This window comes from Paractinoplanes rishiriensis (assembly GCF_016862375.1).
Classification (GTDB): Bacteria; Actinomycetota; Actinomycetes; order Mycobacteriales; family Micromonosporaceae; genus Actinoplanes; species Actinoplanes rishiriensis.
On record NZ_BOMV01000046.1, the window covers coordinates 1 to 42,760 of the forward strand.

The 42,760-nt window shown below is 69.5% G+C and carries 32 protein-coding genes and 1 pseudogene; 16 read left to right on the plus strand and 17 right to left on the minus strand.

Features of this window, described 5'->3' with window-relative positions; all coding sequences use genetic code 11:
• Positions 1 to 3,100 precede the first annotated feature (3,100 nt).
• The gene (locus Ari01nite_RS49925; protein ID WP_239162856.1) at positions 3,101 to 4,222 is read left to right on the plus strand and encodes an ICP22 family protein; all 1,122 of its coding nucleotides are present in this window, start codon (positions 3,101 to 3,103) and stop codon (positions 4,220 to 4,222) included.
• 1,104 nt (positions 4,223 to 5,326) lie between these two features.
• Here the strand turns inward: Ari01nite_RS49925 and Ari01nite_RS19540 are convergent.
• On the minus strand, positions 5,327 to 6,304 hold the full coding sequence (locus Ari01nite_RS19540) for a D-alanine--D-alanine ligase family protein (protein WP_203782707.1): 978 nt from the start codon (positions 6,302 to 6,304) through the stop codon (positions 5,327 to 5,329).
• Complete coding sequence (locus Ari01nite_RS19545; RefSeq protein WP_203782708.1) at positions 6,301 to 7,605, minus strand: aminotransferase-like domain-containing protein; 1,305 nt, start codon at positions 7,603 to 7,605, stop codon at positions 6,301 to 6,303. The genes Ari01nite_RS19540 and Ari01nite_RS19545 overlap by 4 nt, the downstream gene beginning before the upstream one ends.
• Positions 7,606 to 7,808: 203 nt before the next feature.
• Here Ari01nite_RS19545 and Ari01nite_RS19550 point away from each other — a divergent pair, with 203 nt between their 5' ends.
• Entirely contained in the window at positions 7,809 to 8,480 is a 672-nt protein-coding gene (locus tag Ari01nite_RS19550; protein ID WP_203782709.1) for a GNAT family N-acetyltransferase, read from the plus strand.
• On the opposite strand, the gene Ari01nite_RS19555 is transcribed toward Ari01nite_RS19550, so the two are convergent.
• The 8 genes from Ari01nite_RS19555 to Ari01nite_RS19590 form a co-directional block, all read right to left on the minus strand.
• Positions 8,477 to 9,628: an N-acetylmuramoyl-L-alanine amidase gene (locus Ari01nite_RS19555; RefSeq protein ID WP_203782710.1), complete on the minus strand. Its 1,152-nt coding sequence runs from the start codon at positions 9,626 to 9,628 to the stop codon at positions 8,477 to 8,479. The genes Ari01nite_RS19550 and Ari01nite_RS19555 overlap by 4 nt on opposite strands.
• A gap of 157 nt (positions 9,629 to 9,785) precedes the next feature.
• Complete coding sequence (trxA, locus tag Ari01nite_RS19560; RefSeq protein WP_203782711.1) at positions 9,786 to 10,109, minus strand: thioredoxin; 324 nt, start codon at positions 10,107 to 10,109, stop codon at positions 9,786 to 9,788.
• Positions 10,110 to 10,127: 18 nt separating this feature from the next.
• Positions 10,128 to 11,087 carry a thioredoxin-disulfide reductase gene (trxB, locus tag Ari01nite_RS19565; RefSeq protein WP_203782712.1) on the minus strand — a complete coding sequence of 320 codons (960 nt, stop codon included), beginning with the start codon at positions 11,085 to 11,087 and terminating at the stop codon, positions 10,128 to 10,130.
• A 125-nt stretch (positions 11,088 to 11,212) separates the two neighbouring features.
• Positions 11,213 to 12,193: an RsmA family anti-sigma factor gene (locus tag Ari01nite_RS19570; protein WP_203782713.1), complete on the minus strand. Its 981-nt coding sequence runs from the start codon at positions 12,191 to 12,193 to the stop codon at positions 11,213 to 11,215.
• A complete protein-coding gene (sigM, locus tag Ari01nite_RS19575; RefSeq protein ID WP_438872201.1) occupies positions 12,190 to 12,903 on the minus strand; it encodes an RNA polymerase sigma factor SigM in 714 nt (237 codons plus the stop codon). The genes Ari01nite_RS19570 and sigM overlap by 4 nt, the downstream gene beginning before the upstream one ends.
• Before the next feature lie 41 nt (positions 12,904 to 12,944).
• Positions 12,945 to 14,423, minus strand: coding sequence for a protein kinase family protein (locus Ari01nite_RS19580; RefSeq protein WP_203782735.1), 1,479 nt, complete (start codon positions 14,421 to 14,423; stop codon positions 12,945 to 12,947).
• Between the two features lie 291 nt (positions 14,424 to 14,714).
• Positions 14,715 to 16,490 carry a murein biosynthesis integral membrane protein MurJ gene (murJ, locus tag Ari01nite_RS19585; RefSeq protein WP_203782714.1) on the minus strand — a complete coding sequence of 592 codons (1,776 nt, stop codon included), beginning with the start codon at positions 16,488 to 16,490 and terminating at the stop codon, positions 14,715 to 14,717.
• A gap of 49 nt (positions 16,491 to 16,539) precedes the next feature.
• Entirely contained in the window at positions 16,540 to 17,421 is an 882-nt protein-coding gene (locus tag Ari01nite_RS19590) for a hypothetical protein (protein WP_203782715.1), read from the minus strand.
• Between the two features lie 69 nt (positions 17,422 to 17,490).
• Here Ari01nite_RS19590 and Ari01nite_RS19595 point away from each other — a divergent pair, with 69 nt between their 5' ends.
• The 5 genes from Ari01nite_RS19595 (at position 17,491) to Ari01nite_RS19615 (ending at position 25,268) form a co-directional block, all read left to right on the plus strand.
• Positions 17,491 to 18,921 (plus strand): CCA tRNA nucleotidyltransferase, encoded by a 1,431-nt coding sequence (locus tag Ari01nite_RS19595; protein WP_203782716.1) that lies wholly within the window; start codon positions 17,491 to 17,493, stop codon positions 18,919 to 18,921.
• Between the two features lie 38 nt (positions 18,922 to 18,959).
• Positions 18,960 to 19,415 carry a methylated-DNA--[protein]-cysteine S-methyltransferase gene (locus Ari01nite_RS19600; RefSeq protein ID WP_203782717.1) on the plus strand — a complete coding sequence of 152 codons (456 nt, stop codon included), beginning with the start codon at positions 18,960 to 18,962 and terminating at the stop codon, positions 19,413 to 19,415.
• Complete coding sequence (locus tag Ari01nite_RS19605; RefSeq protein ID WP_203782718.1) at positions 19,406 to 20,473, plus strand: DUF4232 domain-containing protein; 1,068 nt, start codon at positions 19,406 to 19,408, stop codon at positions 20,471 to 20,473. The genes Ari01nite_RS19600 and Ari01nite_RS19605 overlap by 10 nt, the downstream gene beginning before the upstream one ends.
• A gap of 146 nt (positions 20,474 to 20,619) precedes the next feature.
• Entirely contained in the window at positions 20,620 to 23,517 is a 2,898-nt protein-coding gene (locus tag Ari01nite_RS19610) for a hypothetical protein (protein ID WP_203782719.1), read from the plus strand.
• The gene (locus Ari01nite_RS19615) at positions 23,466 to 25,268 is read left to right on the plus strand and encodes an SGNH/GDSL hydrolase family protein (RefSeq protein ID WP_203782720.1); all 1,803 of its coding nucleotides are present in this window, start codon (positions 23,466 to 23,468) and stop codon (positions 25,266 to 25,268) included. The genes Ari01nite_RS19610 and Ari01nite_RS19615 overlap by 52 nt, the downstream gene beginning before the upstream one ends.
• A gap of 49 nt (positions 25,269 to 25,317) precedes the next feature.
• Here the strand turns inward: Ari01nite_RS19615 and Ari01nite_RS19620 are convergent, their stop codons facing one another.
• On the minus strand, positions 25,318 to 25,902 hold the full coding sequence (locus Ari01nite_RS19620; RefSeq protein WP_203782721.1) for an SMI1/KNR4 family protein: 585 nt from the start codon (positions 25,900 to 25,902) through the stop codon (positions 25,318 to 25,320).
• A 166-nt stretch (positions 25,903 to 26,068) separates the two neighbouring features.
• Between Ari01nite_RS19620 and Ari01nite_RS19625 the strand changes: the two genes are divergently transcribed.
• Positions 26,069 to 26,608, plus strand: a complete 540-nt coding sequence (locus Ari01nite_RS19625; protein ID WP_203782722.1) for a ricin-type beta-trefoil lectin domain protein — start codon at positions 26,069 to 26,071, stop codon at positions 26,606 to 26,608.
• A 71-nt stretch (positions 26,609 to 26,679) separates the two neighbouring features.
• Here Ari01nite_RS19625 and Ari01nite_RS19630 read toward each other — a convergent pair whose 3' ends face one another.
• Positions 26,680 to 27,759, minus strand: coding sequence for an inositol-3-phosphate synthase (locus Ari01nite_RS19630; RefSeq protein WP_203782723.1), 1,080 nt, complete (start codon positions 27,757 to 27,759; stop codon positions 26,680 to 26,682).
• A gap of 24 nt (positions 27,760 to 27,783) precedes the next feature.
• The gene (locus tag Ari01nite_RS19635; protein ID WP_203782724.1) at positions 27,784 to 28,431 is read right to left on the minus strand and encodes a PadR family transcriptional regulator; all 648 of its coding nucleotides are present in this window, start codon (positions 28,429 to 28,431) and stop codon (positions 27,784 to 27,786) included.
• Positions 28,432 to 28,590: 159 nt separating this feature from the next.
• Between Ari01nite_RS19635 and Ari01nite_RS19640 the strand changes: the two genes are divergently transcribed.
• From Ari01nite_RS19640 to Ari01nite_RS19650, 3 genes are all read left to right on the plus strand, one after another.
• Positions 28,591 to 29,058 (plus strand): DUF5318 domain-containing protein, encoded by a 468-nt coding sequence (locus Ari01nite_RS19640; protein WP_203782725.1) that lies wholly within the window; start codon positions 28,591 to 28,593, stop codon positions 29,056 to 29,058.
• Between the two features lie 381 nt (positions 29,059 to 29,439).
• A complete protein-coding gene (locus tag Ari01nite_RS19645) occupies positions 29,440 to 31,878 on the plus strand; it encodes a transglycosylase domain-containing protein (protein ID WP_239162855.1) in 2,439 nt (812 codons plus the stop codon).
• Between the two features lie 113 nt (positions 31,879 to 31,991).
• Complete coding sequence (locus Ari01nite_RS19650) at positions 31,992 to 33,527, plus strand: glycosyltransferase family 87 protein (RefSeq protein ID WP_203782726.1); 1,536 nt, start codon at positions 31,992 to 31,994, stop codon at positions 33,525 to 33,527.
• Between the two features lie 4 nt (positions 33,528 to 33,531).
• Here the strand turns inward: Ari01nite_RS19650 and Ari01nite_RS19655 are convergent, their stop codons facing one another.
• The 3 genes from Ari01nite_RS19655 to Ari01nite_RS19665 all read right to left on the minus strand — a co-directional run bounded on the left by Ari01nite_RS19655 (position 33,532) and on the right by Ari01nite_RS19665 (position 37,699).
• A complete protein-coding gene (locus Ari01nite_RS19655) occupies positions 33,532 to 35,400 on the minus strand; it encodes a hypothetical protein (RefSeq protein WP_203782727.1) in 1,869 nt (622 codons plus the stop codon).
• A gap of 227 nt (positions 35,401 to 35,627) precedes the next feature.
• Positions 35,628 to 36,104 (minus strand): hypothetical protein, encoded by a 477-nt coding sequence (locus Ari01nite_RS19660; RefSeq protein WP_203782728.1) that lies wholly within the window; start codon positions 36,102 to 36,104, stop codon positions 35,628 to 35,630.
• Between the two features lie 818 nt (positions 36,105 to 36,922).
• Complete coding sequence (locus tag Ari01nite_RS19665) at positions 36,923 to 37,699, minus strand: deoxyribonuclease IV (protein WP_203782729.1); 777 nt, start codon at positions 37,697 to 37,699, stop codon at positions 36,923 to 36,925.
• Positions 37,700 to 37,825: 126 nt separating this feature from the next.
• Between Ari01nite_RS19665 and Ari01nite_RS19670 the strand changes: the two genes are divergently transcribed.
• The 5 genes from Ari01nite_RS19670 to rplI all read left to right on the plus strand — a co-directional run bounded on the left by Ari01nite_RS19670 (position 37,826) and on the right by rplI (position 40,790).
• Complete coding sequence (locus Ari01nite_RS19670) at positions 37,826 to 38,815, plus strand: hypothetical protein (RefSeq protein WP_203782730.1); 990 nt, start codon at positions 37,826 to 37,828, stop codon at positions 38,813 to 38,815.
• 302 nt (positions 38,816 to 39,117) lie between these two features.
• On the plus strand, positions 39,118 to 39,408 hold the full coding sequence (gene rpsF / locus Ari01nite_RS19675) for a 30S ribosomal protein S6 (protein ID WP_203782731.1): 291 nt from the start codon (positions 39,118 to 39,120) through the stop codon (positions 39,406 to 39,408).
• A 63-nt stretch (positions 39,409 to 39,471) separates the two neighbouring features.
• Positions 39,472 to 40,050: a single-stranded DNA-binding protein gene (locus Ari01nite_RS19680; protein WP_203782732.1), complete on the plus strand. Its 579-nt coding sequence runs from the start codon at positions 39,472 to 39,474 to the stop codon at positions 40,048 to 40,050.
• A 36-nt stretch (positions 40,051 to 40,086) separates the two neighbouring features.
• Positions 40,087 to 40,326 (plus strand): 30S ribosomal protein S18, encoded by a 240-nt coding sequence (gene rpsR / locus Ari01nite_RS19685; RefSeq protein ID WP_007073789.1) that lies wholly within the window; start codon positions 40,087 to 40,089, stop codon positions 40,324 to 40,326.
• 14 nt (positions 40,327 to 40,340) lie between these two features.
• A complete protein-coding gene (gene rplI, locus Ari01nite_RS19690; RefSeq protein ID WP_203782733.1) occupies positions 40,341 to 40,790 on the plus strand; it encodes a 50S ribosomal protein L9 in 450 nt (149 codons plus the stop codon).
• Between the two features lie 77 nt (positions 40,791 to 40,867).
• Here the strand turns inward: rplI and Ari01nite_RS19695 are convergent.
• A pseudogene (locus Ari01nite_RS19695) lies at positions 40,868 to 42,760 on the minus strand (hypothetical protein); the annotation flags it as partial.

Consider the following 42,760-nt stretch of genomic DNA (forward strand, 5'->3'; position numbering starts at 1 on the left):
GGGAGCCGGGAGCCGGGAGCCGGGAGCCGGGAGCCGGGAGCCGGGAGCCGGGAGCCGGGAGCCGGGAGCCGGGAGCCGGGAGCCGGTAGCCGGGAGCCGGGAGCCGGGAGCCGGGAGCCGGGAGCCGGGAGCCGGTTTCACGTGAAACGGCCGAACCTCGTAGTGGCCGTCGAGTCGCTCCGGTTCCGTCCCTGCGCCCCCAAACTCGAACCCGGAGACCGGCCAACCGCCCTCGGCGATTCGCGGTCGCGCTCGAACGGACCTTCAATCTCAAGGGGGTTCTTGCGTTGGTGACCGCGGGCGCCGGCCGTTGTCCAGCGGGGCACGACATAGGCAGCTTCGACATAGCTCGCGGGCGCGTGTCACATCCTCCGGCCGAGGCGACCTGCCTAAGGAAAGTAGTTGGCTAGCGCGGGGCGTCCGCCGGGCATGCTGTAGCTGGTTGGCCCGCGCGCGGAAGCATCAGCGCGTCATGGGGTACGGCAGAGGTTCTGGTTGGGTGTATGTCCGGGCGCGGAGTAGTGCGCGGTCCGATGGGTGGGGAGCGGCGCGCGGTTTGGCCGTCCGGCGGTGAGAGAAATATGGGTCTGGGATTTTGTCTAGCTTGGCAATCATGGCTCGACATGCGTGATCGGCACAGCCCCGCGGGGCGGTAGGGGAATGCCGATAAGCCGGCCGTGGATCTTCGGGGCGCGCTGGTGTCTGTGTGGCTGTTCTGGCCGAGTCCTGTATCGGCAGGTTGTTGAGGGAAGTCCTGGGCGGAGCTGGGTTGGCCATGCCTGTCGCACGCACCGCGAAGCTGGGTGTCAGTTGCTGACGGGACATGCCGCCCGTCAGTGGCGTGGGGGCGAGGCGTCGCGCGCGAATTAGGTCAGGCATGACCGTTAGCTGCCATCGTTCGTTGGCGACTACGTGTGTGGGTGACCCGATGCCTGGTCCGCGGGAAGTTCGTGCCGGCACCTGACCGCGGATTTGGACGGCCCCGAAAAAGAGAGCTGGATCCTCGCCCGGCGCATCGCGAAGGACAGCACTGCGCCGGGCGGTCGCTGGGAATTGGCGGTGCGAGAGCGGTGCGGGATCAGATCCGCATGCCGTCAACGTCGGAACTCGGGTGTGGCGCGAGGATCCGAGGTACCAGGCCGCGATCGGCGCGGACTTGCCCGGATCGTAAGGATGCGATTCCAAGATGGCGATGTCCGGTCGGAGTTCAGGGCTCGCTCTAGCGGTGCCGAGACGCGAGGCCTCTGAGGTTTCGATCGCCGCCACCCAAGTGTCTGTTCAAGCGAGGTTGCCGGGACGCGAACGGGGGCTGTGCTGGTGGTCGCAGCAGCGATTCGCGGGCGGGCCGGCAGGGCTGCGAAGGTCAACCCGTGGTCCGCATACCCGAAGCAGATGCGGACCGGCCGGCCAGGATAGGCAACGAAATCCTGGCCTCTGGAACTGGTGGCCTGAGCCCTCGCAGCGGTGGTGGCGAGAGCTGACGCCGAGCCAGCCGCACCGTGCGGCACTGGAGGTGCGTGGGATGGGCGGCGCCCGATCTCCGATGCTGGCGTGCACTCGGGGTGAGAGTCACCACGGCTGGAGCGCGGTAGCGGTCTGCTTCCTTGGGCGGGATCGGCGGGCTGGCACTCGCAGCGGCTCCGATGAACGCGTATCTGACCGCCGGTAGAACTCGGCCGGTCTGCTGGCTACCTACATCCCAGATCACGATCGGGCCGGTGCGCACTCGCTGAACCATCGGGCAAATCGACGTGGGGGTTCACGCTGTTCCACTAGTGGTCGCACAGGCGCCCAAGGCAAGCACCTGCGCGCAATCGTGTTCGATGAAACGGGTTGTGCCGGATGATCGCGAGGAGAACGGGGGAGGCAATGTAGGCCACCCCGACGACGGGGATATCAGGGTGCGACGCACTGGGCGGAACACCACCGATCGATGGCGGGCGGCTGCGGTGGCCCGGGCGTCGGCGATCGCGGTGGAGGGCATGGTGTCCGGGCCAGTCCTGCGCAGGTCGCCGGGTCTCGGTGTCGGCGGCCAAGTGCGTCAGCGCCGTACCCGTTATGCGTGACTCGGTAGGCGCTGAGGCGGCGGGCGTGAGCGGGTTTGGGATCGGCCATTGGTAAGCAAACCTGGACTGCCGACGGGCGGGGCAACCCCTGAGCGCAGCCTGTCCTGGGTCGCTATCGGGCTATGCGGGGGTGGGGTCAGCCTCGTGCCGGCGCGGCGCGGCGTACACGAGCGACTTTCTCCACTGCGCGATTAGGCGGCGGGCGCTAGCGCGACGTCGCCGAACGCTCCTGGCGGGGTTGACCGGACCTGAAGAAGACGGCCGACAGGTGTCTGTCGACGCCTCTTCGCCTCGGTGCCGGCGCACCGCGCAGATGGAGGCTGCGGTCGGCCTATAGGAACTACGCGTCTCCGCCGAGCAACTTCCGCCTGCGTCGCGCTCCATGTTGTCGGCGTCGTCTGCCACCGTGACCGCTCGAAGGGTGCCCAAAGGGCCAGCCGTAGGTTGGTGCTGACGTCTCGAGGCTGGGCAGGACTGGGACATGCGTAGGGCCAGGGGATGGTCGCATTGAGGGGCCCGGAAACGGCCGTGAGGACGTCTCATCTCGCGCTTGGGTGCGGATGTGAAAGTGAGCCAATCTCAGACGGGTGTGGCGTAATGGCCATCTGGCCGGCGTTCCCGAGGAGACCGATACCGGTGTGCGACGCGGCAGGGTGATGTGCCTTCTCGGCCTGCATGTCGAGGGGTGGTGCATCCGTGAGGGCCTTTATCCACAGGCTGTGGGTAAAGCCTGTGAGAAACGGGTGGGCGCCGTTTCACGTGAAACGGCGCCGATGTGGTGGACGTCGTCCACGGGTGTATCCACAGGGGCTGCACGCGTTCTACGTCGCGTTTCACGTGAAACGAGCCAGCCTGTGGATAACTTCTGTGGATAACTTTGCGAGTTGTGCGGTGCCCACGGACGGTGATGGGTATCGACATTGATCTGGTCGCTCGATCGGCTGACCGGGTGTTACCCACAGTGTCGAAAATTGACCCGGGACAGTGGGTCTGGCCTGGGCTAAGGTCACGTCGTGCGCGACAACACGGTTCCCTTGCCCGACTTCACGCGTTGGCCGTCGTTTCCCTTTGAAGGGGACATGAGGGTCAAGCCGCTCGCTGCCCCGGTCGAAGTCGAGCCGCCGCGAAGCGGTGAGGACGCCGCCGAGTGCGTTGCGTGCGGCACGCCCGACGGCTCTTACATCTGGGTTTCTGAGCGGTGGCGCGTCCGCACGATGGATCGCCCTACCGGGCTACCGATGGTTCTCATCCTGGAGTGCCGTTCGCACCTGGACCTGGGGGACCTGCCGAACCTGCTGGCGGCGGAACTCGGTGTCATGACGGTCCGACTCGAGCGCGCGATTCGATCGCTGGACGGCGTCGCCCGCGTACACGTCAATCGATGGGGTGATGGGTCCGCGCACCTGCACCTCTGGTTCCTCGCCCGGCCCTATGGCCGGCTGCAGTTGCGGGGCACGTTCCTGTCGCTGTGGGACGACATTCTGCCGGTGATTCCGGAGCAGCAGTGGCGGGAAAATCTGGCATTGGTGGCGGCCTGGTTGGCGGAGTTCGGTGGGCAGGCGATTGCCGAGCCGCCGCACATTCAGTGGCAGGCGCCGTCGACGTTCACCGTCTCGCCGGATGCCGGGGCGGCTGGAGCTGGCTTTGACGCCGAAGAGGATCTCGGAACGGGGCAAGGGGGCGCTGGGCAGCAAGAAGCAGACGTGGATCCCGGGACTGACGCCGACCCTGGAACGGGCGAGGGTTCGGATGAACGTGGTCGTGGGCAGGTTGGGCCGCAAGCGGACGCCGAGTCGGGTGGTCGGCCAGGGCTCGGTGGCATGGCCGGGATAGGCGATGAGGCTGGGCCCAGCAACGAAACCGGATCCAGCAATGAAGCCGGATCCAGCAATATAACCGGGCCGGGCGTTGGGGCTCGGGACGCGGAACCAGGAACGCAGAACGCGGCCAATACGGAGGTCGGTGCTGTGGTGGAAGGTGAGCCCCGTGCCGACGCGACGGTCGTAAGAGACCGTGACGAGGGCACAGCTACGGACGGCGAGTCGACCGCGGTAGACGACCGCCGGCCGGCCACGCTAGGCGACCTCGGAAACCCGGCGACAGTGCCCCATCCGCGCCCCCCGACGCCGCAGCGACAGCCGCAGGCCACAACCTAGAGGCCGGCGCGGAAGCATCGGTAGGCGCTGGCGCGGCCGCACAGGGCGATTTTGCTGGTGAGCACGGGAGCCGTTTGTAGGCGAGTTTTAGAGCCAACCCAGGTGGTTCGGCATGATCAATGTCGGTGTGTTTGAGAGCCACCCCGTCGCGAGTCAAAGTCTCTGCCGGCGCTATGACCCGCCGTGTTCGGCCGTGCTTTCCAGGCGTTGGCGGGTGAGTGCGAGCATGTCGATCAGCCAGCCGGGTCCGCCGGTGTATGTCCCTGGCGCGGAGGAGTGCGTCGAGCTCGCGTGGATGGGGGAGAGAACCCATGCGCGCGATCCGCAGCGCGAGAATATACGTGTCGATCAGGGAGGCATGGTTGATCCGGCTGCGTGGTCGTGGCATCAAGCGGAAGTCAGTGCAGTCATGGTTCGGATGTTCCGTGCCTGCTGACCTGCGCCTCGTTTCCAGCGACGAACTGGTGACACTGATCAGCACCGCTAAGCGGCGAGGGTTCAGCCGCACGGCGAAGGGTCTCCACCCACAAGGTGGGGAGACATTCGCCGTGCTCCCTTACCTCTACGAGGGTTCCCCAGAGGCTTCGTGGATCTGCCTGATCCTCCACGTCAACGGCTGGACAGAACCGCCTGATTCCCGGCCTGAGGTCACCTTCGGCCGCCTCGACATTGCCCTGGCTGACTTCGGCTCCCTGCGACGTGCCAGACGGCGCCAACGAGATCAGCTACTCCACTGGACAACGTGGCTCGCCTTCAGCCGCAGCCAAACGGTCCCCGCGGCTGGTGCCGAAACTCAGCGACACCAGCCGGGAAGTGCGCAGTAAGGCCCCGGCCCAGTCGGCATGGCGCGGTGACAGCGCGGTGTGGGAATCAGACGGTCGGCGTGGGACGGTTACAGCGCTGTGTGGGGACCAGGCGTGTCGGCGCGTCGGGGGATGCGGGCTGGCTCGGTATACCTAAGGACGGCGGCGGTAGAGGCTTATCCGGCGAGATCGGAATAACGCGGTGCTGGACGGCTCGCTGTGGGGAACGTCGCCGCGCTCGGCAGATCGTGTCGAAGCCTCGCGTGCACCAAGGGCGGCCCAGTGCCGCGACAGGCCGGCCCTACCCTTCCCGGGAGCGCGCCACCGCCCGCCCCACCAGCGTCGCCAAGATGCGTCCCAGATCCATCCCCGCCGCCTGCACCGCCAGCGGCAGCAACGACGTCTCCGTCAAGCCCGGTGACACATTGATGCCCAGCACCTGCGGTGAACCGTCCTCAGCCACGATCAGATCCACCCGGGACAGGTCGCGTAGGCCCAACGCCTTGTGGGCCGCCAGCGCCGTCTCCGCCACCCTGGCCGCGACCTCCTCGTCCAACCGGGCCGGCGCGTGCCACGTGGTCAGGCCGGCCGTGTAACGGGCCGCATAGTCGTACACGCCGTCGCGCGGGACGATCTCTACTGCAGGGAGCGCCTGCGGGCCCGCGCCCAGGTCGACGATCGAGACCGCCACGTCGGCGCCGGGCACGTAACGTTCGACCAGCGCCGTTGAGTCGTACGCGAAACAACCCACCATCGCTGCCGGCAGGGCCGCATCCTCCCGGACCACCGCGGCGCCCAGGCCCGAACCGCCCTGGGCCGGTTTGACCATCAGCGGCAGGCCCAGGCGGTTGACGATGCGGTCGAGCACCGCCACGGCGCCCAGCTCGGAGAACCTGTCGTGCGGCAGCGCCACCCAGTCGGGCGTCGGGATGTCGGCCTCGCGCAGCATCGACTTGGCCGACGGCTTGTCCCAGGCCATCCGGGCCGCCTGGGCGTCGCAGCCCACGTACGGGACGCCGCAGAGGTCCAGCACCCCGCGCAGCGAACCGTCCTCGCCGGTGGCGCCGTGCAGGGCGATCACCACCGCGTCCGGCGGGTCTTCCTGGAGGGCCGGCAGCAGCGACACGTCGGCGTCGCGCATTTCGGCCGTGACGCCCACCGCGCGCAGCGCGTCGAGCACCCGGCGACCGGAACGCAGCGACACGTCCCGCTCGTAGGAGAGGCCACCGGCCAGAACCATCACGCGCACTTCGTCACCCACACCCATGGAAGTGATCATGCCAAGTCGGGGCCGGGGGCATCGGCGGCGACCGCGCCCCGGCGGCGGTGGTGCGGCGCGGCGGTGCCGAAGACCGCGCGCATCGCGAGTTCCTGCTGCATCACGCCGGAGAGGCGGCGCACGCCCTCACGCAGCCGCTCGGGCGTCGCGTACGAGAAATTGAGCCGCATGTTGCCCGTGCCGGTGCCGTCCGCGTAGAAGCCCGTGCCGGGCACGTACGCCACCCGCGCCGCGATCGCCCGCGGCATCATCGCCTTGGAGTCGAGACCCTCGGGCAGCGTCACCCAGACGAACAGGCCGCCGGTCGGATGGGTCCAGGCGGTGCCGGCCGGCATCAGGTCGCGCAGGGCCGTCACCAGCGCGTCGCGGCGTTCCCGGTACAGCTCGCGATACGTCTTGACCTGCTCGCGCCACGGCATGTTGGTGAGGTACTGGGTTACCGCGCCCTGGGCGAATGCGCTCGGGCACAGCACGTTGGCCTCGCTCATCATGACAAGCTTTTCCCGTACGGCGTGCGGGGCCAGAATCCAGCCCACCCGCAGACCCGGCGCGAACGTCTTGGAGAACGTGCTGACGTAGAACACCCCGTCGTGCCGGCGGGCCCGCAGCGGCAGCGGCGCGTCGCCCTCGAACGACAACATGCCGTACGGGTCGTCCTCGACCACCAGCAGACCGGCCCGCTCGCAGATGTCGAGCACCTGCTCGCGGCGTTCCTCGGACAGGGTGACGCCGGCCGGATTTTGGAACGTCGGGATCGTGTAGAGGAACTTGGCCCGGCGCCCGGAGCGGGCCACCGCGGCGATCGACTCCTCGAGTGCTGCCGGGATCAGTCCCTCGTCGTCCATTGCCACGTGCACGACCTGTGCCTGGGCAGCCTGGAACACCCCGAGTGCACCGACGTAACTCGGTCCCTCGGCGAGCACCACGTCACCCGGGTCCAGGAACAGACGTGCCAGCAGGTCGATCGCCTGCTGACCGCCGACCGTGACCACCACGTCATCCGGGGAGGCGCCGTTGATGCCGGAGAGCGCCATCACCTCGCAGATGCGTTCGCGCAGGTCGATCGTGCCCTGGCCGATGCCGTACTGGAGGCTGGACGCGCCGTGCTCGGCGGCGAGCCGGCCGAGCATCTCGCCGACCGCGTCGAGCGGGAGGGCGGAGATGTACGGGGAGCCACCTGCCAGCGAGACGACCTCGGGACGACTGGCGACGGCGAACAGTGCGCGGATCTCGGAGGTGGTCATCCCCCGCACACGTCGCGCGTACAAATCGGTGTAGTCGTCCTGGGTCGTGCCGGTCATCCGGCTCTCACCTCACCTTTCGAAACGAAGGAAGTAGGTCGATCCTAATCGGCGTGGGCATCGAGGTCTCCGGGTTAACCCCGTCGAGATGCCCGACCTGGTCCCGTTCATGGGATTTGCGGCGTAGGATCACGCCGGGGCGCGGGCTAGGCACGTGGACAGGACCGTGCTCGAAACTGGTCGCCTGCTCTAGGGGGATTGCAGTGTCGCGACGCCTCGTCAACCTCACCCTGGACACCCTCGAGGATCTGCCCCGGCCGTGCCGGCAGTGCGTCTACTGGGAACTCGACCCGGTGGCCGCCGAGCGGGCCTGCGCGTCCGGTGATCCGGGCCTGGAGAAGGAGGCGTGGGTGTCGCAGACGCTTCTGGAGTGGGGTTCCTGCGGCAAATTGGCGTACGTGGACGGCATGCCCGCCGGATTTGTCATGTACGCGCCGCCCGCGTACGTGCCTCGCTCGATGGCCTTTCCGACGTCGCCGGTGAGCGCCGACGCCGCCCTGCTGATGACCGCGCACGTGGTGGCCGCATTCGCCGGCGGCGGCCTGGGCCGGATGCTGGTGCAGGGCGTGGCCCGTGATCTGACCAAGCGGGGCGTGAAGGCGATCGAGTCGTTCGGCGACGCGAAGTTCGGCGAGGCGGATGACGACGAACGGCACGGTGGCTGTGTGGCACCGGTCGATTTCTTCCTGTCCGTCGGCTTTAAGACCGTACGCCCGCATCCTCGCTATCCGCGACTTCGCCTCGAGCTCCGCACCGCCCTTTCGTGGAAGTCCGACGTCGAGTACGCGCTCGAGAAGCTCCTCGGCTCGATGAGCCCGGAGACGCTGTTGCGCCCGGTCCGGCCGGCCCCCGCGACCCGCAGCGTGGAAAATTAGGTCCGGCTGTTGGTCAGCGCGGCCCGCAGCTGCCGCACGTCGATCGACCCGGTCGGCACGTCGATCTCGACCGGGTAGTACATGCGCTGCACCGCGGCCAGGATCGCCTCCACCAACTGCTCCCGGAACAGCGGGTTGACCAGGCGGTCGCGGTCGTCCGGTGAGGTCAGGTAGCCGAGGTCGACCCGCACCGCCGGCATCCGGGTCAGCCGCAGCAACTCCCACGTCTTGGCGTGGATGTGGCAGTCGCGCAGCCCGGTGCGCACCACGATCTCGCGCTGCACCAGGTTGGCCAGCCGCTCGCCCACGGTCGAGCTGAGCCCGCTGCCGGTGCCGTAGTGGTAGGTCGCCACGCCGTGCGCCGCCGAATTTTCCTGACCGTCCAGGTGCAGCGAGATCAGCAGGTCGGCGCCGAGGCTGTTGGCCAGCCCGGCCCGATCGGCGCCGCTCATCGCCTTCGCCGGCTGCGGCCCACGGGTCAGGTGCACCCGCATGCCGGCCGCGGCGAGCCGGCCCTCCAGCCGGGCCGCCAGGTCGAAGACGAGGTCGGCCTCGGTCCACCGCAGCGGGCCCTCCGGCACCACCACGCCGAGGTCCTCGCCGCCGCCGTGCCCCGGGTCGATCACGATCGTCTTGCCGACCAGGTTGGTGCCGGCCTGCCGGAACGCCTCGGCCTCGCGCAGCCACTGCGGCCGGCCACCGACCACCTTGCGGCCGAGCCGGCGAAGCGCCTTCATGGTCTGCGGTCCGCACGAGCCGTCCGAGGTGAGTCCGACCTCACGCTGGAACTGGGCTACCGCGCGGGCGGTGCGGGGACCGTAGATCGAGTCGGCGCGACCGGGGTCGAACCCCATCTCGAGCAGCCGCTCCTGCAGCGTCCGGACGTCCTCGCCGACCAGCGCGTCGGGTACCGAGTGGAAGAGGGTGCGTGCGCCCAGCCGCCAGCGGGCCGCGTCGAGCGCGCCCCAGGTCTCGTCGCCGACCAACCCGTCCACGCCGATGCCCCGGCTCTGCTGAAAGGCGCGGACCGCGCCGTCCATGGCGTCGTCGAAGACGTCCGATGCGGTGTCGAGCAGGTCCAGGCCGACCAGGATGGATCGAATCTCGGCAACGGCTGGGCCGCTGTCTCCACGTCGGATCGAACGCACGCGCGACTCCCTTGGCATAACGAGCTTGGTAAAACGAACGAGCTTGGCAAAACGAGAGCGTACCCTCCAGTCGCTCTACCCACCGGGTGGCAAATCCACCCGTAGTACAGCGACGCCCCGCGCCCGAACGGGGCGCGGGGCGTCGGTACGGAGCAGCTCAGAGGGCCGATTCGATGAAATTCACCAGGGCGCTCTTGGGCTTGGCGCCGGTCACCGAATTGATCGGCTCGCCGCCCTTGAAGAGGGTCAGTGTGGGCACCGACATAACCCGGTAGGCGCGGGTGGTCTCCGGGTTCTCGTCGATGTTGAGGCTGACGATCTCCACCCTGTCGCCCATCTCGTTGGCGATCTCGGCGAGCAGCGGGTCGACCTTTTTACAGGGCATGCACCACTCCGCCCAGAAGTCGACCAGCACCACCCGGTCCGACTGCAGTACGTCGCTCGTAAAGGTGGCGTCCGTGACCGCCTTGCCTGCTCCCACTACGACCCTCCAGGTCTGTTACAGCTCGACGAAAGATGCGATGAATCGCTCGGCGTCCAGCGCCGCGGCACATCCCGTGCCGGAGGCCGTGATGGCCTGACGATAGGTGTGGTCGACGAGGTCGCCGGCGGCGAACACGCCGGGCAGGTTGGTGCGGGTGGACGGGGCGTCGACCTTGACGTAGCCCTCGTCGTCCAGCTCGATCTGGCCCTTGAACAGCTCGCTGCGCGGGTCGTGACCGATCGCCACGAACACGCCGGTGACGTCAAGGACCTTGGTCTCGCCGGTCTGCACGTTGCGGAGCCGGGCACCGACGACCTTGCCGTCCTCGCCGAGGATCTCGTCGACCACCGAGTGCCACTCGACCTTGATCTTCGGGTTGTCGAGGGCCCGCTTCTGCATGACCTTGCTGGCCCGGAACGAGTCGCGGCGGTGCACGATGGTGACCGTCTCGGCGAACCGGGTGAGGAAGGTGGCCTCCTCCATGGCCGAGTCGCCGCCGCCGACCACCACGATGTGCTGGCCGCGGAAGAAGAAGCCGTCACAGGTGGCACACGAGGACACGCCGTGGCCGAGCAGCTCCTGCTCGCCGGGCACGCCGAGCGGCCGCCACGCGGAACCGGTGGAGAGGATTACGGCGCGGGCGAAGTACTGCTTGTCGCCCACCCAGACCGTCTTGAGTCCCTCGGTGCCCGGCTCGGTCGGCTTGTCACCGAGCTCGACCCGGGTCGCGTCGTCGGTGATGAACTCCGCACCGAACCGCTCGGCCTGGGCACGCATGTTGTCCATCAGTTCCGGACCCATGATCCCGTCCCGGAAGCCGGGGAAGTTTTCCACCTCGGTGGTGGTCATCAACGCGCCGCCGGACTGCACGCCCTCGATCACGAGCGGCTTGAGATTGGCCCGGGCCGCGTACAGCGCCGCGGTGTATCCGGACGGTCCCGAACCGATGATGATCAGATTGCGGACCTCGTCCACTGCCGACTCCTGTCGTCTGACGTCGCCGGGGAGAACACCCGGAGACACTGCACGCTAGAACGCCATGCTAGGCACACGCCATTCCCTCTCCGCCGGCCCGTGGCGGACCTCACGAGGAGTGCCGCTCAGCGTACCGGCCGGGACTTCAGCGTGTCGGCGCCGACGCCCTGCATCCCGCAGGACGGGCCGCTCGCCCACGCCCAGGTGCCGTTGTCGGCGGTGAACCGGACGATGATCGCGGGAGCGCCTTGATACCTGGCGAGGTCGACCGACAGGGCCGAGATCATGCCGCCGGCGTTCTCGAGTTGAATCGCGTCGAGGCAGTCTTGCAAAGCCGGCCGACCGCGCAGCCGGGCCAGCGCCTGGCTTTCCGCCGCCGCGCGGGTCTGCTTGCTGGCGGAGCCGCTGTCCGGCGCCGACAGTGCGTGGGCGATCGGCTCGTCGGGGAGGGTCTGCTCGGTGTAATCCATGCCGCTCTCGAGGATCCGCAGATCGGCCGCGGCGGCAGCGGGCGGGACACCGGCGTCGTCGGCGGCGCTGTCCCGCTGCTGCGACTCGGACAACTGAGCGGCCGACCCGGCCGAGTTTTCGGCGCTCTGGCCGGAGAGATAGTCCAGGCCGAATCCGGCGAACGCCGCCACCCCCGCCGCGATGGCGATCGGGGTGGCCCAGCGCATGCGCCGTCGGGCTCCGGCTCGGGTGGGGCGGGCACGCTGCGTCGTTTTTTCTTCCGGTACGCCGTGAGCACCGTCACCGCGCACCGCGGTGAGATGGGGCACGGGCGGCGCGGCCAGTTCCGCCGGGATCGGCGCCGGTGCCGCGATCGGGTCGCCAGCCGTGGCCGGCACCGGCACAGTGAGCAGGGCGTCGAGCCGCTCGGCCAGGTCGACCGGCATCGGCTCGGCCGCGAGCCGGACCAACTCGGCGCCCACCGCGGTCATGCCGGCGCTGAGCTCGCGATAGGCGTCGCCCCACGCGGGGTCGTCGGCGATCAGCGTGGCCACCACGGACTCGTCGGGCGTACCGGTCAAGGCACCGCCGATGTAGTCGGCCAGCAGGTCGATGTCGACCCCACCGCCGAGCGCACCGAACTCCGCCCCGGTCACCTCTGCTCCCTCCGATCGCCCGTCGCCGGCAGTTTCGCGGCCGGCGCGGGTCCCGATGAGACGGTTTCCGCGGCGGATCGGTTCCCACCGCTCGGGTGACCGGCGTCTCCACCGGTGCGCAGGTGGCCGAGCGCCAGCGCCATCCGGGCCCGGCCGCGGGCGCACCGGCTCTTGATCGTGCCCTCGGCCACCCCGAGCATCGCGGCGGCGTCGGCTACCGGGTAGCCCTGGACGTCGACCAGCACGATGGCGGCGCGCTGCTCCACCGGCAGCGCGGCCAGCGCCTCGCGGACCACCAGCGCGGTGTCGTGGTCGACCGCCGGCGCGGCCGGCTCGGGTCCGGAGGGGCGGTCGTCGTCGTTGCGGTTGCCGTCCGGCAGCGGCACCGTCGGGTGCGCCTGCCGGCGCCGGATGCGATCCAGGCAGGCATTTACCACGATGCGGTGCAGCCAGGTGGTGACGGCCGAGTCGCCGCGGAAACGGGCGGCGTTGCGGTGCGCCGACAGCAGCGCGTCCTGGACCGCGTCGGCGGCCTCCTCGCGGTCGCCGACGGTGCGCAGGGCGACGGCCCACAACCGGTCGCGGTGCCGCCGCACGATCTCGGCGAACGCCTGCGGGTCGCCGTCGAGGTGGGCGCGCAACAGCGCGGCGTCGTCCGGTGCGGTCTGATCCGCACCGGGCACACCGGACGAAGCGTCCCCGGAAGTCACCCGAGCAATCTAACCGAGCGGTGCGAGCCGATGGGTAACGGTCAGTACCCGAACACCGAGATCTCGCTGACGCTCACCTGGAAGCGGTCGCCGTTGTCGGCGCGCGGCAGTTCGGTGATGAACACCAGCACGTACTGGTACTTGGTGTTGGCGTCGAAGACCGAGAAGACCTCTTTGGTGCCGTCGCTCTTCCAGTCGGCGTCCGCCTCGCCCAGCCGCTTGAAGGTCTCGACGACCTTCTTGTCGCCGTTGCTGTTGTTGCCGGGGTCGCTGGTGCCGGTGCGGATGTCCATGCCGACGCCGGGTGAGGACGTCTCGACGCTGATCTCGGAAAGGTTGCGCGGCTCGCCCAGGTTGATCAGGACACCCATGCCCTTTTTCAGGTTGCCGAACTTGGCCGTGTTGAACCGGTGCGTCTCCCACGCGGTCTCGCCGTTGTCGTCGACCACGAGCTTGGCCTCGTCGGAGTCGGAGCGGTCGCCCGGCGGCGGGTCGACGATGCGCACCATGTCCTCGGTGAGCTTGAATTTCTGCGGCTCGGGGACGGCCTGCTGGCTGTCGGACGTGTTCGGCTTGTCGGCTCCGAGGCCGGCCTGGGTGGGACCGCCGGACGAACCACTCGAGCTGGTGATCGCCCGGATGCCGAAGATCAGGCCGATCACGGCGATGACCAGCAGCGCGGCGACGCCCAGCATGATCTTGGAGGTGCTGCGCGGCGCCTCGGCCGTGCCGTTGCCCTGGGTGAACCGCAGCGGGCCGACGTCGTCGTAGTCGTCGTCGGCCGCGTCCAGCCGGGCCATCTCAGCGGCCAGCGCGTCGGCGTCCGGGGCGGCGACCCGCTTGTCGAGCAGGTCCATGGTCAGGTCGTCGAGGTAGGCGGGCACGCCGGCCCGGATCTGCCGGGGCGCGGCCAGGTTACCGCTGGCGTCCCGGGTCGCGTCGGGCACCGCCGACTGGCCCACCTCGGTGTGCGGCCAGCGCGCGGTGAGCGCGTAGTAGAGGAGGCCACCGACCGCGCGGATGTCGGTCTCGGTGGTATCGGCGGAGTCGGCGCGCGCGTCGGCGAGCACCACCCGGCCGTCGTCGGCGATCAGCGCGGTGCCGGGGTGTACGTTGCCGTGCACCATGCCGGTGGCGTGCACCGCAGCCAGGGCGTCGCCGATCGAGTGCGCGATCGCGGTGGCCCGGGCCGGGTCCAGCGGACCCTCCTCGGTGACCATCTCGCGCAGCGACTCACCGTCGACCCACTCGCGCACCACGTACGCGCGGGCGCCCTCGTCGATGGCGTCGTAGACGCCGACCAGGTTGGGGTGGATCACCCGGCTCGCGTCGACCGCGGCCTGGAGCATCTCGGTGGCGGAGTCGCCACCCGGGTAGCGCAGCACCACCGCGACCGGCCGCCGGAGGACCACGTCGATCCCACGCCAGACCTGGCGACCGGCGCTGTCGTCGTTGACGTGCACCTCGAGCTGGTAGCGCTCGGCCAGGATCTCACCGGCGGTGGGTGCGCCGAAGGTCATGACGGGCCCGTCCGCATCGGCCGCGGTCTCGTGGCCTTCGCCGACCTGGGTCACCCGGTCCTCCCTCGGTGCTCCGCGCACGATTCCCAAGCTCGATTCGCATGCTCGATCCGAATGCTGGGCTCGCGTGCTGGGTGCGAATGACGATGTGCGAGGAGCACATGCCGACACCGACCATACCCGCCCTCGGCCACGGTACGGCAGGTCGTCCCCCCGGCGCGGCACCTCCGGCCGACCCACCGTTCGGCCGTCCGGCTTGCCGAAAAGGGGGAATTTGTCCAGCTCGGCCCATTACCGGCCGACCTTGCGGCGCACCATCCCCATCACCTGACTCACTTCGCGCACCCGCAGCAACGCCGCGACACCGAGGTAGACCACGAGGATCACCGAGCCGCCGGCCAGCAACTGGAGGATCGCCTCGCCCCTTCCGTCCGGTTCGCCCGCCCCCGGCATGAGACGCACCACGAGGAGGCCGGCCCCGGCCGCGACCGCCGCGGCGACCAGCACCTTGACGAGGGCCACCGCCACCGAGCCGAGATTGAGCCGGCCGATCTTGCGGCGCAGCACGGCCAGGGAGATCAGTGCCGATACCAGATAGGAGAGTGCGTTGGCGGCTGTCATCCCGGCCGCCGACAGCGACCTGTCGAGCACGGCGGCCAGCAGGAAGTAGGCGCCGATCCGGACCGCCACCACCGGCAGGTTGATCAGTGCGGCGGTCTTGTTGCCCTGCAGGGAATAGAAGGCGTAGGTGCACAGGTAGCTGATCGACAGCGGCAGCACCGCGAATGCGGCCACCACCAGCACCGTGCCGGCGGCCAGGGCGTCCGCGTTGGTGAACCGGCCGCCCTGGAAGAGGAAGACCGCGATCGGCGCGCCCAGCACGCCGTAGACCACCGCGATCGGGGCCAGCGCCACCGCGGTGAGCCGGATACCGCGGCTCAGGTCGGCGCTCACCTCGGCGTACCGGCCGTCGGCTGCGGCCGCGCTCATCTTGGGCAGCAGCGCGGTCATCACCGACACGCCGATGATGCCGTGCGCCATCATCGTCAGCAGGAAGACGTTGTTGAAGGCCAGCACGCTGGCGCTGTCCTCGCCGGCCACCCGGTTGAGGATGCGCACCACGACGAACACGGCGACCTGGTTGGCCGCCACGTAGCACAGCATCCAGCCGGCCAGCGTGCCGACCTCGCGCAGGCCGAGCGAGCGCGGATCCCAGCGCCACCGCCAGTGGAAGCCGACCCTGCGCAGCGCCGGCAGCAGGCCGAGTGCCTGCACCACCATGCCGAGCAGGGTGCCGGCACCGATCAGCAGGACCGCGCCGGGGCTGATGCTCTCCGCGGTGATCCGGTCGCCGCTGAAGATTGCGATGAACAGGCCGCAGGTGGCGATCACCACGAGGTTGTTCAGGATCGGCGCCCACATCGGCGCGGCGAAGTGCCCGCGCACGTTGAGCACCGCACCGATCAGCGCGGACAGCCCGGTGAAGAAGATGATCGGGAGGATCAGGTACGCGAACCGCGTCACCAGATCGCCGTACGCCTCGGTGTTGTCGCCGCCCACCTGGATGCCGGTGATGACCGGAGCGATCACCACCACCAGCAGGGTCGCCACCCCGAGCGCCACCACGGCGAGGGTGAGCAGTTTCTGGGTGAACGCCTCGCCGCCGTCTGGGTCGGCCTTGCGCCGCCGGACCAGCAACGGGACCAGCACGCTGGAGAGGATGCCGCCGAGCAGCAACTCGTAGATCTGGCCGGGGAGGAACTGCGCGGTGGTGTACGCGTTGCCGACCGCCGTGCCGAGCGCCATACCGATCAGCGCGTTGCGGACGAAGCCGATGATCCGGCTCACCAGGCTGCCGACCGCCATGATCGCGCTCTGGCCCGCCGTGCCGCCCCCGGACCCCGTGGCGACGGCGCCGGTCGACTCCGGTGGCAGCGCCTGCTCCTGCGCCGCGTCCGCGCCCGGCACCACCTGGGCGTCGACCGAGATCAGGGTGACCCCGTCCTCGGTCGCCTGCGGTTCGCCGTCCGGCGCGGCATGCGCGCTGCGGTACAGGCCGCCGTTCACCCGAGCCTCCCGACTTGTCCCACCATTGCAGTCACCATAAAGGGGTAGGTCACAGCGTGCGCCGCAGGAGGGTGCCCGGCTCGGCGCCGGCCAGCGTCTCCACCATCCAGTACGCCTCGGCGGGCACCAGCGGCTCACTCAGCGCGTCCAGCACCGTCGGATGATCGCAGCCCGCCTCGGTGAGCGCACCCAGCAGCGCGGGAACGGGAGCCAGGTCACCGGTGGCGAGGATGTGCCGGGCCAGCGGGCGGGTCTCGGCGTACCAGGACTGTCGCGGGACGCGGTCCAGGTGCGCGGCCGCCAGGCGTACGAGCTCAGCCAGATCCTCCCGCGGAAAGCGGGACCCGGACCGCACCTCCAGCAGCGCGCCGGCCGGCCGGGTGAGCACCCCGATCGTGGCGTCGTCGAGCACCCGCGGCGACAGCGCCGGCGGATCGGGCCACCAGTCCGCGCCGGCGAACAGCGGCAGTGGCGTCTGCTCCGGCTCGTTCGTGACCGGCGGCGGCACGTCGCGCAGCAGTGAGCGGAACGCGGCCGCGCGCATCGCGGCCACGGCGCGCTCGTCGTCGTCCGCGGTGGCCGGCGCGAACGGCGTCAGCAGCGCCACCACCAGCCCGGGGTGCGGCAGCGTCGGATCGGCCAGGGCGATCACCCGGGCGCACAGGTCGAGCTCCCACCAGCGCAACGCGGCCGGCCACGGCCCACCGGCCGACGTCCAGCCCAGCTGGACCGGCTCGGAGGAGGCCGGGCCGCGCAGACCCAGCGCCCGCTCACCGGTGGCCGGATCGAGATCGAGCACCAGCGCATAGCCGCCGGTGACCGGGAAGGACACGCGCAGTGCGCGGGCTTCGGCATCGACGTCGGTGGCGGCGTCGCCCGTCCAGAAACCGGGGTCCTCGGTGAGGCGGCGCACGGCCTCGGAAACGGGCACCCGTCCATCCTGCCAGGCACCGGCCCACCACCCAGGAGCGGACGGGCCGTTCGATAACCTGGTCATCCCATGTCTCTGTTAAATGCCGCCCAGCAGAACGCGGTCGCCGAGTTGCTCCGCGTGTCCCCCGTCGCGGACGAGCTGGGGCGCCGGTTCGGCGCCGCCGGGCACGAGTTGCACCTGGTCGGTGGCTCGGTACGCGACGCACTCCTCGGCCGTCTCGGCGACGACCTCGACTTCTGCACCGACGCGCGGCCCGAGCAGACGCTCGCCGTGGTGCAGGGCTGGGCGGACGCCATCTGGGAGACCGGCCGCGAGTTCGGCACGATCGGCATCCAGAAAAACGGCCTGCGACTGGAGATCACCACTTTCCGGGCAGAGGCGTACGACGGGGTAAGCCGCAACCCGATCGTGGCGTACGGCGATTCGCTGCTCGAGGACCTGTCCCGCCGCGACTTCACGATCAACGCGATGGCGGTGTCGCTGCCCGGCCACGTCTTCACCGATCCGTACGGTGGCCTGGCCGACCTCGCCGCCCAGCTGATCCGGACGCCCGCCGCGCCGTCCCAGTCGTTCGGCGATGATCCACTTCGGATGCTGCGCGCCGCCAGGTTCGCCGCCAAGCTCAGGTTCACAGTGGACGAGCCCGTCATCACCGCGATGCGCGACATGGCGCCCGACCTCGACCGGATCACCGCCGAACGGATCCGCGACGAGTTCACCAAGCTGATGTGCGCCGCCGACCCGATCACCGGCCTGCGGCTGCTGGTCGACACCGGCCTGGCCGACCGGTTCCTCCCGGAGATCTCCGGGCTCAAGCTCGAGATCGACGAGCACGCCCAGCACAAGGACGTGTATGAGCACACCCTGATCGTGGTCGCCAACGCGATCCGGCTGGAGGGCGACGAGGAGCCCGACTTCGTGCTCCGGATGGCCGCCCTCATGCACGACGTCGGCAAGCCGGCCACCAAGGCGGTCGGCCGCGACGGCCGGGTCAGCTTCCACCACCACGAGGTGGTCGGTGCGCGGCTGACCAGGCAGCGGATGAAGGCGATGAAATACCCCAAGGACGTCACCGCCGACGTGGTCGAGCTGGTCGCCCTGCACCTGCGCTTCTACGGGTACGGGCGGGGCGAGTGGACCGATTCGGCGGTCCGGCGGTACGTCACCGACGCCGGTCCGCTGCTCACCCGCCTGCACCGGCTGACCCGTTCCGACGTGACCACCCGTAACCGCCGCAAGGCCGCCAACCTCGCCGCCGACTACGACGCGCTGGAGGAGCGGATCTCCCGGCTGCAGGCCGAGGAGGACCTGGCCCGGGTGCGGCCCGACCTGGACGGCAACGCGATCATGGAACTGCTCGGCGTGCCGCCCGGCCCCATTGTCGGCCAGGCCTGGCGCTATCTGAAGGAGCTGCGGCTCGACCGCGGCCCGCTCCATCACGACGAGGCCGAGGCCGAGCTGTTCAAGTGGGCCCGCGATCAGGGACACATCGCCTGACCGACTTTCTGTCAGACCCTCGGTGCACAATCGGGGCCATGTTCGTGGTCGAGTCGCCGATCGGGCCGCTGGGTGTGGCGGTCGAGGGAGAGACGGTGGTGGGCGTGCGCTTCGGCGCGCGGCCCGGAGCGGCCGGCGCCCATCCGGCCGCCGAGCAACTGACGGCCTATTTCGCCGGCACGCTCACCGAGTTCACCGTGCCGGTCGAGATGCGCGGGGGCTCCGAGTTCGAGCGGGCGGTCTGGCGCGAGATCGCCCAAATTCCGTATGGCGAAATGCTGACCTACGGTGCGATCGCCACCGCCCTGGGCGACCCCGGCGCGGCGCGCGCGGTGGGCACGGCCTGCAACCACAACCCGGTGCCGGTGATCGTCCCGTGCCACCGGGTGGTCGGCGCCGGCGGCAAGATGGTCGGCTTCGGCGGCGGCCTCGACCGCAAGCGCCGCCTGCTCGAGTTGGAGGCCCGGGTGACGTTGACCCGGGCGTGGAGTTGACGGCGGTGCCGAGCCGCCGATGGGCCGTCACCGTTCTGGCGTCCGCGCTGGCTGCCGGCTGTGCGCAGTCCGCCGAGTCCGAGCGGCCGGTGCCGATTCCGTCCGAGGCGTTCTCACTGCGGGCGGACGGCGCCGTTCCCTGGGCCGACGAGCCCATCGAGAGCGTCCACCCACAGCCCGCCGCGCCGACGGTGGCGCCGGGCACGGCCCCGTGTGAGGCGGCTCAGCTGACCGGGAGCTTGGACAGATGGTGGCAACCGCGGTCGACCGAGCAGGCCGGCGACGCGCCGCTCGGCGGACAGCTGATCGGCGAGGTGGTCGTGCGCAACACTTCCGCCACCGACTGCACGTTGCAGGGCTCGGCCGCGGTCCGCTTGTTCAGCAAGGGCGCAGAGGTGCCGGTCGGCCGGCTGAGCAGCGCCGGTGAGGAGGCGCACAGGCGGGTGGTGCCGGTGCCGGCAGGCTCCTCCGCGCTCCTGCGCGTGGCCTGGTCCGGACCGTTCTGCGCCGCCGTCGATCCGCCGTTTGAGCTGCGGGTGCGCCTTCCGGCGGAGGGTGGAGAGGTCCTGGCGCCGGTCCGGCCGCGGGAGCATCCGGCGTGCAGCGGCAACGCCGAGTCCATCCTGTCGGTCGGCGCCTTCACCACGCCCACGCCGACCGACCCGCAGGCCGCGGTTCGCTCGCCGCTGTGGGATCTGCGGGCCGCGGTGAGCGGCCCGGCGACCGCCCGACCGGGCGGGCGCATCAACTACACCGTCACCCTCACCAATCCGACGGCCGAGGCCGTCAGCCTCCTACCGTGCCCGGGCTACCTGCAGGAGGTCCGTGCCTCGGCGAACGGCGTGGTGACCGCCTCCACCTCGCAGCTGTACCGGCTGAACTGCCGGCCGGTGTCCGAGATCGCGGCGCACGACGAGCTGCGCTTCGACATGGTCGCCGAGGTGCCGGCCAAGGCCGCCGCGGGCGAGACGGTGCAGATCACCTGGAGTGTGCAAACGCCGCAGAACCTTCCCAGCGAGCACCTGGTCGGGATCCTCACGGTGACCGTCACCACCTGACCCGGCTGTGCTGAACGGGACAGACAAGCATCGGTGACTATCGATATCCTGGCCCTCGCCAGTGCCAGTCGATATTGATGGCATCAGATGTGAAACGGGGATCGATGGCACAACTAACGCTTCAGCCTGCCCGAAAAACGTTCGCGATGGCGGCGGCAGTTCTGCTCCTGTCCAGCCCGGCGATGTCAGGCACCGCCCACGCCGCACCGGGAGCACCGCCAACGCCTGGTTCCGCGCCGACGCAGGCCGAACCAGCCGACCGCGTCCCGCCCGCCGATCGCGACAAACTGCTCGCTCAGGGATGGCGCACCTCCGCCGACCGGGTCTGGACGACGTCCGGCGACGCCAACGGCTTCCATGTGCTCACCGCCACCGCCAGCTCGGGCTACACCTGGGAGACCGCCGCCAGCCTGTCCGAGCCGGGCTTCGACACCGACCGGTGGATCGGCAACGCCTGCGTCACCGGATCCGGCCGCCGGCTGGTCGTGGTCTACGCGCCACGTACCTTCACCAACAAGGCACACCTGTTCGACCGGGGCGGATTCACCGCGGTCGTGGACCTGAAAACCCACCAGGTCACCAAGTTGCCGGTGCAGTCGTCGCTGGCCTATTTCAACCCGGGCTGCGGCGCGGGCGAGACCGCCGTGATCTCACAGTTCGACGGCGAGACACGCGAGGATCCGAAGGACACCACCACCGAGAGCCGGCTGTTCACCATCGACGCGGCCGCACGGAAGCTGTCCAAGCCGATCCATCTGGCGACCGAACTCAGCTCGCCGGTCCCGGTGGGTGACGGGATCACCGCGGCGGCGGCCGGAGGACTGGTGACGGTGTCGGCCACCGGCAAGGTGACCCGATCCGCAGCGGCGACGGGCGTGCCGTTCCGGCTGGTGCCCGACCGATCCGGCGCCGTGGTCTTCATGGACCGTGCGGACGACCAGGCACGGGTCAAGCGGGCGGCCGGCGGGGCCGTCACCGAGCTGGCCCGCGGCACCACGGCCGAGCTCGGCCTCGTTCGCGGCGACGGCGGCCGGGCCTTCATCACCGGCCGGCCGGCACACGTTTCGACGCTGCCCGCGACCGTACGCCAGATTGCCGTTGCCCCTGGAAGCGAGCTGTCGACCCGGGGTGAGCTCGCGGTGCAGCGGGTCGCGGCGAGTGATCCGAGGCTGCAGGCCAACGATCCCGCCGTGGCCCGGGCCGTTGACGTCACCGCGACGGTGACCGCCTCCGGCAAGCACCTCAGCTTCCGGATGACTCCCGAGGTGGCCAGCCCGGAAGCGATCGCGGGCCGGGCGGCGAATCCGAAGCTCGGCGCCGCCGCCCGGACGACGGGCCTGTCCGCGGCGGAAGCCGGCTCGCCGACCAACCCGGTGGAGGCCGAACGCTACTGCTCGGTGCCCCGCAACGATGTCGCGAACCAGGCGGTCCAACCCAAGCCGCGCAACGTGGAGTGGGCGGTCAACCAGGCAATCGTCGGGACTCTCAACCAGGTGGCGTCGCGGCCGGCGAACTGGAAGAACTACGGCATGCCCGCCTACGCGCCACAGACGCTCTTCCCGGCACCGGCCCTGCTGCCGGCCGGACGCGTGCCGGCGCAGATCATGCTGGGCATCATCGCCCAGGAGTCGAACATGTGGCAGGCGGCGAGGTACGCGCTGCCCGGTGTGCCGGCCAATCCCCTGATGGGCAACTTCTACGGCCGTGACATCTACAACTCGACGGAAACCGACGACTGGGACATCAACTGGGCCGACGCCGATTGCGGGTACGGCCTGACCCAGGCGACGGACGGTATGCGGCTGGCGGGCCACGAGAAGACCGACGAGAACGGGAACAAGGTCGAGATCGCGCTGCCCTATCAGACGCAGCGTGCGGTGGCCGTGGACTTCACCGCCAACATCGCGTACGGCCTCAAGATCCTCCACGAGAAGTGGAACCAGACCTACTCGGCCGGTCTCCGGGTACACAACGCCGACCCGTCCGCGATCGAGAACTGGTTCTTTGCGGTGTGGGCCTACAACTCCGGCTTCTATCCGAACAAGAACGACGGATCCCCGTGGGGCGTCGGCTGGCTGAACAACCCGGTCAACCCGAGGTACGACCCGCTGCGGCACCCGTTCATGACGGTCTATGAAGATGCGCGAACCCCGCAGAACTGGCCCTACCCCGAGAAGGTGCTGGGCTGGGCCGGCAACCCGATCACCGCGACCGAGTCGCCCGGCGTGGAGCTGCGCGGCTACAACTACGCCTGGTGGGGAACGGACCAGGACAAGGCCAAGGTCAAGCCGCCGCTGGAGCTGTTCTGCACGGCGGACAACAAATGCGACCCGAATGTCAAGGTTCAGCCGAACGATCCCGACGTCGTCAACGAGAAGCCGGGCCCGTGCCTGAACAAGAATGCGTCCGGCCTGTACGACCTCAAGTGCTGGGCGCACTCACCGGTCGGCTGGAAGGCGCCGGCCGGAAGTCCATGCAACACCTGCGGAAACGAGCAGCTCCGATTCAACCCCGGCTATCCGTGGTGCTCGACGGCCGGGCAGACCGGCTGCGAGAGCGACGGGATCAGCTACCCGCCGGCCTGTTCCGTCTCCACCGCGGAGATCGGCGACGAGATTGTCGACAACGTACCGGCCGACGCTCCCTCACCGCGGCCGTGCGGGCCCAAGACACCCACTGCCGGCACCTTCGACCTGGCCTTCGCCGGCGAATCAAACGGCACGTACCCATCGAAGATCGATTTTCATCAGGTCGGCGGCGGTTGGCAGGGCCACTACTGGCGGGGCAGTACCCGCACCGAGGCGGCCCAGGGCGGCAAGCTCAAGGTGACCGGCACCTGGCGGTTGGGCAGCACGTGGCGGTATGGCGCCTACGAAGTCAAGATCTCCGTACCGGAGTTCGGCGCCTGGACCGAACAGGCCAAATACACGATTCACCTCGGCGGCGGCAAGACCCGGTACCGCGTGATAAACCAGACGTGGCAGGCGAACAAGTGGATCAGTCTGGGCATCTCTCGTTCACGGACCGGCCGGCCGTCTCGCTGACCACCGTGGCCAAGGACGGAACCGGGGACGACAGCGTCATCTTCGACGCCGTCTCCTTCCACTACCGGGGCACTGGAGCGGGGCGGCACTACGTCGCCATGGGTGACTCGTACTCCTCCGGTGAAGGCCTGGCGCCGTACGACCGCAACAGCGACCTGGAGCGTACGAACGGCACCCGGGGCAGCTCGAAGAACGCCTGTCACCGGGCCCAGTCGGGGGCCTGGCCGACGCTCGTGCGCGACCCGTACGACGATTCGATATTGGCGCAAGGGGGGACGTTCGGCTTCATCGCCTGCTCCGGAGCCACGACGACGGCGATCACGACCGACGCGGTGAACAGCCCGCCGGCCGCCTCCGATCAGGGCGGCCACACCGACTGGGGCTCGGCGAAGTATCAATGGGGCGAGCTAACCCAGGTCGAGCAGGGTTGGCTGGACGAGGACACCGACTATGTCTCGATCTCGATCGGTGGCAACGACGTCAGATTCACCGACATCATGAAGGGCTGCATAGCGTCGGTGAGCGCCTGTGACGGCGCAGGCTACCGGCTGACCAGGATCAACGGCGTGGTTGATCCGGAACCGCTGCTCGACTACGAGACCAAGGTGATCCGGGACTGGCTCCCGGCCAAGCTCAAGGCCGTCTACCGATCCATCCATCGGGCCGCGCCGAACGCGCAGATCGTGGTGATGGGCTACCCGCAGATGTTTCCCGACGAGGAGGGCAACAACGCCTGCTGGAACATCGGGTCCAGCGCGCGGCTGTTCATCAACGTCCTGGCGGGCCGGCTGTCGATCACCACGGCGAAGGCGGTCGACGAGGTGCGGGCGGAGGGTGTGGACATCCGGTACGTCGATCCGTCGCTCAAGTTCCGCATCGGTGCCGACGGCGACAAGCACTGGGCCTGTGACGGCACCAGCGGCAAGCAATGGATCAACGGCATCACGGCACCGACCACCGACGGAAGCGGCACCAACACCCCCGGCACGGGCAGCTGGCATCCGACTGTCGCGGGTCACCGGGCGCTCGCCGACCTGATGAGCATTGCCATCGCCGAGGACCGGGTCTTCGACACGAAGCCGAACGACGCACGGCACATCGCCGACCGGATCATCGCATACGTGCAGAGCCGGGGCGGTGATCACAGCCCACGGTGGACGATCACGGACACCCAGGCGATGCTCGCCGCTCAGCGTTGCCTGGACCTGACCCGGCGCGGTGGTGTGGTCGGTGATCCCTGCCTCAAGATGCCGATCTTCTTCCCGACCGCGGACGACGCCCGGGGTGCCGCCCGCAACGACGACCAGGCAATCGATGCAAATCCGGCATGGGTCGCGCTCAACTACGCCAGCGAGGCCGCGAAGAAGAACGATGTCAGCAGCCGAGACTGGTACATGAACCCCCAATACGGGCAGACGTCCTGTCCCGAACAGCGTCCGGAGGACCAGTGCGACGAGTTCCCCTTCTACAGCTCCGAGCAGGGCGGAGCGTGGGACAGGTGGACGGGAGGCCAGAACTCGCCGCTGAGCACCCGCCTACTCATGATCCCTAAGACGGAGAACGGCACCGAGGGCCGTCTGCTCGGTGCGATGTACCACAAAGTCGAGTGCAACATGACCAGCGCTACCTGGGAGAACATCGTTGCTGCCGGGCACACCAACCAGCTGCTCACCAACGGATCCTGGTATTTGACGATCCCGCTGGTGGACGAGCAGGCGAACGTCGGCAACAAGACCTTCTACGTCTGCTGATCAACGGCACCGAGAGGGGCCCCCGGCCGCGAACGGCTGGGGGCCGGTGTCACAACAGCGGCCGCAACTCCGGCGGCACCGCACCGGCTTGCACCCAGCGGCCTTCGGCGGGAGACCAGGTGAAGACCCCGGCTTCGATAGTCCTCGTCCAGGTCGTGACGACGTCCGCCCAGCTCGGAGCGGCCACGGCAAAGATGTTGTCAGGTGCGTGCCCCCACAGGTGGATCGGCGCACGATCGCCGTCCGAGGCCGACAGGTCGGCGAAGAGCCATGCGTTCCCGACCGTGACCACAGGGAGGAACGACGGAGACCATTCGCCATCCCAATCGTCAGGGTCGAAGGGCCGGTCGTTCATGTCGAGCTGAAAGCTGCGCTCGTCCAGCGCCTCGGCGAGCGACATCAGCGTCCAGGGCCCGGCACCCACGGCCGATGGGCCTCCACTGGCCTTTCCGGTGACGGCGCCGTCGTGCCAGCCCCACCATTGCCGCAATTCGGCGGGCAGAACCAGGCCATGCTCCACCTCGTACGCGTCGATTTCCGCGGCCGGCAGCCCGGCCGCGAGATTGTCTGCGATTGGTGCACCCTGGGAACGCCATGCCGTTTCCAGACGATTCAGACCTTCGTCCTCGATCATTCGCCCATAGTCGCATCCGGGCGCATCGGAACGACCGGATGGGCAGGTATGCGACCCGGACGGCGGCAGGGTCGACAATCCGACATCAATATATTCAGTTGCATCAATGTATTTCTATGGTTACGATGCTGCCTAATGAACAGCAAACCAAATGGGGGAGAGTGAGTTGTTCGTGACCCGCAAATCGATCATTGCGGCTCTGGCGGCCGTATGTTCGGCGGCCCTGATTCTGGTAGCGCCCGCTGCCCCGGCAAGGGCGGAGAGCGTGCAGACCTTCCAGAACGCGTATCTTCGCCGAGGCTTCATGCTCTCGTGTTGCGATTCCAACGCGGCGGCACCGGCCTGGCTCGAGCAGTTCGGAAACGCCGCATGGACGGTCTACTCCGTCGGCTCGGTGAACGGACACGGCATCGTCCGACTGCAGTCCGCCGACAGGCCCGCCGCCGGCTGCCTCGACAGCCACGGCAATAACGCCGGCGGCTCGGTGTGGGTTCAGGCTTGCAACAGCGGCGATTACCAGAAATGGGAAGTCTTCAACGTCTCGTCCGGTGGTGAAAGCTTCGTGGTGTTCAAGAGCCGGGGGGCCTATACCCAGCAGGGTGGCCGGCATCTGTGCGTTGCCGGCAAACTCGTCACCAACGGGGTGCGCGAAGGCATCCACCTGGCCACCTGCAACACCGGCGATTCCTGGCAGCGATTCTTCTAGGTTGCTTGAAAAGCCGGACAGCAAGGAACAGCCGGGCCGCGGAGCGGCCCGGCTGTTCTCGTTTACGCAGGTCAGCGCTCGATCTCGCCGCGGATGAAGGCCTCGACGGCGTCCTTCGCGTCGTGGTCGTTGTACTGCACCGGCGGCGACTTCATGAAGTAGGACGACGCCGACAGGATCGGGCCACCGATGCCGCGGTCCTTGGCGATCTTCGCAGCCCGGACCGCGTCGATGATGACGCCGGCCGAGTTGGGCGAGTCCCACACCTCGAGCTTGAGCTCGGCGTTCAGCGGGGTGTCACCGAACGAGCGGCCCTCCAGGCGGATGTAGGCCCACTTGCGGTCGTCGAGCCACGGCACGTGGTCGGACGGGCCGATGTGCACGTCGCTCTTGACCATCTCGTGCGGGATCTGGCTGGTCACCGACTGGGTCTTCGAGATCTTCTTGGAGACCAGGCGGTTGCGCTCCAGCATGTTCATGAAGTCCATGTTTCCGCCGAAGTTGAGCTGGTACGTGCGCAGCAGCTCGACACCGCGGTCTTCGAACAGCTTGGCCAGCGCCCGGTGCACGATCGTCGCACCGACCTGGCTCTTGATGTCGTCACCGACGATCGGCAGGCCGGCGTCGGTGAACTTCTGCGCCCACACCGGGTCGGACGCGATGAAGACCGGCAGCGCGTTGACGAACCCGCAGCCCGCGTCGATCGCGGCCTGGGCGTAGTACTTGTCCGCCTGCTCGGAGCCGACCGGCAGGTAGGAGACGACCACGTCGACCTGCGCCTCCCGCAGGGCGGCGGCGACGTCGACGACCTCGGCCGGGGACTCCTCGATGATCTCCCGGTAGTACGTGCCCAGACCGTCGAACGTCGGTCCACGCTGGACGGTGACGCCGGTGGGCGGCACGTCGGTCAGCTTGATCGTGTTGTTCTCGCTGGCGACGATCGCCTCGGCCAGATCCATGCCGACCTTCTTGGCGTCCACGTCGAACGCCGCGACGAACTGCACGTCGGATACGTGGTAGTCGCCGAAGGTCACGTGCATGAGACCCGGGACGCGGTCGTTCGGGTCGGCGTTCCGGTAGTACTCCACACCCTGCACGAGGGACGAGGCGCAGTTACCCACACCGACGATGGCGACGCGGACGGAGCCCATCGCGTTTGCCTCCTTGTTTGTTCATCACGGCCGGTCCAGGTGCGGACGCGGGGGTTCGGGGGATGCGTCCCCGGCCACCGGCTTCTGCGGCTCGGTGGTGGGGATGTCGATGGCACCGGCGGGACCCGCCGGCGCGCGGCCGGAGCGCTCGTTGGTGATGAGCTCCTCCAACCAGCGGACCTCGCGTTCGCAAGCGTCGAGGCCGTGGCGCTGAAGTTCGAGGGTGTACGCGTCGAGCCGGTCGGCGGCGCGGGACAGCACCTCGCGCAAGCCCTCCCGCCGCTCCTCGATCCGCCGGCGCCGGCCTTCGAGGATGCGCAACCGGGTGGCCCGGTCGGTACGGGAGAAGAAGGCGAAATGCACGCCGAAACCGGCATCGTCGTAGGTTTCCGGGCCGGCCTGCGCGAGCAGGTCGGCGAACCGCTCCTTGCCCTCGGCAGTGATCTTGTAGACAACCCGGCCGCGCTTGCTCGTCATCGGGGGAATGATCGACGGATCCGAGGCGGATTCGGTGATCCATCCGGCCGATTGCAGACGTTTGAGCGTCGGGTACAGGGTGCCGTAGCTGATCGCCGCGCGGATCGTGCCCAGCTTGGTCGCGAGCTCTTTACGCAGCTCGTACCCGTGCATCGGGTTTTCCTGGAGCAGGCCCAGGATCGCCAATTCCAACATCGGCCACCCCCTCCTTCTGCCCCCGATGTATCGGGCCGATACATCGCTACCGTAGATCCACGGTTGCCAGGGCGCAACATGATGACGAAGACGGGAGCACCGCGCCACGCTGCGTGATGACTGTCGCCGCCCGCGCGCTGACCGCGTACTCTCTTCGCCATGCGCACGCAGCGGCAGGTCGTGGACTACTCGCTACAGAAGCGAGCAGTGCTGCGTGACGTGCAGAGCGGCCGGATCGGGACGCTCGAGGTGTGCGACGCCTCGCCGTACCTGAAAAACGCTGCTCGCTTCCATGGCGAGCCGACCGACGACCGCTGTCCGGTCTGCCGCCGGGACAATCTCACCCTGGTGCATTACATCTACGGCGATGAGCTCAAGCAGTCCGCCGGACAGGCCCGCAAGCTGGCCGAACTACCGGTCCTGGCGATGACGCTGCGTGAGTTTCAGGTGTTCGTCGTGGAGGTGTGCCGCTCGTGCGCGTGGAATCACCTGATCCAGCAGTACATGCTGGGCCGGGACGCGCTGAACGTCGACGAACTTGATCGGGGCGAGGCCATGGCCTCGTCCGCCGCGGGCCGCCACCGCGGGACAGGGTCGTCGTCACATGGCAGGGAGGGCCGCCGTTGATGTGGCTCGATCTCGTTACCGTGGAAACGACGACTCCGACCGACTGGCGCATCCAGCGCAGCAAACGGTCAATGACGACATCCGACAGGGCGGCTGCCGGTACGCAGCCCAAATCGACCGCATGTGGCCGTGCGGGCAGGGGCCCCTCCAGGGCTCTTCCGGCAGGCGCCACCGCGACCGAGGTGTGACCGAATGAACTCGTACGGCGATTCGCAGTCTCCGCGTGCCCGGGCCAGCGTGCCCGGGTCCGGTGCCTCCCCGCCTGACGACAGCCGTCCAGCCCCCGACGCCTATCGGCGCGGTGCCGGCGGGCGTGCCAGCGTGGGCAGCGCCTCGGTCGGTTCGGCATCGGCGGGTCGCGCCCCGGTCGGCAGCGCGTCCGTGGGTGGCACCACCGGCTCCGCCCGGGTGGGCGGCACGACCGGCTCGGCCCGCGTCGGCGGCCGCGCCTCGGTCGGCAACGCCCCGGTCGGCGGCATCACCGGTTCGGCCCGGGTCGGCGCCCGCGCCTCGGTGCGTCCCGGCCTCGACGGGCCGGAGTCGCCAGGCAGCCCCGGCCGCCCGAGCCTGGAGCGGTCGAAGGCGGCCAAGAAGCGCCGCCGGGCCAACATCCTGACCGCCGCGGCCGCCGTGGTGGTCATCCTGCTCGGCGCCGGCGTGGTCGGCGGCACCTACTTCTTCGACAGCGTCGAACTGCCGGCCGCGAAGACCGAGGACCAGTCCAACGTCATCCAGTACGGCAACGGCGCCCCGCTCGCCAAGATCGGCGACCAGAACCGTACGGTCGTGCCCGAGTCGCGGATCAACAAGTACGTCAAGGACGCGGTCATCGCGGCCGAGGACCAGAACTTCCGCGATCACCACGGCATCGACATGAAGGGCATCGTCCGCGCCGCGTGGAACAACTTCACCGGCGGTGCCACCCAGGGCGCCTCGACGATCACCCAGCAGTACGCGCGGCACGTCGCCGACCTCAAGGACATCAGCATCAACCGCAAGCTGCGCGAGGCGGTGATCGCCCGCAAGCTGGAGTCGCAGTACAGCAAGGACGACATCCTCGGGCTCTACCTGAACTACGTCGACATGGGCTCGGGCCGCTACGGCATCGAGGCCGCGGCGCAGGGTTACTTCGGCAAGTCGACGCTCACCCCGATCAACGAGAAGAACGCGGTCACGCCGTACGAGGCCGCGGTTCTCGCCGGGATCATCAAGCAGCCGTACCCGGACAAGATCTCGAAGGGCTTCGACCCCACCCAGAACCCCACCGGTGCCAAGGACCGCTGGGAATACACCATGAAGGCCATGCTCGGCCTGGGTGCCATCACCCAGGAGCAGTACGACAAGCGGGTCTTCCCCAAGCCCAAGCCGCGCAGCGCCAGCACCTGCAAGACCTGTGCGGCAGACACCGCGGTCGGCATGGTCATCCGGCACGTCCGGGCCGAACTGGCGGCAATGGGCATCGACGCGAACGAGTTCGAGCGCGGCGGCCTGACGGTCACCACGACGATCGACCCCGACGTGCAGAAGGCGGCTGAGCGGGCCGGCTCGCGGTCCAGCAAGACCTCGCCGATGAACGGCAAGCCGAAGTCCTACCAGGCGGCGGTCATCGGCATCGACCCGACCAGCGGGCGGGTGCTCGGCTACTACGCCGGTGACGACCCCACCGGTTACGACTATGGCGGCTACCTCTCCGATGATGGCACCAAGATCCTCGGTGGCCAGTCGCCCGGCTCGACCATGAAGATTTACACCCTGGCGGCCGGGCTCAAGGAGGGCTTGTCCTTCGACAGCATCTGGAACGGCGAGCTGAAGCGGCCGAACGGCAAGGAGATCAACAACGCCGGCGCCGACCCGGGCCGGATCTGCAGCGGCAAGATCAAGTTCTGCGACCTGGAAACGTCGACGATCAAGTCGTACAACTTCCCGTTCTACTGGATCGCCGACACGATCGGCCGTGACAAGGTCATCTCCGCGGCCAAGTCGGCCGGCGTCAAGCACATGTTCAACGACGACGGCAAGATGATCGACCTGACCAAGACCAACGCGTCGACCTGGGGCAAGTCCTTCGACAACGAGGTCGCGTTCGGCCAGTACCGAGTGGTGCCGCTGGAACACGCCGAGGGCGTCTCGACGATCGTCAACCAGGGCGTGCACCACAAGGCGCACTTCATCAAGCAGGTGAAGCGGGTCAACCCGGAGACCGGCAAGACCGAGGTCTTCGGCCAGGACAAGGCTGAGGGCAAGCGAGTCTTCGACGCCGACCAGATGTCCAACCTCACCGGCGTGATGAAGAAGATCGTCCAGACCAACAACCGCAACCTGGACAACGGCCGCGAGGCGATCGCCAAGAGTGGCACCTGGGAGTTCGACGACGAGAAGGACGACGACGTCGGCAGCGGTGACTGCTGGTTCGTCGGCGGCACCCCCAACCTGTCGGCGACCGTGTGGGTCGGCGGCAAGGGCAACAAGGTCGAGCTCAAGGACAACGGGCGCGACATGTTCGGTTCCGGCACGCCGGCGCGCATCTGGGAGAAATTCCTCAACGAGGCGACCGACGCGATGAACCTCAAGAAGGTCGACTTCCCGCAGCGGATCCCGACCGGTGACCCGGCCAAGTTCGGCAACGGTGAGCGTCCGCCGGCGCCGCAGAACGACTGCGCGCTCCAGCTGATCGGCATCGAGTGCAACGGCCCCGGCAACGGCGGTCCCGGCAACAACGGCGGCCCGGGCAACAACGGTGGCGGCCAGGGCAACGACGACCAGCAGGACAACGGCAACGTCGGGACATTCCCGTTCAACACCACAACACCAGGCACTTAGCTGCCCTGACCGGTTCTCCTGGCCGGCGTGTGCCCGCACCGGGTACACGCCGGCCGTTTTTTCGCCGGAGGTCGTCCCGTAGTGCGGCTCGCCATACGGCATGATGCGATGTCATGAGCACGCAACCGTCCCAGGACATCGACCGACCCGACGGCCCGGCTCCGGCCGAACCGGCGACGGGGGACGGTTTTGTGCGTGGTCTGTCCCAGGCCATCGGCGGCCCGCTCGGCAAGCACGCGGTCCGGTCCGACTCGCGGCCCGACAGGTTCTGGTCGGCCAAGCGGATCATCCTGGCGCTCGTGTGCCTCACGCTGGCGCTGTCCTGGGTGCAGAAGTCGCCGTGTCAGAGCGGCGACTGGCAGAAGAACGTCCAGTACACCCGGTTCTGCTACACCGACGTGCTGGCCCTGTACTACGCCGAGCACCTCAACGAGGGCAAGGTGCCGTACAAGGACTGGCCGGTGGAGTACCCGGTGGTCACCGGCTACTTCATGGGCGCGCTGGGCCTGCCGGTGCACGCGTACGGGCAGGACAATCCCGAGATCAACCAGGGCACCTGGTTCTACAACATCAACGCCCTGATCCTCTCGATCTTCGCGGTCGCCACCGCCGCCGTGATCCTGGCACTGCGCCGCCGCCGACCATGGGACGCGGCGATCTTCGCGCTGTCCCCGATCATCTTCTTCACCGCCACGGTCAACTGGGACTTCCTGGCGATCGGGCTGGCCGCCATCGGTCTCTACCTGTGGGCGAAGAAGCATCCGGTCTGGGCCGGCGTCTTCCTGGGACTGGGCGCCGCCGCGAAACTCTGGCCGTTGTTCATACTCGGCCCGATCCTGGTACTCGCCATGCGCACGAAGTCGTACGTGCCCTGGTTGAAAGCTTTTATGGCGACCGCCGCCACCTGGGCCGTGGCGAACTTCCCGGTCTGGTATCTGTGGCACGAGAGCTGGTTGCGCTTCTTCCGCCTCAACTCGGAACGCCCGATCGACTGGGGCACATTCTGGTACATCGGCCGCTACCTGGACGGCAAGTGGAACAGCGGCAACCCCGGTGACCAGGGCCCGTTCCAATGGCTGAGCAACCACGTGGACCCGCACCTCAACTACCTGACGTACGGGCTGTTCGGCCTGTCCTGCATCGCCATCGCGATCCTGGCCCTGCTGGCGCCGAAGCGGCCCCGCCTGGCCCAGCTCAGCTTCCTGGTGGTCGCGGCCTTCCTGATCTTCAGCAAGGTGTGGTCCCAGCAGTACGTGCTGTGGCTGCTGCCGCTGATCGTGCTGGCCCGCCCGCGCTGGGGCGCCATCATCGCCTGGACGGTGGCGGAGTTCGGCTACTTCACGGCGTTCTACGCCGAGCTGCTGGGCGCCGGTGGCAAGCCGGTGATCCCCGAGGGTACGTTCGTGCTGGCCTCGTCGCTCCGCCTGATCACCGTGGCGATCCTGTGCGGCCTGGTGATCCGCGAGATCTGGCGCCCCGAACTCGACGAGGTCCGCAAGACCTACGGCGACGAGGATCCGGACGCCGGCACCCTCAACCGCCCGGACGCGCCGTGGATCAGTTCGTTGCGGCGCAGCTTCCGGGTGGACCGCACGCCGAAGCCCGAGACGCCTTCCACCCCGGAACCTGTGATGTCCGCGAGTTCCTGACCGGCTACCGCTGGGACAGGAAGAACGTCGGCTGGTTGGGCAGTGACGGCTGGGTGCCGGGCTGCGCCGGGAACGTCGGCGTCGTGCTGCTGCCCGGCAGAGGCGGCAGCGTCGGCTGGTTCGGGGGCAGGTTGGGGTCGATGGGCGGGAGGCCGCCGCCGGGCTGCTGGGTGTTCGGCGGCTGGTTGAGGCGGAACAGGACGGCGTCGTCGAGGTCTTCCCGGCTGATGCCGAGCGCGTCGACCGGGATGTCGCCGGCCTGTTCCCAACTGGTGCCGGGGACGTAGTCGCGCAGCAGCAACACGGTGTTGACGCCCTCGGAGCGCAGGTATTCGATGCTCGCCACGTCGGGAAAGCCGGCCACGTTACGGCGTAGTTCGGCCTGCCGGGCGGTGGCGAAACCGCCAGCCCCGTTGGCTATCGGCTGGAACCGGCTCGTCGACCACAGCATGATCATCTGGTCGGTGAGGTCGGAGGTGGGCAGCACCAGCATCGGGTTGGTCACCGTGCGCATCGCCGCGGGCTGGGCCGGCACCACCGGATGTGCGGTCGCGTTCCAGCCCTCGACCAGGACCAGCGCGAACGGGACGAAGGTCGCCAGGCGCAGCCACGGGCCGGGCCACGGCGGGATGCGCTGTTCGGCCAGGTGCTCGGCGCGCCGGACGAACTCGGCGACGGCCCCGGCCGCCAGCACCGCCAGCAGCAGGGTGGTCCACAGCATCAGGCGACCGGGGATGCGTACGGCCAACGAAGCCGGCAGATGGCCGAACAGCGGAAGGTAGGTCCATCGGCCATCGAAGAAGTTGGTGCCGAGCGCCAGCACGATCGTCGCGGCCAGGCCGAGGAGCAGGAGCAGCCGCTGGCGGAGCGTCCAGATCGAGAACGCCAGGCCGGCGAGCGCAAGCGCGTACAGCACGAAGCCCGGCAGAAGCGACATCTCGGCCGGCCAGCTCAGCGACGACCGGGCCACCTCGTGCGGCGCGCCCCAGATGCGCGACTCGGCCGGGCCGATCAGCAGGCTGCGCAGCGGCGGCGAGAAGAACCGGATCTCCGACGTGGCCGTGCTCGTGCCGCCGGTCTTGAAGTAGGGCACCGCGATCAGCGCACCGATGCCGACCACGATCAGCGGCCCGAGCAGATCGGTGACCAGCAGCCGCCAGCCGAGCACCGGGCGTTCCGCGGGCCGGCGCAGCCACCGGATCGGCGCCCAGATCAAGAGCACGATCAAAATCAGTCCGAGTACGCCGAGGAAGGGCAGCCCGAGCGAAAAGCCGAGCGACACCTGCCAGGCCGCCACCAGCCACCCGAGTGCCGCCCAGCCCACGTTGCGCCGGTCCCGCCGGTAGCCGCGCCGCAGCGACCAGCCGTGCCCCCGGGCCAGCATCGCGAGCGCCAGCGGAATGCCACCCGCCGAGATGATGTCGAGGTGCCCCTCCTGCGCGAGCCGCCAGGGCGCGAACGCGAACGCCACCGCCGCCACGGCCGACCCGGTGCGCCCCGCACCGAGCTGCCGGACCAGCGCATAGGCACCGATCAGCAGCAGCGCATGGGCCAGGACAAAAAGGATGTTGTACCGCAGCGTGGCGGCCAGCGGCCCCTCACCGATCATGCCGAACGGCGCATAACCGAGCAGACTGTCCCCGAACGCAAAGCTGTTGGGTTCGGCATAGAACGCGTTCGCCTGCCAGAGCTTCACCGGATCGGTCAGCAGGATGTGCCCGCTCCACGCGATCTGCCAGGCCTGCCGCGCCGGGTCACCGAGGTCCTGCGGCAGCGTGTGCAGCGGATACTGCAACGTCGGCCAGGTCATCACCACCGCAACAACCAGAGCGGCGTACGTGACCAGCGCATACTCATGAACAAAAGCCGACATGAACGCCCGAAGCCCAAGCCGGATCCGTCCCGGCCCACGTTCCGTGGCCGCGGCAAACGCCGCCCACGGATCCTGCGGCACATCGGCCGGGCGCTCGCTGGGCAGCGGCTCTTTCAGCCGAACCGGCGCGTCCGCCCCCTGGATGACAACGGCCACAATGGGCATACCGGACTCGGTGGTGGTGGGGATGGGGGTCTGCCGCTTCCGGAGGAGCCGCTTTCCCCAGGTCAGAAAGCGCCGCCAGCCGGGCTCGGCCGCCGACACCGCACCCGCACCCACGCCCGCGCCCGCACCCGCGCCCGCGCCCGCGCCGACGCCTGCACCCGCGCCGGTGGCAGCCATGCCGGCGGCCGCCGCGCCGCCGGCTTGCCGGGCGCCCCTGTGCAGGACACCCCTACCTTGGGGGGCGCCACCACCGTGCGCGGCGTCGGCGGGTTGCCGGCCACCTCCAGTTTGCGGGGCATTGCCGGGTTGCCGGCCACCTCCAGCTTGTGGGGCGCCGCCGGATAGCGGGGGACCTCCAGCTTGCCGGGGGCCAGCTTGCGGGGGGCCAGCTTGCGGGGGACCTCCAGCTTGCGGGGGACCGCCGGAAAGCGGGGCGCCGCCGGGTTGCCGGCCATCTCCAACTTGCGAGTCACCGGCGGGTTGCCGGGCACCAGTTTGCGGGCCACCAGTTTGCGGGCCACCAGTTTGGGGGCCGGCACCAGCGTGCCGGGGGCTGCCGGGTTGCCGGTCAGTCAGCGGTTTCCGTTCGCCCACTGGCGTGCCCGGCGGCCAGACGGAACGACTGCCGGCCCGCTCACTGCCCGACAAATCAGATTTGTCGGGCGAGGGAGGACTGGCTGGCGGAGGACTGGCTGGCGGAGGACTGGCCGAGGGCGGCGGCGTGGAATCGGCGGTGCGGGCAGGTGTGGTGGGCTGGTGGGGATTACGTGCCGGTGCGGGCTGGTCATTGGCAGAGGTTGGGGTCGGGCGGCGGTACAGGGCATCGTCCGCGGCGGGACGCGGGCGGACGACGCGAGGCTGATCGGGGGTGGCCGGGGCGTCGCCGGGCGGTGGCGGGTGCCCGGGCCGGCCCGGGCCGCTCGCGGGATCGCCGGAGCGGGGGGTGGTGGCCTCGGAATCGCCGGAGCGGGCGGTGGTGGGCTCGGAATCGCCGGAGTGGGCTGAGGCTGGGGCGGTGGTGGGCTCGGGCCGGCCGTAGACCTGACGGAGGTCGCTGTTGAAGTATGAGGAGGCTGAGCCGCCGCGCCGGGGTTTCGGCGGGCGGATCGGGGTGGGGCCGGCCTCGCCCGGGCGGGCGTCATCGCGCTCGGGGTCGGCGGCGGCGGGCGAGACCTGGGTGGCCGCGGGCTGGGCGCTGCCGGCCGCGGGCTGGGCGCTGCCGGCCGCGGGCTGGGCGCTGCCGGGGTCGTCGGGGGCTGGCTGGTTGGCGGCCGAAGGCTGGGACGGACCCGCGGGAGGCTGCGGCTGGTCGGTGGTCATGGTCCTCCCCAGTACCGGCGCCCCCAATGCCGGCGCGTCAGCGGCCCGCCTGTTCGCGCAGGAGGGCGATGTCGGCGGTCTGGCCCTCGACGCCGCCCGGCGTCTCGACCACGGCGGGTGCACCGGAGGCCCGGATCGCCGCCACCACCAAGTCGGTGCCGATCTTGCCACTACCTAGGTTGTCGTGTCTGTCCTGGCCGGAGTCGAATCCGCCCTTCGAGTCGTTTGCGTGGATGAGGTCGATCCGGCCGGTGATCGCCTTGACCCGGTCGACGATGCCGACGAGGTCTTCGCCGCCGGCGAAGGCGTGGCAGGTGTCCAGGCAGAAGCCCGCGCCGAAGCCGGCGACCGCGTCCCACAGGCGGGCCAGGTCGTCGAAGCGGCGGGCGCACGCGTTGTCGCCGCCGGCAGTGTTTTCGATCAGGATCGGCACGGGCAGTCCGCCGTCCTTTTCCGCGTATTCGAAGGCCTTGCGCCAATTCTCGAACCCGGCCGCCAGATCGGCATCTCGGCCGACGTGGCCGCCGTGCACGATCAAGCCTTTCGCGCCCAGTTCGGCGGCGGCCCGGGCGTGCGCCATCAGCAGCTTGCGGCTGGGGATGCGGATCCGGTTGTTGGGGGACGCGACGTTCACGATGTACGGCGCGTGGATGTAGATGTCCACGTCGGACTCGCGCAGGATCGCGGCGTCCTCGCGTGGTTTGGGGGTTTTGTAACCCTGCGGGTCGGTCAGGAAGAACTGCACGGCGTCGGCCCCGCGGGCGACGGCCGCATCCAGGGGATCGGCGGGATCGACATGGGCTCCGATGCGCATGGGTTGAGCCTACGACGCGGGTACGACGGTTTCGCCCCGCGTCACCGGGCCGCGCCAGGCCTCGTTAGCTCCATTGATCACGCTTGACGGCAACCGGCGCGGCCGGTCCGAACAGGGAGATGGTGCATGTCGCGGCAGTTCCGATACCGGGTCACGGCGATGGTGCTGGGCGGTCTGATCTTCGGGGCGCCGCTGTTGACCAACGGCACGGCGAGCGCGGAGCAGACCGAGCCGGTGGCCGAGGGCGGCCGCCAGGTGGTCTTCGAGGGCGGCGGCGGGATGTTCGGCCTGTCCTGCCGATCGCGGCCGGACGTCGAGTCGATGGTGGTGCCCGCGGAGAGCACCGTCCGGGTGGTCAACCGCACCGGGTACAGCGCGAAGCTGATGCTCAGCGGCGACACCAAGGGCGTGCTCCCGGACGACGCGGTGACCGAGGTGGTCTTCCGCCGGGGCACCACGTCGGTGCTGCTCGAGCCGAACTGCGCGCTCGGCGACGACGCGATGCCGGTGATGGTCACCGCGTCCCCGTCGGCCGGCGTGCTGCCCGATCCGGCGCCCGCGACGGCGGCGACTGCGGAGCGTCCGTCGTCCGCGCCTTCGGCGGCGGATTCGCCCTCCGGGCCGGCCTCCGGAGCAGTGCTTCCCGACTCGGCGCCGGCTTCGCGTCCCCACCGGGTTCTTTCCACGGGTACGACGGGAACGCGCGGGCCGGTCGTGCTGCGTACCTCGGCCGTGGCCCAGGCGGCCACCACCGCGGCGCAGGCGATGCCGCAGGGCAGCGGCACCTCGCGGGTCAAGACTCGGACGCAGCCGCGCACCACGGGCGGCACGCTGCCCGCGTTCGCCGGGATGCCCCCGGGTGAACAGAAGAAGCTGCTCCCCGGCGTACCCCCGCTGGATGCGACCCCGGCCACCCAGGAAGCCGCGCCCGGGGCAGTGAGCCCGGAACCCAGCGAGATTGCCGCGGCGGAGCCGGTGGCGGCGATGCGGCCGATGCCGGACAGCACGCCGATCGGGCTGCTGGCGCTGATCGCCGCGGTGTGTGTGATGGGAGTGGGCGCGGCGGCTATTCGGGCAATCGTGTCGGAGCGTGCAAATCGGGCAAAAATGGCGTAAGCTATCGCCACCAAGCTCCGCGGGGCGGCCGCGTCCAACCTCATCGGTGTGGTCGTTCCTCCCCAGGTCCCACCCAGCGAAAGCGGATCGGGCGCCCCGCGGCTCCACAGAAAAGGGACCCCGTCCACGGACGGGGTCCCTTTTTGGGCAGCTGGAACGCCTGGGTATGCTTGCTCGGTTCGCAGTGTCGGCCGTGGGCTCGCACCCACGGTTCTTTTATGGAGTTCCGGCAGTGCGATCGACACAAGACCTCCTGCCACGGAGAGACCGTGGCCGTTCAGCCCACAGGAGGTGAGAACGTCTTGCGTCATTACGAACTCATGGTGATCCTCGATCCGTCGCTCGAGGAGCGCACCGTCGCCCCGTCGCTCGACCAGTACCTGAACGTGATCAGGACCGCGGGTGGCTCGGTGGAGAACCTCGACGTCTGGGGCCGTCGCCGGCTCGCGTTCGAGATCAACAAGAAGGCCGAGGGCATCTACGCCGTCGTCGACCTTCAGGCGACCCCCGAGGCCGTCGCCGAGCTGGACCGTCAGCTGCGGCTCAACGAGAACATCCTGCGTACCAAGATCATCCGGCCCGAGACCCGCTGAGCCTCGTTTTTGTCAGGGGGTTCTGAGAGCCTCCAACGAACGAACAGCGGCGAGGAGTAGATCATGGCAGGAGAAACCGTTATCACGGTCGTCGGTAACCTCACCGACGATCCCGAGCTGCGCTTCACCCCGTCGGGTGCGGCGGTTGCCAAGTTCCGCATCGCGTCCACGCCGCGGACCCTGGACCGGCAGTCGGGCGAGTGGAAAGACGGCGAGCCACTCTTCCTTGCGTGCAACATCTGGCGTGACGCCGCCGAGCACGTCGCCGAGTCGCTGCAGCGCGGCGCTCGGGTGATCGTGCAGGGCCGGCTGCGCCAGCGGTCTTACGAGACCCGCGAGGGCGAGAAGCGCACCGTCTACGAGCTCGAGGTCGACGAGATCGGCCCGTCGCTGCGGTACGCCACGGCGAAGGTACAGCGGATGAGCCGCTCCGGTGGCGGTGGCGGTGGTTTCGGCGCCTCCAGCGGTGGCGGTGGTGGTGGCGGTGGCAACCGGCAGCCCAGCAACGGTGGCGGCGGAGGCAACTTCGACGACCCGTGGGCGACGGCCGCCCCGGCCTCCGGCAACCGCTCCGGCGGTGCCGGCGGTGGTGGCGGCGCCGGCGGTGGCAACTCCTCGTTCGACGACGAGCCTCCCTTCTAGCCCATGCGGGCTGCAAAGAGTTCAGGAGTAAGAGCAATGGCTAAGGCTGCGGCGCTTCGCAAGCCGAAGAAGAAGGTGAACCCGCTCGACAAGGACGGGATCACCTACATCGATTACAAGGACACCGCGCTGCTGCGCAAGTTCATCTCCGACCGGGGCAAGATCCGTGCCCGCCGCGTCACCGGGGTGACCTCCCAGCAGCAGCGGCAGATCGCCCGCGCGGTCAAGAACGCCCGCGAGATGGCGCTCCTGCCGTACACGGCAACGGCGCGCTGAGGGGGGTCGGCGAAATGAAGATCATCCTCACCCAGGAGGTGTCGGGTCTCGGCACCCCCGGCGACATCGTCGAGGTCAAGAACGGCTACGGCCGTAACTACCTGCTGCCGCAGGGCTTCGCGATCCAGTGGACCAAGGGCGCCGAGAAGCAGGTGGCGGTCATCCGCCGGGCGCGCGACGCCCGCGAGATCCGCGACCTGGGCCAGGCGAATGAGGTCAAGGCGCAGCTGGCCGGCCTCAAGGTGACGCTGTCCGCGCGTTCCGGCAACGGTGGCCGCCTGTTCGGCTCGATCACCCCGGCCGAGATCGTCGACGCGGTCAAGGCCGCCGGCGGTCCGTCGCTGGACCGCCGTCGTCTCGAGATGCCCGGTCACATCAAGACGACCGGCTCGTACAACGTGCAGGTCAAGCTGCACCCCGAGGTCACCGCGACCTTCCCGGTCAACGTGGTGTCGGCCAAGTAGTTCCGCTACACGCGTCAACGGCGCGTCGGGCTCCGGCCCGGCGCGCTGTTTTCGTTTCGGTATCGCTCGCGTAGCTTCTAGCTCAGGCTGTTGCCGGTGATGGCGGAACTCAGTACGGTGGCCAGACCACCGCCCACGACCGCGGCAGCGAGGCCGACGCTGATCGCTTTCCAGGTGCCGCTGACCTTGCGGATGCCGATCGCGACGAGCACGCTCAACACGAGCGAGATGAGAAACTGCGGGGCGGCGCTGGCCAGTGTGCTCAACGCCTGGGCCCGGGAGCCGGTGTTCACCACAAGCATGTACAGGACAAAGAGGACAATCGGTACGCCGTACCAGATCACGGTGTAGCCGACGGCGGCCAGCGGGCCGCCGGAGCCCTGATCATCTTCCTCGTCGTCCGGATCGAGCAGGTCGCTGCGCCGGCTCATCGGGAAGCCGCCGGCTACCGGACGCCGCTCGTAGGCGCCGGTCAGACTGGGATAGGCACCGCTCGCCCGGGCCCACGACTCGCGCTGCGGCGCGGCCGGTGCGAGGAGGGACGTCGCGGTGTTGGAGAGGTTGGAGGCCTGCGGGACAGCGGCTGAGCCGCTCGACCGAAAGGGCATGTAGTCCGCGGTGCCGAATCGCCGGGACTCGCCGTCGGCGAGATCGCTCTCGTCGGACAGATCCCGCCGCCAGTCGGCACCGCCGCTTTCGCGATAGACAGCGGCGCCCTTGGCGGCGTCCGACCCGTCGAGCCCCCATGAACTCGGATCGGGCCGCGCGCGACCGGTGGCCTTGGGTCCACCGAGCGTCCAGGACTGCTCCTCCTGCTGCGCGTCCGGTCCGCCGAGGGTCCAGGACGGCTGGTCGCCGGCCGACCCTCCGAGCCCCCAGGACGACTTGTCGGGCTGCTGCGGCGCACCCGGGCCGCCGAGGCCCCAGGATGCCTTGTCCGGCTGTCCGCCCGATCCGCCGCCCGATCCGCTCAGCGTCCAGGACGGCTGCTCGGCCGGCGGCGCGGAGGGGCCGGCGGGAAGCGCCCGCGACGGCTTTTCGGCGACTGCCGGGCTGCGGGCCTCCGGGCTCACCGCGGGCTCGTAGCCGAGATCCGCGGCGGCGCGGCGCAGGCCGCCGGTCGACGGGCCGTCGCCGTTGACCGCGTCGGCGTTGTAGGGAACCACGGCGCTGCCGGTGCTCGGAACCGCGCTGACCTGGGCACTGCCATAGGCGGTGCCACGCCGGCGGCCACCGCCACCGCCGCCGCCACCGCCGCCGTACGGGTCGCCACCGCCGCGCGGCGGTGCGCCGCCGCGACCGCCGTAGCCGTCGTCACGAGGGCCGTAAGCGGCCCCGCCGCCTCCGCCGCCTCCGCCGCGCGGGCCGCCGAAGCCACCCCCGCCGCGCGGGGGGCCGTAGTCGTCGTCGGGGCCGTCGTCGTAGGGCGGGTCGTCGTCGTACTCGCCGCCCTCGTCCGGGTCGAGTCGGGCGCGGCCGCTCGGCAGCTCGCGGCGCTGTCCGTTGCCGTACGGCGTCGAACTGCGCGGCGCGCTCGCCGACCCGGAGAAACCGCCACCGCCGCGCGGCGGGGTGCGCCAGTCGTCGTCGGAGTCGGGCTGCCGTCGGGGTCCTGGGGCAGGCTCCGCAGCGGACGGGCCGGCCGGCAGGGCACGTCGTCCACCGGCCTCGCGGCGGGCGGCCTCGGCGCGCCAGGCCTCCACCCGCGGGTCGTCCTCGGACCGGCTCCACTGGCCGGTGTCGGGGTCGCGGACCCAGCTGCTGGTGTCCGGCTCGGCGGCCCACGAACCGGTCTGTTCACGCCAGTCGTCGCCACCGCCGCCGTAGCGCGCCTTGCCCTTCGACGGTGAGCGCGGCAGATCGCCACGGGTGCGGCGGCCGCCGGGGGCGCTCGGCGAGCCGACCGTGCGGTCTTCGGTGTGCCGGCGGGCGGCGCGGCCCTGAGGTGCGGCCACGCCGCGGTCGGGACT

Excerpts from the sequence above, each read along its gene's own strand:
- Ari01nite_RS19540 (WP_203782707.1), bottom strand. The coding sequence starts at position 6,304 with ATGATCACTTCCATGGGTGTGGGTGACGAAGTGCGCGTGATGGTTCTG.
- Ari01nite_RS19545 (WP_203782708.1), bottom strand. The coding sequence starts at position 7,605 with ATGACCGGCACGACCCAGGACGACTACACCGATTTGTACGCGCGACGT.
- Ari01nite_RS19580 (WP_203782735.1), bottom strand. The coding sequence starts at position 14,423 with ATGACCTTCGGCGCACCCACCGCCGGTGAGATCCTGGCCGAGCGCTAC.
- Ari01nite_RS19595 (WP_203782716.1), top strand. The coding sequence starts at position 17,491 with ATGTCTCTGTTAAATGCCGCCCAGCAGAACGCGGTCGCCGAGTTGCTC.
- Ari01nite_RS19600 (WP_203782717.1), top strand. The coding sequence starts at position 18,960 with ATGTTCGTGGTCGAGTCGCCGATCGGGCCGCTGGGTGTGGCGGTCGAG.
- Ari01nite_RS19610 (WP_203782719.1), top strand. The coding sequence starts at position 20,620 with ATGGCGGCGGCAGTTCTGCTCCTGTCCAGCCCGGCGATGTCAGGCACC.
- Ari01nite_RS19620 (WP_203782721.1), bottom strand. The coding sequence starts at position 25,902 with ATGATCGAGGACGAAGGTCTGAATCGTCTGGAAACGGCATGGCGTTCC.
- Ari01nite_RS19630 (WP_203782723.1), bottom strand. The coding sequence starts at position 27,759 with ATGGGCTCCGTCCGCGTCGCCATCGTCGGTGTGGGTAACTGCGCCTCG.
- Ari01nite_RS19635 (WP_203782724.1), bottom strand. The coding sequence starts at position 28,431 with ATGTTGGAATTGGCGATCCTGGGCCTGCTCCAGGAAAACCCGATGCAC.
- Ari01nite_RS19640 (WP_203782725.1), top strand. The coding sequence starts at position 28,591 with ATGCGCACGCAGCGGCAGGTCGTGGACTACTCGCTACAGAAGCGAGCA.
- Ari01nite_RS19650 (WP_203782726.1), top strand. The coding sequence starts at position 31,992 with ATGAGCACGCAACCGTCCCAGGACATCGACCGACCCGACGGCCCGGCT.
- Ari01nite_RS19655 (WP_203782727.1), bottom strand. The coding sequence starts at position 35,400 with ATGTCGGCTTTTGTTCATGAGTATGCGCTGGTCACGTACGCCGCTCTG.
- Ari01nite_RS19665 (WP_203782729.1), bottom strand. The coding sequence starts at position 37,699 with ATGCGCATCGGAGCCCATGTCGATCCCGCCGATCCCCTGGATGCGGCC.
- Ari01nite_RS19670 (WP_203782730.1), top strand. The coding sequence starts at position 37,826 with ATGTCGCGGCAGTTCCGATACCGGGTCACGGCGATGGTGCTGGGCGGT.
- Ari01nite_RS19680 (WP_203782732.1), top strand. The coding sequence starts at position 39,472 with ATGGCAGGAGAAACCGTTATCACGGTCGTCGGTAACCTCACCGACGAT.
- rpsR (WP_007073789.1), top strand. The coding sequence starts at position 40,087 with ATGGCTAAGGCTGCGGCGCTTCGCAAGCCGAAGAAGAAGGTGAACCCG.
- rplI (WP_203782733.1), top strand. The coding sequence starts at position 40,341 with ATGAAGATCATCCTCACCCAGGAGGTGTCGGGTCTCGGCACCCCCGGC.